Origin of the sequence: Bradyrhizobium sp. UBA2491 (assembly GCF_002341725.1) — a bacterium.
Taxonomy (GTDB): Bacteria; Pseudomonadota; Alphaproteobacteria; order Rhizobiales; family Xanthobacteraceae; genus Bradyrhizobium.
In genome coordinates this window covers 59,380-114,630 of the sequence record NZ_DDOP01000042.1, presented here as the reverse complement: position 1 = coordinate 114,630, position 55,251 = coordinate 59,380, and the positions used below count along the sequence as shown (strand labels likewise).

Genomic DNA, 55,251 nt, shown 5'->3' with positions numbered 1-55,251 from the left:
GCATCGCGTCCTCCCCTGAAGCCGTCATTTGCGACGGGCATTTTTTGCGGAGTATTGGGAGGCGACCGGGGAAAGTCAACGCGATTGCCGGTGCGGCGCCTTGCGCTTTGGGAGGGGGTTGAGGCAGCCTCTCTCCGTTCGTCATTCCGGGGCTCGCGAAGCGAGAGCCCGGAATCCATTCATCCTCGACGTCTGTGGCCCGATGGATTCCGGGCTCGTGCTTCGCACGCCCCGGAATGACGAAAAGTACCTACTCCATCACTGCGGCATGGTCCGACGGGGCCGTCTGCTTGCGCAGCGCGGCCTTGGTGGAGCCGATCATGATGGCGAGCGAGATCGAGACCAGGATGAAGATCATCACCAGCTGGTAGTCGTGCGAGAACGCGATGATCTGCGACTGCGCGGCGACCATGCGGTCGGCCATCGCGCGACCGGCGTCGGTGTTGAGGTTGATCATGCCCGACACGTCGGGCATCTGCAGCGCGTGGTTGAACGGGGTGATCTGCTCCGACAGCTTGGCGTAGATTCGCCGCGAGCCTTCCGTCAGCTGCGCGATCACGATCGAGATGCCGACCGAGCTCGCGACGTTGCGCAGCAGCGTCAGCATCGAGGTGCCGTCGGTGCGCAGATGGCCCGGCAGCGTCAGGAACGCCACCGTCGACAGCGGCACGAACACCAGGCCGAAGCCGAAGCCCTGGATCACGCTGACGACGATGATTTCGGTCGCCTGCGTCATGTCGGTCCAGCCGGTCATCTGGAACAGCGACGCCGCGGTCAGTGCCAGGCCGGAGATGATCAGCGTCCGCGCCTCGATATAGCGCATCAGCCGGCCGACCAGCATCATCGCGACGAAGGTGCCGAAACCGCGGCTTGCGAGCAGCAGGCCCGCGGTGATGATCGGATAGCCGACCACGTTCTGGAGGTAAGGCGAGGACAGCGCCATGGTCGAATACAGCACGAGGCCCATCACGGTCATGAACACGCAGCCGCCGAGGAAATTCTTGTCCTTGAACAGCGCGAACTGGATGAACGGCCGGCTGGTCGTCAACGAATGGGCGAAGAAATAATAGAAGCCGATCGCCGAGACGATGAACTCGATCATGATCTCGTTGGATTCCAGCCAGCCGAGCTGCTCGCCGCGGTCGAGCGCGAGTTGCAGTGCGCCGATCGCAATGGCGAGCGCACCGAAGCCGAACCAGTCGAAACGCAAATTGAGGTCCTGCTTGGTCTCGTCCATGAAGATGATCAGGCCCAGCACCGTGAAGAAGCCGAACGGCAAATTGACGAAGAACACCCAGTGCCAGGAATAGGTCTCGGTCAGCCAGGCGCCCAGCGACGGCCCCATGATCGGGCCCATCATCACGCCCATGCCCCAGATCGACATTGCCTTGGCGCGCTCATGCAGCGCGTAGGAGTCGAGCATCACGGCCTGTGACAGCGGCACCAGCGCCGCGCCGAACACGCCTTGCAGCAGGCGGAACAGCACCATCTGGTTGATGTCCTGCGCCAGGCCGCACAATACCGAGGCGACGGTGAAGCCGGCCGAACAGATGATGAGGATGCGCTTGCGGCCGAAGCGGTTGGCGATCCAGCCCACCGGCGCGGTCATGATGGCTGCTGCGACGATGTAGGAGGTCAACACCCAGTTGATCTGGTCCTGCGAGGCCGACAGCGAGCCCTGCATATAGGGCAGCGCGACGTTGGCGATCGTGGTGTCGAGCGCCTGCATGATCGTCGCGGTCATGGCGCAGATCGTCACCATGTTCCGGCGCATGCCGGGGACGGCGGATGGTGACGGTGCATTCATTCAGTTCAGTCCCGCTTGTAAGCCGTGGTTTAGACCACCTCTTCCCGACGGGGAGAGGTGGCGCGCTGGGCTTCGATCTTGCTCGATCTCAGTCCTGATGATCCGGGTGCGCCGCGGCCGAGCCCAGTCCGAGCAGGCCGGCCAGGCTGCGGCGATGGTTGGTGTCGATCGTCGCATAGACGCTCATGCCGGCCTTCAGCTTCTTCACGAACGGATCGTTCTCGTCGAAATAGATCCGCACCGGCACGCGCTGCACCACCTTGACGAAATTGCCGGTGGCGTTCTGCGGCGGCAGGATCGCGAACTGCGCGCCGGTGCCGGGCGACAGCGAGCCGATCCTGCCCTTGAACTCGTGGTTCGGGAACGCGTCGACGTCGAGCGACACCGGCTGGCCGACCGCGACATAGGTGAAGTCGCTTTCCTTCGGATTGGCGTCGACCCAGGGATGGTCGACATCGATCACCGAGAATACCGGCGCGCCCGCTGCGACGAAGCGGCCGAGCTGGATCTGGTCGACCTGCGTTGCGACGCCGTCCATCGGCGCGCGCAGCACGGTGTGATCGAGATTGCGCTGTGCGTCGTCGAGCTTGGCCTTGGCCTGGGCGTAGGGCGGGAACTGCTCGATCGGCAGGTCGATATCGCCGAGCAGCTGCGTCTTGTCCTTTGAGATCTGCTGCTTGATGTATTGCGCCAGGCTCTCGGCGGTGACTTGCGCGTTGGCCGCATTGTCGAGATCGAGCTGCGAGCCGAAATTCTGTTTGGCGAGGGTCGATTTGCGATCGACGTCGCGCTTCTTCAGCTCGATGCTCTGCTGAGCGAATTCCAGCATCTTGGTGTTGATCTTGATGTTGTCGACCAGGTTGTCATAGGCCGTTCTGGTCTGGTCGAGCGCGGCCTTGGCCTGCGCCACTGCGAGGCGGAACGGCACCGGGTCGATCTCGAACAGCTCGTCGCCCTTCTTGACGTGCTGGCCTTCCTTCACGACGATCTTGTCGATCTTGCCGGAGATTTCCGGCGTGATCAGCACCTTCTGCGCGCCGACATAGGCGTCGTCGGTGCCGACATAGCGTCCGCCATTGAGATAGAACACGATGCCGCCGATCGCAGCCACGGTCGGCAGCACGACCAGCAGCAGCGTGCGGCGATGGCGCCGCAGGCCGCCCATCAGGCCGCGGCGCGGCGCTTCGCCGGTTGTCTCCGGCGCAGGGGCGCCCGGATTGCTCTTCTGCTCGGGGGCGAGTTTGAGGACGGGGTCAGCCATAGCGCTGTTCCTTTCGGGAGGGCTCGCCGGCTGGGCTTTGGATGGCATTGCGAACGTTTTCCTTGATCGATTCCAATTGAGTGAGCAGGCGATGCGCATCAGCCGGGCTGATGCCCTCGAGCGCGGTCGCGGTGAGTTCGGAGCGCAGGCCGGCGAGCTTGCCGAGCAGCGGGCGGGCGGCCTTCTTCAGATAGAGGCGGTTGACGCGGCGGTCGTTCTCGTCGTTGCGGCGTTCGATCCAGCCATTGTCGCAGAGCTTGTCGATCAGCCGCGTCAGCGTGATCGGCTGCACCTCGAGCAGCTCGGCGAGTTCGGTCTGCTTCAGACCTTCCTGCCTTTCCACCTTCGACAGCACGGCCCATTGTGCCCGGGTGATGCCATAGCGCGCGGCTTCCTTGTCCGCATAGACGCGGATCAGCCGGAACAACTCGCCCAGCGTAAACATGAAGTTCGCGTCCACGGAACCGCGCATCGATTCTGCCTCCATAAGCTTGGGATATAATAAGCTTGCTTATGAATTCTTCATGCCGGGTAAACGGGGGGCTGCCCCGCATTGCACACATGGCTGCAAGGCCGATCTCAAGATCCGCGTCGGGCTATGGGAATGAGCGCAAAAATGCTACATATTGGGTAATGAGCCTCGCCAAGCCGACATTTCCTGCCCCCGATCACGACCACGGCCGCTGTGCCGCGGACGCGATGGCGCATGCCGAGCAGGTCTGCGCCCGCCGCGGCCAGAAATTCACCCCGATCCGGCGCCACGTACTTCAGGCGCTGCTGTCGAGCCACCGGCCGCTCGGCGCCTATGAGGTGATCGACGAGCTGGCCAAGACGATGCCACGACCGGCACCGATTACCGTCTATCGCGCGCTCGACTTCCTGATGGAAAACGGCCTCGTGCACCGCATCGAGAGCCGCAACGCCTTCCTCGCCTGCGCCCACGATCATGACGAGACCTCGATGGTCGCGTTCCTGATCTGCGACCATTGCGGCTCAGTCGGCGAGATCCCCGCCGCTCCCGTCGCGCAAAGCCTGACCGCGGCGGCGCGCGCCTCGGGCTTCATCCCGAAACTCTCGGTCGTCGAGATCGCCGGCACCTGCGCGCACTGCCAGAAATGATCCTCGACCCTTCCCTGTCATTGCGAGGAGCGAAGCGCCGAAGCAATCCATGCCTCGGCAAGTGGTGAAATGGATTGCTTCGCTGCGCTCGCAATGACGATCCGGCGACACGCGAATACCAACAACAACAGGCCGATAGGCCGGCCCGCGAGGAAACATGTCGACCCAAGCGATCACAGCCCACGTCACGCGACCTGTCGGCGTCGGCCACGGGTTGCCGCCCGGCGCCATCGCATTGATGCTGATGCTGTGCGTGAGCTGGGGCTTCAACCAGCTCGCGGTCAAGCTGGCGCTGCCCGACGTGCCGCCGATGTTGCAGGCGCTGATCCGTTCCTCCGGCGCGCTGCCGGTGATGCTGATCGTCGGCCATTTGCGCGGCGTCAAATTCTTCGAGCGCGACGGCACGCTGCTGCCAGGCGTGATCGCCGGGTTGATGTTCGGCTGCGAGTTCGTGCTGATCTTCACCGGGCTGGTCTTCACCTCGGCCTCGCGGGCCTCGGTCTTCCTCTACACCGCGCCGTTCTTCGTCGCGCTCGGCTCACACCAGTTCCTCGGCGAGCGTCTCTCGACCGTGCAATGGAGCGGGCTGGCGCTGAGCTTTGCCGGCGTCGCGCTCGCGATCGGCGTGCCGCAGCCCAATGTCGATGCCAGGGTGCTGCTCGGCGACCTCATGGTGGTTGGCGGCGGCGCGCTGTGGGCCGCGACCACGCTGGTCGCCAAGGGCACCAGCCTGCGCAAGGTCGCGCCGGAAAAGGCGCTCGGCTACCAGGTTGCGATCTCGATCCCGATCCTCGGCCTCGCCGCCTGGATCGCCGGCGAGCGGATCGCGCATGTGCCGAGCGCACTTTCGATCTCGCTGCTGGCCTATCAGGCGGTCTGGGTGGTAGGCTGCACCTTCGTGATCTGGTTTGCGATGGTGAAGAGCTATTCGGCGAGCAAGCTGTCGGCCTTCACCTTCATCACGCCGCTGTTCGGCGTGGTCGCGGCCTATTTCATCATGCACGATACCCTGACCCCGGTGTTCGGCGTCGCCGCGCTGCTGGTGATCGCGGGGCTTTACCTCGTCAACAAGCCGGATCCGAAGGTGACGCCGGACCCGAACGTACCGGCGTAGTCTCCTCGTCATTCCGGGGCTCGCGCAGCGAGAGCCTGGAATCCATTCACCTACGAGCGACGCGGCCTGATGGATTCCGGGCTCGTGCTTCGCACGCCCCGGAATGACGACGGGGAATCACTCACCGTCGTCCTGGCGAAAGCCAGGACCCATTACCCCGAATGTCGGTCGTCGCGCGATGTTGGGGCCGCGTTCCCGTTCACTAGCAAATTCGGTGGTTATGGGTTCCCGCGTTCGCGGGGACGACGCGCGGAGAAAGTGTGCCCACTACCCCACCTCGATCGGCAGCGCCTGGTCCTTCGCCCATTCGCCCATCGAGCCGTCATAGAGCGTGAGATTGTCGTAGCCGAGCCGGTGCAGTTGGAACAGGTCGATGGTCGCCGAGATGCCGCCGCCGCAATAGGCGATGACCCGCTTGTCCTTGGTGATGCCCTGGGCCGCGAAGCTTGCCTCGGCGTCCGCCAGCGGCACGAACGTCTTGTGCTTGGGATCGATCAGAGTTGCCGCCGGCACGCTGACGCTGCCGGGGATGCGGCCGGGCCTGCCATAGCGGCTCGGCTCCAGGCCCTTGTAGAATTGCGGGCCGAGCGCGTTGACGATCACGGTGTCGCGCTCACTGGTCGCGGCGAGCATGTCGTGCTTGTTGACGAACATCCCCTCCTTCGGACGCGCCGGAAACGTCGCCGGCGGATAGCCGCCGGCCAGTCCGGTCTCGATGTCGCGTCCCTCGGCGGTCCATTTGTCGATGCCGCCGTCGAGCACCGCGGCGCCCTCGAAGCCGAGCGCGTGCAGCATCCACCAGAACCGCGTCGCCCACATCGCGGTCCCGATCGAATAGAGCACCACGCGGCTGTTGGCTGAAATGCCGTGGCGACCGAACGCAGCCTCGAGCTGGGCGGTCGGCGGCATCATGAAGCGCAGCTCGGTCCGGGGATCGGAGAATTCGGCCTGCAAATCCAGGAAATTCGCGCCCGGAATGTGCCCGGCCTCGAAGGTCTGGCGGCCCGAGACGACAATATAAGGTGCGGCACTCCCGGCGGGGGCCGGCTCCAGATAGGTCGTACAGTCGAACAGGCGCAGCTCGGGCCGGGTCAGGATGTCGGCAAGTTCCGCCGTGGTGATCAGCTCGCTGTGGCCGGCCATGTCATGCCCTCCCGGCAGGTTCTTAATGCAATGCTAAGATGCTCCGGATCACATGAAAAGCTGTCACTTTGCCCTTTGATTCACCCCAATTCGGTCCAATATAGCTGACCATGCACGCCGCCGCCGCATGGCTTGCGTTTGGCCTCAATCGGCGGCATAAGCTGTTGAATTCACTCCGAAACATGTCCGTTTGGCCTGCCCTGCGCAGGGCCCATCGCCCCCTTGGTGAATGTCACCGAAACCTGATATTCGAGACGCCATGAACAAGCCCGAGATTTTGCCGCAAGACGACGTCGCAGGTCCTCAGCCGCGGCACCACACCACGCAGGTCATGGTCGGCAACGTCGCCGTCGGTGGCGGCGCCCCGATCGTCGTGCAGTCGATGACCAACACCGACACCGCCGACATCGACGGCACCATCGCCCAGGTCGCAGCGCTCAGCCGCGCCGGCTCCGAGATGGTGCGCATCACCGTCGACCGCGAGGAAGCAGCCGCCGCCGTGCCGCACATCCGTGACGGCCTGCGCAAGCGCGGCATCACCACGCCCTTGATCGGTGACTTCCACTACATCGGCCACAAGCTGCTCGCCGAGTACCCGGCCTGTGCCGAGGCGCTCGACAAGTACCGCATCAATCCCGGCAATGTCGGCTTCAAGAACAAGCGCGACACCCAGTTCGCCGACATCATCGAGATCGCCAACAAGAACGACAAGCCGGTGCGCATCGGCGCCAATTGGGGCTCGCTCGACCAGGAGCTGCTCACCAAGCTGATGGACGAGAACACCGCGTCGCCGAACCCGCGCGACGCCCGCGCGGTGACCCGCGAGGCGATGGTGCAGTCGGCCTTGCTGTCGGCGGCCCGCGCCCAAGAGCTCGGCATGCCGAAGAACAAGATGATCCTGTCGGCCAAGGTCTCCGCCGTGCAGGACCTGATCGCGGTTTACCAGGAGCTGGCACGTCGCTCGGACTATGCGATCCATCTCGGCCTCACCGAAGCCGGCATGGGCTCGAAGGGCATCGTCGCCTCCTCGGCCGCGCTTGGCATCCTGTTGCAGCAGGGCATCGGCGACACCATCCGCATCTCGCTGACGCCGGAGCCCGGCGGCGATCGCACGCTGGAAGTGCAGGTCGCGCAGGAATTGCTGCAGACCATGGGCTTCCGCACCTTCGTGCCGCTGGTTGCGGCCTGCCCGGGTTGTGGCCGCACCACCTCGACCACGTTCCAGGAGCTGGCGCGTTCGATTCAGGATTTCATCCGCGACGAGATGCCGGCCTGGAAGACCAAGTATCCCGGCGTCGAAGAGCTCAACGTCGCGGTCATGGGTTGCATCGTCAACGGCCCCGGCGAGTCCAAGCACGCCAATATCGGCATCTCGCTGCCCGGCACCGGCGAAGCGCCGGCCGCGCCCGTGTTCGTCGACGGCAAGAAGTTCCGCACCCTGCGCGGTCCGGGCATCGCCGCGGATTTCAAGGCGCTGGTGATCGACTATATCGACCAGCGCTACGGCAACGGCGCCAAACTGCCGGAGACGGCAGGCGCCGCGGAGTAAGCCGCTACTCTCGCAATACACGCCACCGTCGTCCCGGCGAAGGCCGGGACCCATAACCACAGGCCGTGGTTGTGGCGCGAGATGGGGGTGCGAGCCTTCGCCAAACCCAATCCTGTGGTGATGGGTCCCGGATCGGCGCTGCGCTTGTCCGGGACGACAGATATGTTTGCGGTGCAGATTGCGCTTCCATCGATGAGCGCTACGATGCTCCCAATCAAGAATGATTGGGAGAACGCCCATGAGCTCGCTGTCCGGCAAACAGGGTCCGCGCTATCGGCACGTCGCCGGTGAGTCCGAGCCTTATGAGACCATCGGCGTCGAGAAGCTGACGCCGATCATCGGCGCGGAGATCTCCGGCGTCGATATCGGCAAGCTGGTCGATGACGAAGCGCGCTCCAACCATCAGATGGATGAGATCCATCGCGCGCTCGCCGAAAACCTTGTCATCTTCTTCCGCGACCAGCACATCACGCCCCAACAACATCTCGCCTTCGGCCGCAAGTTCGGTGAGCTGCACGTCCATCCGGCCGCGCCCAATGAGGGCGATCCGGCGCTGATGAAGATCTACGCCGACAAGGATAGCCCACGCGCCAATGGCGAGGGCTGGCATACCGACGTGTCCTGCGACCTCGAGCCGCCGATGGGCTCGATCCTCTACATCAAGCAGTGCCCGCCGCGCGGCGGCGACACGCTGTTCGCCAACATGTACGCGGCCTATGAGGCGCTGTCGGACCGCATGAAGGCCTATCTCGACGGACTGACCGCGCTGCATGACGGCGAGCAGACTTATCGTGGCCTGTACGCCAATTACGGCGTCGCCGACAAGCGCGACTATCCCCGCGCCGAGCATCCGGTGGTTCGCACCCATCCGGTGACGGGGAAGAAATCGCTCTACGTCAATCGCGGCTTCACCCGCTTCATCATCGGCATCCCGCGCGACGAGAGCGACGCGATGCTGGCCTATCTCTATCAGCACGCCGAGAACCCGCTGTTCCAGTGCCGCTTCCGCTGGAGTGAGAACGCGATCGCGTTCTGGGACAACCGCTGCGCCCAGCACCGTGCGATGTGGGATTACTGGCCGCATACCCGCGCCGGCACGCGGGTGACCGTGAAGGGCGAGCGGCCGGTGTAAGGGAATGCGTAGGGTGGGTTAGCGAAGCGTAACCCACCATCTGCGTGAACAACACGATAGATCGGCGGGTTACGCCTTCGGCTAACCCGCCCTGCCAACAAAAGCAAAATCGGGAGGTCGTCGATGCTTCGTGCCGAAGACAACAAATTCCTCACCGAGTCAGGTGAGGGGACCGGGATGGGCGAATTGCTGCGCCGGTTCTGGATCCCGGTGCTGCTGTCGGAAGAGCTGCCGGAACCCGACAGTGATCCGAAGAAGATCGTTGTCATGGGCGAGGAGCTGCTCGCCTTCCGCGACTCCAGGGGCGTGGTCGGCGTCATCGACCAGTACTGTCCGCATCGCGGCGCCAATCTGTGGCTCGGCCGCAATGAGGAATGCGGCATCCGCTGCGTCTATCATGGCTGGAAATTCGACACCGATGGCCGCTGCGTCGACATGCCGACGTCGTATCCGGACCTCAACGCCAAGGACCTGATCCGCATCAAGTCCTATCCGGTGCGCGAATGGGGCGACATGATCTGGGCCTATATGGGCCCGGCCGATCAGATGCCCGAATTGCCGGCGCTGGAGATGGCGCTGCTGCCGGCCTCGCATCGCTTCGTCACCAAGAAGTGGCAGGACTGCAACTGGGTGCAGGCGGTGGAAGGCTCGATCGACACCGCGCATTTCACCTTCGCGCATCTCTCCTTCGAGAAGGAGGAGAACGAGATCCTCGACATCAAACGGCATTTCGTCAATCCGCTGGCGCGGGTCGCGACCGACCACATGCGCTGGATCGCCGAGGACCCGCGCCCGGTGATCAAGATCAATCCGCACGACGCCGGGCTGACGGTCGCGGGCGGGCGACTCACGGGCAGCGACAATATCTACTGGCGCATCGCCCAGTTCCTGATGCCGTTCCACTCCTATGCGCCGAGCTCGATGCCGGGCGAGAACATGTTCGGCCAGACCTTCGTGCCGGTCACCGACACCAACTGCTGGATCTACACCTATGCCTGGAATCCCGACCGGCCGCTGACCGAAGCCGAGCGCGACGGCTATGCCAATGGCAACGGCGTGATGGCGGTGGTCGACGAGAACTACGTGCCGCTGCGCAACAAGGCAAACGACTATCTGATCGATCGCAAGCTGCAACGGACCAAAAGCTACACCGGCATCAAGGGCGTCTCCGAGCAGGACGCCGCGGTGCAGGACAGCCAAGGCCCGATCGCCGACCGCACCCGCGAGCATCTCGGCCCGACCGACCTCGGCATCCTGCATTTCCGCAAGCTCATGATGGAGGCGGCCCGCGCGCTGCAAAAGGGCGAGGCGCCGCCGCATGCGGCGCACCAGGATCGCTACACCGTGCGCTCCGGCGCCTGCGTCACCAGCAAGACCAAGGATCTCACAGCGGTGATGATCGAACGGTTCGGCGATCCCGCAGGCTTCGTCGGCGGCCCCGGGCAGAACGCGGCGGCGGAGTAAGCCTCCCCCGTCGTCCCGGCGAAAGCCGGGACCCATAACCACAGCGTTGCGTTGTTGAAACGCGCTGTGGCTCCAGCTTCGCAAACCAATCAGTACTTGTGGTAATGGGTCCCGGCTTTCGCCGGGACGACGTGTGGAGACATCCCGCGCTACAACGGTATCCTTCGATACTCGCGGTTCGACAGGCTCGCCTCCTCCAGATCGAGGTCGCGCTCGATGCGGCGTCGGGTTTCGTCGGTGATCTTGCCGTCGCGCAGCAGCATATGGATGAACTTGCGCTCGGAGGAGATCAGCTCCCGCGTCAGTTCGGTGCCGGTGGCGGAGACGTCGTGCTTGTCGGGGTCGAGCGAGTCGGGCAGCTGGTTGATGCGGATCTCGTGCCGCGAGCGCAGCAGCTTGATCACCTCGTCGGAGAGCTCGCGGTCGTCGGTGATGGCGTCGAGCGACTTCAGTGCCGCGTTCAGCGCCTCGCGCCGCGCGGTGATCTCCTGTTCGTGCTCGGCGATATGCTCGCTGCGGCCGTCCTTGGCAAGGCCGAGCCAGCGCACCACCGGCGGCAGGGTGAGGCCAAGCCCGACCAGGGTCACGAAGATCACGCCGAAGGCGACGAACAGGATCAGGTCGCGATACGGGAAGGCCTCGCCGCTCGGCAGCGTCAGGGGCAGCGCCAGCGCCGCGGCGAGCGAGACCGCGCCGCGCACGCCGGTGAAGGCGACCACGAACACCGCCCGCCACGACGGCAGCGGATCGCGCTCGCGCACCCGCTTGCTGAGCCAGCGCGGCAGATAGGTGCCGGGAAACACCCAGAGGAAGCGCGCGGCGATCACGATGGCGGCAACCAGCACGGTGGCGGTGAGGATGTCGTGCAGCGGAAACGACTTCGACTTCTCGTACAGCGAGCGCATCTGGAAGCCGGTCAACAGGAACAGCAGGCCCTCGATCAGGTAGATGATCAAATCCCAGAAGAATATGCCCTGCAGGCGCGTCGCGGCGGAGATCAGCAGCGGTCCGTTCCAGCTCATGTAGAGCCCGCAGGCGACGGTCGCGATCACGCCGCTGCCGCCGAAATGCTCGGGGACCCAGTAGGCGAGATAGGGGGTGATCAGCGACAGCGTGATCTCGACCTGCGGATCCCGGGCACGGCGGCGGGCGCGCAGGCTGAGCCAGCCGACCGCGGTGCCGAATGCGATTTCGGCGGCGACGATGACGAAGAAGGTGCCGGTCGCCTTCGGCAGCGAGAACAGCCCGGTGGTGATGGCGGCGAGCGCGAAGCGATAGAGGATCAGCGCGGTGGCGTCATTGGCGAGCCCTTCGCCCTCGAGGATCACCAGGATGCGGCGGGGCATGCCGAGCTTGCGCGCGATCGCCAGTGGCGCGACCACGTCGGGCGGCGCGACGATGGCTCCGAGCAGGAAGCCGATGCTCCAGGGCAGGCCGATCACATAGTGGGTCGCGGCCGCCACCATGAAGGCGGTGAAGATCACGCAGCCGACCGACAGCAGGATGATCGGCCGCAGATTGGCCTTGAACTCGCGCCAGCTCATCGCAACGCTGGCCGAATAGATCAGCGGCGGCAGCACCACCAGAAGCACCAGCTCGGGCGGCAGTTCCAGCGACGGCATGCCCGGCACGAAGGCGAGCACGATGCCGACCAGCAGCAGCAGGATCGCCGGCGCGATATCGGTCCGCCGCGCCACCAGCGCGGTTCCCGCCAGCACGCCGAGCAAGGTGAGGAAAATCTGAAACTTGGCTTCCATAATGGGCTCAATTCGCCCGGAAACCACCGCCAGTCAATGCGGTCCGGCCGGTGCCGGACCGCGAGAGCGTGTCATAAAGCTGTCGCGGGTCTGCGCGCCCGGCCGGTCAGTCCCTGAGGTCGTAGCGGTAGGACTTCGAGACGATCTGCCAGCCGTCGGCGAGCTTCATCGCGACCAGGTAGTCGGTGAAGAACCGCGGCGGCAGCTGGCAACGCACCTTGATGAAGGCGGTGTTGTCGTCGGAGCGGTCGATGGTGACGATGAAGTCCTCGCGCGGCTTGCCTTCGGCCTGCGCCGACGGCCGCTTGCGCACCCAGGCGAGCCAGTCCGGCACGGTCAGGACCTTCAGCTCGCCCTTCTCCACCCAGCGCAGGTCGGCGCTCGGATGAAAGGCAGCGGCGAGCTTGTCGGCATTGCCTTCATAGAGACCGTCGAAATAGGTTTGCACGACGTTTTCGACGCTGGATCGATCTTGGCTCATTGGTGGTCCTCCCGGCCGGAATTGATCTGCTAGGATTTAGCCATGAACTGCCGGACCGCGCTATGGCCGGCGGCAAAATTCTGCGTGAGGGACAAGTCGTGACTGCATCCGCAAATTCGAACAATCGGATACTGAGCGGTGAATGCTTCTGCCGCGACGTGCGCTATGAGGTGGCCGACGCCTTTGCCTATGCGATGAATTGTCACTGCTCGAATTGCCGGCGCGCCACTGGATCGGCGTTCAAGCCGTTCGCGGGAATCGTGCGCGAAAAATTCGCCGTTGTCAGCGGCGCCGATGGCCTTCTGATCTACGGCGATGAGACCACCCATGACGCGCATTGCGGCCGCTGCGGCTCGCTGCTCTATTCGCAGGTTCGCAACGGCGCCTATGTCCATGTCACGATGGGGACGCTGAATGACGCGCCGGCGATCCGGCCGACCGCGCATATCTTCGTCGGTTCGAAGGCGCCATGGGACGAGATCACCGACGATCTGCCGCAGTATCAGGAGCACGTGACGCGAGACGGAAAATAGATGGCGGGGAATAAATCTGCTCAAGGCAAGTTCTTGCCCTGAGTTTGGTCCGCCTGCGTCGCTGGCGTCTCGGACGGTCCCAGCGAGAACGCGAGCACGACGTCGTCGGCGCGCTGCTTGAACTCCTTGCCGACCGCGGTGCGGGCTGCGTCGGCAAGTTCCTGCAATGGCTTGTCCTGGAGCAGGTTCGGGAAGGTGACCGTCACCGATGTGAGCCGGCCATTGTGCCAGTTGAAGCCGACCGCCGGTTTGACCCCGACCATCGCGAACAGGTCGTTCTCGACGGCTTTGGCGTGCTTGAAGCCGTCGAACACGGCGTCGGCCAGGCCGCATCCCGCGACGCAGCCGGCCAGCAGCGCAAGCGCGATGAGATTTCGGGCCATGCCGCCGATGGTGCGGGATCGGTGGGCTGGAACCGATGCGCTTGCGCCCTGCATGACGTCCTCCGTGTCTTGTTCTCGTTGCCCCGATGGTGCCCGAAATGTCGCCACCAGCCAAATCCGAACCACTGCTCTGTTTCGTCGACTAACAGTCAGGATGCGCGGTCCCCGCCGGCACCGATCGTGAGGCGCCTCACAAAGCCGGCCGCTTGCTTCTGGTAATTGGACCTGCATGCTGGGAAAGGGCGAGAGTGTCGCCATGAATGGGTCTGGGCTCTTGAAACTGAAACGACTGCTGCTGGCGGTGGCCGCCTTTCTGCTGATCGTCTGCCAGCCGGCCTTTGCCGAGAAGCGCGTGGCGCTGGTGCTCGGCAACTCCGCCTACCGGAACACCGCGCCGCTGGCGAACCCGGTCAACGATGCCGCGGTGATGGCCGCGACGCTGAAGAATGCCGGCTTCGATGTGGTCGATTTCCGCAAGGACCTGCCCGCGATCGAAACCCGCCGCGCGCTGCGCGAATTCGCCGACCTCGCCCGCGATGCCGATATCGCATTGGTGTACTACGCCGGCCACGGCATCGAGGTCGACGGCGCCAATTACCTGATCCCGGTCGATGCCCGCCTGGAGCGCGACACCGACGTCTATGACGAGGCGTTCTCGCTGGATCGCATCCTGGTCGCGATCGAGCCGGCCCGGAAACTCCGGCTGGTGATCCTCGATGCCTGCCGCGACAACCCGTTCGCCAAGACCATGAAGCGGACGCTGGCGACCCGGGCGATCGGACAGGGCCTCGCCAAGGTCGAGCCGACCAGCCCGAACGTGCTAATCGCCTATTCGGCCAAGGCCGGCTCGACCGCAGCCGACGGCGACGGCAAGAACAGCCCGTTCACGATCGCGCTGTCCAAGTTCCTGCCGACCCCCGGTCTCGATGTGCGCCGCGCCTTCGGCTATGTCCGCGACGAGGTGCTGAAGACCACCAACAACCGCCAGGAGCCGTTCGTCTATGGCTCGCTCGGCGGCGAGGACGTGCCGCTGGTGCCGGCACCGGCCAAGCCGGCGCCCGCCGCTGCTGCCGCGCCCGCGGCGCCGGCACCGACGCCGCAGTCGGAGGCCCGTCGCGATTACGAGCTCGCGCTGCAGATCGGCAACAAGAGCGCGATGAACGCCTTCCTCGCCCAGTACCCCAACGGCTATTACGCCAACCTCGCCAGGTTGCAGCTGGAGAAGTTCGCGGCGGAGGAGGCCCGCGTCGCCGCCACCGAGAAGGCGCGTCTGGCCGAGCAGGAGCGCGCACGGCTCGCCGCCGAGGGTGCGCAGAAGGCGCAGCAGGCCAAGGCCGAAGCCGATGCAAAGGCGGCCGAGGCGGCGCGCCTTGCCGCGGAGCGGGCCAAGCAGGTCGCGCAGGAGCAGGCCGCGGCCGCTGAGCAGAAGCGGCAGGCGGATGCTGCGGTCGCCGATCGGGCCGCCGCGGATAAGCCGGTTACCGATCAGGCGGCAAGCCCTGCCGCCGCAGCAGCGCCGGCTCCAGCCGAGAAGGGCACGACCGTTGCCGCGCTGGCCACCGGTTCGCCGGAGGCCGATGTCGTCAAGTCGGTGCAGACCGAGCTGCGCCGCGTCGGTTGCCTGACCGGTGCGGTCGACGGCGACTGGAACGCGGCCTCACAACGCTCGCTGACGCTGTTCAACCGCTACGCCGGCACCAAGCTCGACATCAGGGCCGCGAACGCCGACACGCTCGATGCCATCAGGCTGAAGCAGGCGCGTGTCTGCCCGCTGGTCTGTGAGCACGGCTACAAGGCGGACGGCGATCGCTGCACCAGGATCGTGTGCGCCGAGGGTGCCTTCCTCAACGACGACAATGAATGCGAGAAGCGGCGCGAGCGGAAGCCGGTTGCCAGGCGCGACAGCGACGAGCGGCCGTCGCGGCGCGAGCGCGCCTTCCATCCGCAGCGCGAACGGCTCGAACCATCGATGCCGTCGGCGGAGGCGCCGCGCCCGCGCGGCCGCGCCAGGGCCGAAGGCGGCGGCGGTCAGATCGTCTGCGATGCCTATGCGTGCCGTCCGGTCCGGCATGGCTGCCACATCGAGTACCGCGGCGGCGGCGGTCCCGGCCTCGGCGTCGGCAATGTCGAGTCGTGCAATTAGTGCTGAATGGTCAGATCAAGCTCGCCGCGATGTTGACCATCAGCGCCAGCAGCGCGGTGTTGAACACGAACGAGATGATGCCGTGCACGGTCGCGGTGCGGCGGATGATCTTGTCGGTGATGCCGACGTCGGAGACCTGCGCGGTCATGCCGATCACGAACGAGAAATAGACGAAATCCCAATAGTCGGCGTCGACATGCTCGTCGCCACTCGGAAACTGCAATCCGCCGGGCGTCTTGCCGCGGTAGAACTCATGGGCGTAGTGCAGCGAGAACGCGGTGTGGACCACCGCCCATGACAGCGTGATGGTGACGATGGCCACCGCCAGCCCGGCCGGGCTGCCCTTGGAGGCGCCGAGTTCGAACACGATGGCGAGCAGGCTTGCCAGCGCGCCGGACGCGGTCAGCAGCAGGATCAGGAAACGGCCGTCGTCCTGCAAGATGGCGCTGCGCTTGATGTGGGCGACCCCACAGCGCAGCATCATCACATAGGCGAGCAGAAGATAGAGCGCGGCGAAGGCGTCCCAGCCGGCGAGCAGGCGCGTGACCAGGCGCGTCGAGCCGGGGATCAGCAGCGCGACGGCGATGCCGACCGCGATCGAGACGAAGGTTCGCGGCCGGCCCACGACGATGCGGACCGGCATCGGCAGCTTGCGGAAGCGAACAAGGCGATCGTCGAACTCCTTGTTCATTCCGCGGGTCGCCTTCGGCTAGTTCTTGCGCTCGGCGACGAAGCGGGCGGCCGCGCGCAGCACGTCGCCGCGGCTGCCGAACAGCGACAGCGCGGCGTCGGCGCGCGCCAACAGGTCGCGCACGCGCTGCTTGGCGCCGTCGATGCCGAGCTGGGTGACGAAGGTGGTCTTGCCGAGCGCAGCGTCGGCACCGGCCGGCTTGCCGAGTGCGGCGGCATCACCCTCGACATCGAGCAGGTCGTCGGCGATCTGGAAGGCCTCGCCGAGCGCTTTGCCGTAATCGTCGAGCGCCTGGTATTCCCTCTCGGAGGACTGGCCGAGGATTGCGCCGGCGATGCAGCCGAACCGCAACAGCGCACCGGTCTTCATCTGTTGCAGGCGGGCGACGTCGACCGGCTCGCGGTCGCCGAAGCGGCCTTCGCCGGCGAGGTCGAGGATCTGGCCGCCGGCCATGCCGCCGACCCCGGAGGCGCGCGCCAGTGCGCGGGTCAAGAGCAGGCGTACCGTCGGGTCCTTGTGGATCGCGTCGCGGGTGATGATGTCGAAGGCGATCGTCAACAGCGCGTCGCCGGCGAGGATCGCGGTGGCGTCGTCATAGGCCTTGTGCAGGGTCGGGCGGCCGCGGCGCAGGTCGGAATTGTCCATCGCCGGCAGATCGTCATGGATCAGCGAGTAGCAGTGGATGCATTCCAGCGCGGCGCCGGCCAGCAGCGCGGCTTCGCGCGGGATGCCGAACACCGCCGCGCTCTCGACCACGAGGAACGGCCGCAGCCGCTTGCCGCCGCCGAGGCTCGAATAGCGCATCGCCTCGATCAGCCGCTTCGGCCGCACGATCTCGTCGCTCTCGGTCGCATCCGACAGCAGCTTCGCGAGCAGGGCTTCGGTATCCTCCGCGGTCTGGTCCAGCCGCTTGGAAAACTCTGCAGTACCGGTCGTCATTAAGAATTGCTCCAGATCGATTTTCGGCCGGACAATCGTTGATGGCATCGGCTTCGTCAATTCCACCCTGCGGCGGATTCGCGCCTTAAAAGTGCTGGAAAAACCGTGAATTATCCCGCAGACCTCTGACGGCGCCGGCCGTGGTCTGGCGGGCGGGCCCTAAATCCTCCTGGAAAGGTTCTCCCCGGAAACCCCCGTTTTGCGCATCGTCCGAATTTTATTGCTGCTTTTGCTGGCCCTGCTGTTGCTGCCCTATCTGGTGACGCCGTTCTACCGCAGCGGCCAGCCGGTTTCGGCCCTGATGGCGTGGCGGACGCTGACGGGCGCTCCCGTCACCCGGCACTGGCTCGATTTCGGCGCCATGTCGCCCTACCTGCCGCGGTCCGTGGTCGGCTCGGAAGATGCCCATTTCTGCAAGCATCACGGCGTCGATTGGGGTGCGCTGCGCGAGGTGATCGACGATGCCGGGGATGGTGAGGTGGCCCGCGGCGGCTCGACCATCACCCAGCAGGTGGCCAAGAACCTGTTCCTGTGGTCCGGCCGCAGCGTGATCCGCAAGGGGCTGGAACTGCCGCTGGCGCTCTGGATCGATTTCGTGCTGCCGAAGCAGCGGATCCTGGAAATCTACCTCAATATCGCGGAAATGGGCCCGTCCGGGCAGTTTGGCGCCGAGGCCGGTGCCCAATACGCCTTCGGCCGGTCGGCGGCGACCCTCTCCCCTCGCGAAGCCGCGCTTTTGGCGGCAATCCTGCCGAACCCGGTCAAGAGAAGCGCCCGGAACCCGGGGCCGGGGGTGCGGCGGCTGTCCGGGACCTATATGGTCCGGGCCGGCAAGGTGGAGCGCTGCTGGCGCGAAAATCGCGGCTCCTGAGGCCGATTTCGGGCGCATTTTGCTGTCTCCGGGCCTAGCTTTACGCAGCCCCTTCCTCTATAAGCGCGGCCTTACCGGCATCGCAGCTGGCGCTTTGGAGCGCTGTGCGCTCGTCCGCATTGCGGACGATGCCTTCGCAACACCCCTAGAGGACACCGTCATGGCCGTTCCCAGAAGAAAAACCTCGCCGTCGCGCCGTGGCATGCGCCGTTCGGCCGATGCGATCAAGACCCCGACCTATGTCGAGGACAAGGACTCCGGCGAACTGCGCCGCCCGCACCACCTCGACTTGAAGACCGGCATGTACAAGGGCCGCCAGGTCCTGAAGGCCAAGAAAGAGTCCTGATCGGACCTTCGGCTGCCGCGCCGTTCCAGACACACGGCGCTGCGCCCGAATTCGGCCAACGAGTGCGGTCAAGACGGGCGCGTTCGCGGCGAGGCCTATAGGCGTCGCCGCATTGCTGGTTCTCCCTGAATAAGGCCCAAGCCCGATGGTCGGTTTTCCGCTGCTGCTCGTTCCGCTCGCGGTCTACAACATCATCGCCTTCCTGATGCCGGGCGTGTCCTTTACGGACCCGCTGATCAGGCTGACCTTGCTGTCGGGCGAGCAATGGCAGATCACGCTCAGCGACATGCTGCTCGCTGCCGGCGTGCTGCTGTTGCTGCTCGAGGTCATCAAGGGCGCACGCCCCGGCGCGAAATATCTCACCGACCACCTGCTGTCGCTGATCGTGTTCGGCGCTGCCGCCGCCGAATTCGTGCTCTGGCCGAAATTCGGCAACTCGACCTATTGCCTGCTCACGCTGCTGGCGCTGGTCGATTTCATTTCCGGAGTTGCGCTGCGCACCCGCCGTCGTGCGGCAGTTGCAGCCGCCGCACCCGCACCGAGCGTCAGCAAGCCGCAGCCTGAGGCGCCGGCGCCCGCGCCTGCCGTGCAGCCCGCTGCGCGGATCGAGCCGGCCCCTGCCGCGCCGCCGGCCCCTGCCGCTCCGGTTCCTCCGGCGACGTCGGTTGCCGAATCCGTGCTGCTCGATCCGTCCGCGCCCAAGCCGACGGTCGCCTCACCCGACCTGCAGCCGGGCGGCCAGCCGCCATCGGACACGCCGCAGCGCTGAGAAAACGCTCCAGCAAGTTTCTTGTTTGTGCGTGATCTTTTCGGAGTGCTAACGCGGCCCTCCGGGGCCGGACCATGCGCTAGATGATCTGCCTGGTGCGTCGCGCCACGCTGCGGCGCTCGTCGAAATGCGGGCCGTAAGCGCTTTGCGCGTCGGCCAATGACCCACGCCGCTGCCCGCGGGTCTGCGGCTCATGCGCCGCGGTCGCGATAAGCTGCGCCACGAAGGACGGATCGGCGTGCAGCAGCGGGATCTTGGGCGCCCAATGAGTGGTCACGGCGAGCGGCACCAGCGCTGTGCAGGGCGCTTCGGCATCGCCCGTGACCTCGCCGTCCGGTACTTCTGGTTGTTCGTCGAACATCGGCTGCGACCCGTTGCTGCGTCATAGTTTGGGACGTTGCGTCCCTCCGCAACCTCACCGTGGCAAGGGGCATGCCTGCCGTGCCCAGTTCGTTCCCGGAGATCGGAAAACGTGGTTTCCGGATTATTTATCAACTTCTCCTAGCGTTGGATTCGCCGGAACCACTATCTTGAGGGTGCGTAGAATCACCGGGCGCCGTCCCAAATCGAGACATGTGCGATGCCCCCTGTCCCGCCAGCTGCCAGCATCCTCGCCTCGCTCGGCCAGGCCACATTCGCCTGGGACCTTGCGACCGACGTGATCGCCTGGAGCGACAATGTGGCGACGGTCTTGCCGGAGATTCCTGGCACGGCGCTGGCGACCGGTGCTGAATTCGCAAAGCTGATCGAGCCGCAGCGCTCGGTGCGCACGGATGCGATCGGCCAGGCCACGCATGTGCCGGGCGGGGAGGGCGTTCCCTACCGGATCGAGTATGGCGTGCGCGCCGTGACCTCCGCGCCGGTGATCTGGATCGAGGAGACCGGTTGCTGGTTCGCTGGCGCCGACGGCAGGCCGGCGCGTGCGGAGGGCGTCGTCCGCATCAACAATGAACGGCACGCCCGCGACGAGCAGCTGCTGAAACTGTCACGGCACGACCCGCTCACCAACGAGCTCAACCGCACCCATCTGATCGCATCGCTCGCGGAGACGATCGAGGAGTGCGCGCGCTTCCGCTCCTCCTGCGCCTTCATGCTGATCGGCATCGATCATCTGGCGCGCGTCAACGATGCCTTCGGCTTCGATGTCGCCGACGCCGTCATCGCCGAGATCGCGAGGCGGATCCGGGCGCGGCTGCGCAGTGGCGACATGCTCGGCCGCTTCTCCGGCAACAAGTTCGGCCTGATCCTGCGCAACTGCACCGTCGACGACACCAATGTCGCGGCCGAGCGCTTCCTCGGCGCCGTTCGCGACGAGGTGGTGCCGACCAAGTCCGGCCCGGTGTCGGTGACGGCTTCGATCGGCGCCGTCACCATCCCCCGCCATGCCAAGTCGGCGGAAGAGGCGGTCAATCGCGCCCAGGAGACGCTTGACGCCGCCAAGAGCCGCCGCGCCGGATCGTTCGCGCTGTGGAAGCCGAATGTCGAGCGCGATGCCCAGCGCCGCGTCAACATTCGCGTCACCGACGAGATCGTCACCGCGCTGAACGAGCGCCGCATCGTGATCGGCTTCGAGCCCGTGGTCGACGCGCGCTCGCGGCAGCCTTCGTTCTACGAATGCCTGGTCCGCATGGAGCAGCAGGATGGCCAGGCACTGCTGGCACCCGATATCGTCCCGGTTGCTGAACGGCTCGGCCTGATCCGGCTGGTCGATCACCGCGTGCTGGAGCTCGCGATCGCCGAGCTCGCCGCCGCCCCCGATGTGCAGCTCAGCCTCAACATCTCGCCCGACACCACGATGGACCCCGACTGGTGGGCCACCATCGAATCGTTGATGCGCGCGCATCCCGGCGTCGGCGAGCGGTTGATCGTCGAGATCACCGAGACGGTCGCGATCCAGGATATCGACGACGTCCGCGGCTTCGTCACGCGGCTGAAGAATTTCGGCAGCCGGATCGCGATCGACGATTTCGGCGCCGGCTACACCTCGTTCCGCAATTTGCGCAAGCTCGGCGTCGATATCGTGAAGATCGACGGCGCCTTCGTGCAGAACATCGTGCGCTCGGCCGACGACCGCGCCTTCGTGCAGACGCTGATCGATCTGGCGCGCCGTCTCGAAATCAAGACGGTCGCCGAATGGGTGCAGGACGAAGAGGCCGCCGTGATGCTGCGCGAATGGGGCTGCGACTTCATCCAGGGCCGTCTGATCGGCCTCGCCTCGCCGGACCGGCCCTGGAATGCGCTGGCGGAGAAGGCCGTCCCCGCTGCCGGCTGACGTCGTCATGGCTGCCCCGCGGGTCATTGCGTTGACCCCGGCCGCCACACCTCATATCCGGCAGCGCAAGCGCGTGCCGAACCGCGCTGCGGTTTTCCGGAGAGCAAGGTGGTATGGACTGGAACGATTTTCGGCTGATCCTTGCGATCGGCCGGGCCGGCTCGCTGAAAGGAGCCGCGCAGCAGCTCGGCAACGACCACTCCACGATCTTCCGCTGGCTCAACGCGCTCGAGGCGAGGTTTCAGGTCCAGCTTTTCGAGCGCGCCGACGGCGTCTATACGCCGACGGACGCCGGAGACCGGATGCTGCTCGCCGCCGAGCGCATGGAAGTGGAGGTGCTTGCGGTCGACCGTGAGGTCAGCGGCCAGGACGCCAGGTTGTCCGGCAATCTGCGCATCACCTGCTCGGAATCCCTGGCCTACCGCATCCTCAACGACCTGCTTGCCGAGTTCAGGTCGAAGCACGCGGGGATCACGGTCGAGCTGCTCGTCGACAACCGCCAGCTCGACCTGCTCCGACGTGAGGCGGATATTGCGATCCGGGCGACGCGTCCGACCGAGGGCGACCTGTTCGGACGGCAGATCGCGGAGACCGCGTGGGCGCTCTATGCAAGCCCGCGCTATCTGGCCGACCGCGGCCAACCGGACGGCGTGCCGTTTGAAGGCCACAGCTTCATCGGCTGGGACAGCTCTGCGGTCGCGGCAGCGGCGAGCTGGCTCACCGAAACCGTGCCGAACCAGCAGATCGTGTATCGCTCCAGCAGCCTGATCAACCAGATGATGGCGGTGAAGGCCGGCATCGGGATGGCGCTGCTGCCTTGTTATCTCGGCGATCCGGAGACGGACATCGAGCGCGTGTCGGTGCCCGAGGCCACGCTGACGCGTGAACTCTGGCTTATCACCCACCGCGATCTGCGCAACACCGCCCGGGTCCGCGCCTTCTTCGACATCGTGGGGCAAGGGCTGGCGGCGCGCCGCCAGCTGCTCGAAGGACGCTCGCGCAATCACGCTGCGCTTGAGGCGCGATGATCCTTATCCCAAATCCAGCCGGGACTCTGCTTCACCTCGCCAAGCACGCGGGGAGAGGTCGGATCGCATCGAAGATGCGATCCGGGTGAGGGGGGAGTCTCCACGAGTTCAACTGTCACTCAGCTCGCGGAAGCAGCCCCTCACCCCATCCCTCTGCCCGTAAGAACGGAGAGAGGGAGCCCAGTGCGATTACACTTGCCGAGCCTCGCCCGAGGTCTTGTAGCCGGGCTGCTGAAACGGATGCGCGTCGGCGAAGGCCGGCAATGCGAAGCAGCGCTTCGCCAACGCCGCTACTGCAGGAAACGCTGCGATATCCATGCGGTAGACGTCGGCCAGCGCCACCTGGCCGGCGATGCTGATGTCGGCGATCGTCGGCGTTGCTCCCAGCGCAAAGGGGGCGGGTGGACGTCGCACCAGCAGGCGCTCGTAGGTCGAGAGCCCCTCGGCGGTCCAATGCCTGCACCAGGACTCGATCGCGGCCGTGTCGGCGCCGAGTACCTGACCGAGATATTTGCGGACGCGCGGAACGGTCAGCGGGTGCGCGTCCGCCGCGAGGATCATGGCCAGTGACCGCGCATAGGCCCGTTCGGCGGCGTCGGTCGGCAACAGCCGTGGCTCGGCCGTGATGTCATCGAGATATTCGACGATCGCCAAGGACTGGAACACGAGGCGGCCGTCGTGAACCAGCGTCGGCACGACGTGCTCCGGGTTCACGTCGGCGTAGCCCGGATCGAACTGGCGTCCGGACAGAATGTCGATGTCGATTTCCTCGAACGGAAGGTTCTTCAGCGCCAGCGCGACCCGGACGCGGAATGCCGCATTCGAGCGCCAGAAGCCGTAGAGCTGGATGGTCATTCGGATTGCCTCTCTTCGTCAGGCCGTCTGTCTAGCGTGGCGTGGGAGGGGCGTCGCAGGCGATGCGATTGCCGCGCGGCAATCCGGGCTTGCAAGCCTGCAAGTGCAGGCTTGCTGGAACTGGCTTGGCCGGAGCGCGATGACTGGTGGATCATCGCGCTCCGGATTGTTCTTCGCTCCGGGTCCCCTTCGTCAGCTGTCGCCGCCGGCGAAGATGTCCTTGCGGATCACCGCATGAACGCCCCAATTGCCGTCGACCACCTGGGTGACGCCGAAATCGACGCCGAGCGAGATCAGCGAGATCGCCTCGTCCTCGGTCAGCTTCTTGGTCGTCATCAGGAATTTACGCATCTTGCGGAAGGCGTCGCGCAAGGCGAGGTCGACCGACGATTTCTTGTAGATCTCGGTCTGCGCGCTGGAGCCGAGCTCACTGAGATAGTTGGCGTAGCTGAAGCCGTGCACCAGCCATTCGTCCTGGGTCTCCAGCATCGGGTAGTCGAGCGCTTCCAGCGCGGTGCCGGCGAGGTCGGCCTTCTTGTGCAGGATGATCTGGAAGGTGCCGTTGAGCGAGCATTCGATCGCGGTGCCGCACAATTCGGAATCGCCCTGCGAGGCGTGGGAATCGCCGACCGACAGCAGCCCGCCCTCGACCGCCACCGGGTAATACATCGTGGCGCCCTTGCCGATCCGCCAATTGTCGATGTTGCCGCCGGTGTAGCTCGGCGGAATCGAATCGACGAACTCGGCCTCCTTCGGCGCGAGCCCGATCACCCCGAAATGCGGCCGCACCGGAATGCGCACGTTCTTCAGGATGCCGTGGTTCTCCTTGACCGTCGAATGATCGACCGGGACGCCGGGATAATCGATGGTCTTGTGCACCACGCCGGACGGATCGGTCTGCGGCGTCCAGGTGAAGTTGTAGACGGCACGCGCCCAGTTGCGTTCGCCGGTTGCGTCGACCTCATAGATGGTGACGACCTCTCGCGGCTTCGGTTCGGTGAGCAGATCCTTGTAGTGGAAGCCCCACGAGGCCGCGGCGTTGCTGCCGAACGCCTTGCCGGAATATTTCGGATTGGCGCAGGGCCGCGGCGCGACGTCGATGATGCGCAGCTCGAGCACGTCGCCTTCCTCGGCACCGCGCACGAACACCGGCCCGGTGCAGATATGCACGCCGAGGCCTTCGCCGGCGCCGCGTCCGAACAGCGAGGCGTCCATCGGACCCGCGCCGCGCCGATTCACGCCCTTCTTCTCCTTGGTCCAGAGATAGACGCTCTCGACGCCGGGATCGCCCTTCACCATGCGTTCGGCATCGTCATTGGCGTGGTGCGTCAGCGCCTCGATCGTGATGAAGTCGCCGGAATTGATCTCGACGCGCGGTTTCAGCGTCTTGCTGAAATAGCCCCAATGCACGGTGTCGGCATTGGCCGGCAGATGGTGATAGGCGCGCTGCGCCGGCTGGTGTTTTTCGGCGGCGGCCGCCATCTTCGGGGTCACCAGCGAGATGCCGCCGGCGGTCATCGCCGCGGCGCCGCCGGCCGCGGCGAAGCTCGAGCGCAGGAACGAGCGGCGTTCCCGGTCGAGCGTCTCCTTGAACTGTCGATGATGCAATTCGAAGTCCGGGCAGTTCTTGTCGTCACCTGCGCACATCTTTGGCTCTCCCTTGGATCGAAGGTGCGCGCGAGACTGCATCGCGCGGCGTCGTCCCGACATGACCGGGCGCGCCCAATAATTTGTAGGTGCGATGCTGTTCCTTGCGGCGCGAACGCCCGCGCAAAGGCGTGGAAGCCAGGGGAGACGGCTGCCTCCGCATTGCGGCGTGGCCGCGATGGTCAAGAATTTGGACGTATTCGATCAAGTTGCACTGCGTTCGCGGGCAACGGTGCTGCGGCGTAACCGCGGCCGCTTGCGTCTATTGCACGAAGGCTGGGCAGCGCGTGCCGCAGCAACATGCTTGCCGCGCCCCGGCAATCGGTGCACGCTGTCTTCACGGCTCTGTGACTGGAAGGCCGCGATGTGGCGGCCCGGAGGGGTGATGGTCGCGACGACCTACCGGATTTCGGTCGATGCGATCCCGCGGCAAAACCGGCGGGAGATGTGGCGCGAGGCGCTGTCCGGCTTGCAGCTCGATTGCGAATTGCCGGAGGCCGGCCAATTCCAGTTCGGCGAGTTGACCGCGAAGCGTTCGACCAGCGGCGCGCAGCTCGCGCTGCTGCGTTCCACCGAGCAGCAGATCGTCTGCAACGGTCACGCCGCGTCACCGGGAATGCCGGCGCGGGTCGCCATCATCTTCCATGCCTACGGCCGCGGCAGCATCGCGTCCGGCCCACGCAGGTGCGAATTCGCCGACAACGACGTTTCCGTGTGCGACTTGCAATCGCCCTGGCGCATGGCTTTACGCGAGGATTTCGAGATCCTGCTGCTCGAATTGCCGCGCGAGCGGCTGCTCGGCCGGCTCGGGCATAATCGGCTGCGTCTGCCGGCCGTGCTCGGCGCATCGATTGCCGCGGCGGCCGTGCGGCCGGTGATGCGGACATTGGGCGGCAATTTCGCGATCCTCGACAAGGCCGATCTCGCCACCGCCGAGGTCGCGGTCACCGAGCTCATCGCCGGTGCGCTGCTCGGCGAGACGCGGCTCGATGCGGAGGCGATGACGCAGGTCCAGGCCGGCCATTTGCGGCGGGTCGATGCCGCGATCGAGGCCCAGCTCGGCAATGCCGGTCTGACGATCGCCGACATCGCCCGGCAGGAAGGCCTGTCGCAGCGCTATTTGCAGCGGCTGTTCGAACGGCAGAGCACGACATTCTCCGCCTATGTGCGCGAGCGGCGGCTGGAGCGCTGCTGCAACGATCTGATCGATCCGAACTACGCCGACCAGCGCATCGCCGAAATCAGCTATCGCTGGGGCTTCACCGATCAGGCGCATTTCAGCCGGATGTTCAGCGCGACCTACGGCACCTCGCCGCGCGACTTCCGCAAGGCGGTGCCGCGCGATGTCGCGAGCGAGCGTACGCGCGGCCGGCCGCGGCTGGCACGCGGCACCGCGACCGTGCTGCGGCTCGCGCCAAGCCCGGCATCGCGCGGGACGATTGCGCAGCAGGAGCCGATCCTGGCGGTCGAGCCAGCGGCGGCGCCGGAAGGGCGGGACGCCTCCCATCATCATCTCAAGGTGTCGAGGGAGACTGCCCATTGGGGTTATCTCAGCCGCGCCATTCCGCCTGTCATGAGCGTGCGGTCGGGCGCGCTGGTGACGATCGAGACGCTGACCCAGCACGCCTTCGATGATTATGAGCGCATGATCAAGGGCGACCCGGGCGCCGAGAGCGTGTTTCGCTGGACCGCCGAGGGCAAGTCGGTGGAACGGCGCGGCGCCGGCCCGATGGACGGTTCGATCTTCGGCCGTGGCGCTGGCGAAGGCTTTGGCGTGCACATCTGCACCGGCCCGATCCATGTCTGCGGCGCGGAGCCCGGCGACGTGCTCGAGGTGCAGATCCTCGATATCTGGCCGCGGCCCTCCGCCAACCCGGCCTTTGCCGGCAAGTCGTTCGGCAGCAATGCCGCGGCCTGGTGGGGTTTTCAGTACAACGACCTGATCGATCCGCCGGCCAGGCGCGAGACCATCACGATCTTCGAGACCGACGCGCGGGCAGAATGGGCCCACGCCCTCTATTCTTATCGCTGGACGCCGCAGACCGATCCGTTCGGCGTGCGTCACGAGACGATGGATTATCCGGGCGTGCCGGTCGACCACGCCACCGTCGAGAAACGGCAGGGCGTGCTGGCCGGCGTGCGCATCCCGGCGCGATTGCATTTCGGCTTCATGGCGGTGGCGCCGCGCGAGTCCGACATCATCGATTCGATTCCGCCGGGCTATTTCGGCGGCAATGTCGACAATTGGCGCGCCACCAAGGGCACCACGCTGTATCTTCCGGTCGCCGTGCCCGGCGCGCTGTTCTCGATCGGCGATCCGCATTTCGCGCAGGGCGACGGCGAGGTCAACGGCACCGCGCTCGAGCTATCGCTCACCGGCCAGTTTCGCTTCGTGCTGCACAAGAGCGGCAGCGCTGCCAAGCCGCATGTCGAGGGCCTTGCGCATCCGCTCCTGGAAACGCCGGAGGCGTGGATCCTGCACGGCTTCAGCTATGGCAATTACCTGCGGGAGCTCGGGCGGAATGCGCAGTCGGAAATCTACCAGCGTTCGTCGGTCGATCTCGCGCTGCGCAATGCGTTCCGCGCGACGCGCAAATTCCTGATGGAGTGCTATCGCCTCAGCGAGGACGAGGCGCTGGCGCTGATCTCGCTCGGCGTCGATTTCGGCGTCACCCAGGTTGCCGACGGCAATTGGGGCGTGCACGCGATCGTGCCCAAGAACATGTTTGGCGGGACGATGGGGACGTGACGTCGGCGAGGCGCGCCGACGTCAGAGATTCCCGCGATGCGATGACGGCCGATGGATCGGCCGAGGACCTTACTCGTCCTTCTTCGCCGGCTGCGACATGCGCTCGAGGCGTTCCTGCATGTCCTTCATCTGGCGGCGCAGGTCGTCGATGTTGCCGTTGTCGGGCGCCGGCTCCGGCACCTTCTCGGTCTCGGCGCCGCCGCGCTGCGGCACGAACGGCTTGAACATCGAGAAAGTCTGCTGGAACAGCTCCATGTTGCGGCGGACTTGCTCCTCCAGCGGAGCAAACGGTGTCCCGCTCAGGGCGCCCGCGATCTGCTTGCGGAATTTTTCCTGTTCCTTGGTCAGCGTCTCGATCGATTGTTCGAGATATTTCGGCACCACCATCTGCATGCTGTCGCCATAGAAGCGGATCAGCTGGCGCAGGAAGGTGGTCGGCAGCAGGTTCTGCCCGGCCTTGTTCTCCTGCTCGAAGATGATCTGGGCGAGCACGGAGCGGGTAATGTCGTCGCCAGTCTTGGCGTCATAGACGAGGAAATCCTCGCCTTCCTTCACCATCGCCGCGAGGTCCTCGAGCGTCACATAGGTGCTCGTACCGGTATTATAGAGCCGCCGGTTCGCGTATTTCTTGATCGTGGTCGGTTGTTCAGATTTTGCCATGGGCTCTCACTTCAATACCGAAGAACCTGGAACCCGACGGCATCGCCGCTGGGCTAAATGCAACGCATCGCAGCAAAGGTAAGCATTTTCAAAGCGGTTCGGCTACCGTTTTGTGCTGTGCGGTTAATTCCAAAGCATAGGATTTGCTCAGGAATGTGCCAAGAGCGTCATTTTGAGTGCGCCGCGGCGCGTTTTGCGCGTCAGCGCGATTGACATGCCTCAATGAGATTTACAGGATAGTCACTAAGAGACAGGCCAGCCAAACCGGGCCGCCCGCCGTCGAGAAACCCAGCTACAACCCATAGGAGATGTCCATGTCAGACGATGTCGTCATCGTCAGCGCCGCCCGCACCCCGGTCGGCAGCTTCAACGGCGCGTTCGCAACCACACCGGCCCACGATCTCGGCGCGATCGCCATCAAGGCGGCGCTGGAGCGCGCCGGCGTCGAGGGCGGCCAAGTCTCCGAAGTGATCATGGGCCAGATCCTCACCGCCGCGCAGGGCCAGAACCCGGCCCGCCAGGCCTCGATCGCGGCCGGCATCCCGGTGGAGAGCCCGGCCTGGGGTGTCAACCAGCTCTGCGGCTCCGGCCTGCGCACAGTGGCACTCGGCTATCAGGCGCTGCTCAACGGCGATTCGTCGATCGTCGTCGCGGGCGGCCAGGAATCGATGAGCATGGCCCCGCATGCGCAGTATCTGCGCGGTGGCGTCAAGATGGGCGGCCTCGAATTGATCGACACCATGATCAAGGACGGCCTGTGGGATGCCTTCAATGGCTACCACATGGGCAACACTGCCGAGAACGTCGCCAAGCAGTACCAGATCACCCGTTCGCAGCAGGACGAGTTCGCGGTCGGTTCGCAGAACAAGGCCGAGGCGGCGCAGAAGGCCGGCAAGTTCAAGGATGAGATCGTCCCGGTCACCATCAAGAGCCGCAAGGGCGACATCGTGGTCGACGCCGACGAGTATCCGCGCCATGGCGCCACGATCGATGCGATGGCCAAGCTCCGCGCGGCGTTCGAGAAGGACGGCACCGTGACCGCCGGCAACGCCTCGGGCATCAATGACGGCGCCGCCGCCGTCGTGCTGATGACCGCCAAGGAAGCCGCCAAGCAGGGCAAGAAGGTGCTCGCCCGCATCGTCTCCTGGGGCCAGGCCGGCGTCGATCCCAAGATCATGGGCACCGGGCCGATCCCGGCCTCGCGCACCGCGCTGAAGAAGGCCGGCTGGAACATCGCCGACCTCGACCTGATCGAAGCCAACGAGGCGTTCGCGGCGCAGGCCTGCGCTGTCAACAAGGACCTCGGCTGGGATCCGGCCAAGGTCAACGTCAATGGCGGCGCGATCGCGATCGGTCATCCGGTCGGCGCGTCGGGTGCGCGCGTGCTGGTGACGCTGCTGCACGAGATGCAGAAGCGCGATGCCAAGAAGGGCCTCGCGACGCTGTGCATCGGCGGCGGCATGGGCATCGCCATGTGCGTTGCACGCGACTGAACAAAAGGCAGCGAGGCCGGCTAGGTGATGAAAAGATCATCTGTCAACCACGGCGCGAGCTGATAGAAAAGATGCCCGGCTTTGCGCCGGGCATTTTTGTTTCGAGAGCATGATCCGGACCCGGAGAGCCGCGTTAGCGCAAAGCGTGAAGCGGTTTTCCGAAGGGATCATGCTCAAAACGGGAGCGGAAGCGCGACGATCCCATCGCGCTTCGTTGTGAGTGCGTAGGCCGGAGTTATCCGGTTATAAAAGACGGCCAAGGAGGAGACGGACATGGCACGTGTTGCATTGGTGACGGGCGGAACGCGGGGCATCGGAGCTGCTATCAGCAAGGCGCTGAAGGCGGCCGGCTACAAGGTGGCGGCAAGCTACGCCGGCAATGATGCCGCGGCGGAGAAGTTCAAGGCGGAGAACGGGATTCCCGTCTACAAGTGGGACGTCGCATCGTTCGACGCCTGCGCGGAAGGCGTGAAGAAGGTCGAGGCCGAACTCGGCCCGGTCGACGTGCTGGTGAACAATGCCGGCATCACCCGCGACACCGCCTTCCACAAGATGACGCTCGAGCAGTGGAATGCCGTGATCAACACCAACCTCGGCTCGCTGTTCAACATGACGCGCCAGGTGATCGAAGGCATGCGCGCCCGCAAGTTCGGCCGCATCATCTCGATCTCCTCGATCAACGGCCAGAAGGGTCAGTTCGGCCAGGTCAACTATTCGGCGGCCAAGGCCGGCGACATCGGCTTCACCAAGGCGCTGGCGATCGAGAACGCCAAGGGCGGCATCACCGTCAACGTGATCGCGCCCGGCTACATCAACACCGAGATGGTGCAGGCGGTGCCGAAGGACGTGCTGGAGAAGAACGTGATCCCGCAGATCCCGGTCAATCGCCTCGGCGAGCCCGAGGAGATCGCGCGCGCGGTGGTGTTCCTGGCGGCCGACGATGCCGGCTTCATCACCGGCTCGACCCTGACCATCAATGGCGGCCAGTATCACGCCTGACGCGACCAGCGTCGTCGCGTCGCAGGCACACTATCGATGCAGTCGTGATGCCCGGCCTTGTGCCGGGCATTTTCGTCTTTACAACCGCCCGGCGCAAAGCAAAGAGGGGGCCGGCCGTGACATAGGCGAGCGGAAGCGACGCCGTCCTCCGGACGGCTAAGCCGGCTCCACGGATTGAGTGCAAATGACGACCCGGACTGCCACCCTTGTCGGACTGACCGCGATCCTGATGTGGTCGCTGCTGTCGGTCATGACGGTCGCGACCGGGACCATCCCGGCATTCCAGCTCGCCGCGATGACGTTTGCGATCGGTGCCGCGGTCGCGTTCGCGAGCTTCCTGTTCCGTCCCACAGCGTTCGGCGCCTTGAAGCAGCCGCTGGTGGCCTGGGTGGTCGGCGTCGGCGGCCTGTTCGGCTATCACGCGCTGTATTTCCTGGCGCTGCGCTTCGCGCCGCCGGCCGAGGCGGGCCTGCTCAATTATCTCTGGCCGCTCCTGATCGTGTTGTTTTCCTCGCTGTTGCCGGGCGAGCGGCTTGCGATCCACCACATCGTCGGCGCGTTGCTTGGCCTTGCCGGCACCGTGTTGCTGTTCGCCGGCAACACCGGCGCTTTCACCAAAGAGCAGATTCCAGGCTTCGCCGCGGCCTTTGTCGCGGCCTTCGTGTGGGCTGCCTATTCGGTGATGTCGCGCCGGCTCAAGGCGGTGCCGACCGATGCGGTGGCGGGTTTCTGTCTTGCGACCGCGGTGCTCGCGGCGGCCGTGCACATGATGGTGGAGACCACGGTGTGGCCAACAACATCGCTGCAATGGCTTGCGGTCATCGCGCTCGGCATCGGTCCGGTGGGCGCGGCGTTCTTTGCCTGGGACATCGGCATGAAGCGCGGCGACATCCGCGTGCTCGGCGCCGCGTCCTATGCCACGCCGCTGCTCTCGACCGCGTTCCTGATTCTTGCGGGCTTTGCCAGGCCAAGTGCCAACATCGCGATCGCCGCGATCCTGATCGCCGGCGGCGGGCTGATCGCGGCGAAGGATATGGTGTTGAGGAAAAGAACGTAGATGTAGGATGGGTAGAGCGCAGCGAAACCCATCATCTCGCCATGCGGACCGAAGTAGATGGGTTTCGCTGCGCTCTACCCATCCTACGAAGCTAGCGAGCCGGCTCCCAGCCCTTCGGCGCCAGTTCGAACTTCGAGAACTCGAATCCCGGCGCGACGGTACAGCCGACCAGCGTCCAGTCGCCGCCGCTTTCCGCCGCCTGCCAGGCGCCCGCCGGCACGATCGCCTGCGGTTGTTCGCCGCGCGCGACATCTGGCCCGAGCCTGATCGATTGCTGCGGGCCGCCATCCTGCGCGATCCGCAGGGTCAGCGGCGCGCCGGCGTGATAGTGCCAGATCTCGACCGCGTCGATGCGATGCCAGTGCGAGCGCTCGCCGCGCGCGAGCAGGAAGTAGATCGCGGTCGAATGCGCGCGTCCGGCGGCGTCAGTGCGCTCGTCGCGAAACGTCTCGCGATAATGCCCGCCTTCGGGATGCGGCTTCAGATCGAGCCGCGCGATGATGTCGGCAGCCGAGAGGTCGGCCATCACGACTTGTTCTTGCGCTCGCGGAGCTCGCCGAACACCAGCGCCGGGTCGGCGCCCTTCATGTGCAGCTTGGCCGCGACCGCGGGCTCGTCGGCGCGCAGGAACACGTTGGCCTTCTTCTCGTCGCCGAGCAGCACGGGAATCGTCGGCTTGTTCTCGGCCCGCAGCCGGGTGACTTCCTCGGCGCGCGCTTGCAGGGCCGCATTGTCGGGCTCGACGGTGAGTGCGAACTTCACATTCGAGGCGGTGTATTCATGGCCGCAATACAGGCGAAAATCGTCCGGCAGCGAGCGCAGCTTCAACAGCGAATCCCACATCATCGGATAGGTGCCTTCGAACACCCGCCCGCATCCGATCGAGAACAGCGTGTCGGCGGCGAACACCGCCTTCTCGCCGTCGAACACATAGGAGATGTGGTCGAGCGTATGGCCGGGGGTTTCGACCACACGGGCCAGCAGGCTGCCGACCTTGATGACGTCGGCATTGGCGGCGCGCAGGTCGACATTGGCGATCTTGGCCGACTGGTCGTGCGGGGCGACGACACGGCAGCCATATTTCTGCTTCAGCTCGGCGACGCCGCCGACGTGGTCGCCGTGGTGATGGGTGATCAGGATGTCGGTCAGCGTCCAGCCTTCGCGCTCCAGTGCCTTGATGATCGGGGCCGCCTCCGGCGCATCGATCGATGCCGTCGCCTTGGTGGCGGGATCGTGGATCAGGTACCCGAAATTGTCGGTGAGGCAGGTGAAGGTACGAATTTCGGCGGCCATGATATCTCCACGAACAAACGGGGCGGGCGCTTCAGAGCATGATGTTTTCGAAAAGCCGGTATCCACCTTTTGGGATCGTGCTTCTAACGCGCCCTATATAGGGGTGAAATATGGCGTTAACGCTCCCGCGGCAACGCAATTTTCGGCGCACTCCGGCGCCGGGGGGCATGGTAGGCTGGCGAGCATGGACGTCATCGACCTCCGCGACTTCTATTCGCAGCGTCTCGGCATCGTGGCGCGGCAGCTGATCAACCGTGGCATCCGGGCGCGCTGGCCCGATGCGGAAGGCCAGCGCGTGCTCGGCTTGGGCTATCCGACGCCTTATCTCGGCCTGTTCCGTGAGTCCTGCGAGCGCTGCATCGCCTTCATGCCGGCGGCCCAGGGCGTGCTGAAATGGCCGACCGGCCGGCCGGCGCTGGCGACCCTGGTCGACGAGTTCTCGATGCCCTTGCCGGATGCCGCGGTCGACCGCGTGTTGCTGGTGCATGCGCTGGAGATGTCCGACGACCCGGAACGGTTGCTGCGTGAGGTGTGGCGGGTGCTGTCGCCTTCGGGGCGGCTGATCGCGATCATTCCGAATCGCCGCGGCGTCTGGACCCGCACCGATGCGACGCCGTTCGGCCACGGCCGGCCCTATTCGCGGGCCCAGATCACGCAGCTGTTGCGGCAGACCTGGTTCACGCCGTCGTCATGGGGCGAGGCGTTGTTCATGCCGCCGGTCCAGGGCAGCTGGTTCCTGCGTTCGGCGATGGCGTGGGAGCGGGTCGGGGCGACGCTGTCGATGCCGTTTGCCGGCGTGCATATCGTGGAAGCGAGCAAGCAGGTCTATCGCGCGATCCCGGCGCGCCGCGAGCGCACGCGGCTGATCCCGTCATTGCAGCCGGTGCTGGTGCCGTCATCGACGGCGACGCGTAAATCCAGTCACTCCGAGTCGTAGTCCGCCCCGAAGTCGTGGAATGAATAGGCTGATCTATCCACACCGTCATGGCCGGGCTTGTCCCGGCTATCCATGTCTTCCGTTACCTGGAAGCCAAGACGTGGATGCCCGGGACAAGCCCGGGCATGACAAATTTGTGCGCGTTACTCGTTGCCGGGATTGAAGTCGTCGCTCGGCGCGGGCTGCGCGGCCATGTCGGGACGCGGGCCCGCCGGACGGCGGCGCCGCCGCGGGAAGCGCTCGCTCCGCTCGCTGCGCTCTCCGCCGCCATTGCCTTCATACGATCCGTTGACCTGCGGCTGCGCGCCACCGGTGATGAAGGAGGGCAGGCGATCGACGCCACCGGCATCGGCCATCGCGGGCTGCGGCTGGCTCTGCGGTTGCGGCTGATATTGCGGCTGCGGACGATGCTCACGTTCGCGGTGCTCACGCGGCTGCTGGTCACGCTCGCGATGCTCGCGCGGCTGCTGCTGATCGCGCTGATAGGGCTGCTGGCCGTTCTCGCGGACGAAAGGCTGCTGCTGTTGCGGCACGAAGCCCGGCTCCTGGCCGAAGCTCGAATAGCCGTCGCTGTCGTCGTCATTGTCGTCGGTCGCGACCGGCTCGGCGTCGGGGCGCGGCTGCTGCTGATTCTGCCGGAACTGCTCCTGCGCCGCGGCGATGATCCGGTAGTAGTGCTCGGCGTGCTGGTAGTAGTTCTCGGCTGCCACCGGATCGCCGGAGGAGCGTGCATCGCGCGCGAGCTGGACGTATTTCTCGGCCACGTGGGAGGCCGTGCCGCGGATCTTGATGTCGGGGCCGTTCGATTCGTAGACCCTCGTCAGGGGGTTCTGGCCGCGCCGGTTATTGTTGTTGTTATTATTGTTGTTGTTATTCCGGTTGCGCATCCGCTTGTTGTTCTGACCGTTTCTCATCTGTCGCCTTTTATTCCAGCCCTGAAGTTATTGCAGTCCACCGTTCGATTCGGCGCGCGCCCGGGCGCACGGAATCACAACACCGTTTGAAGTGGCTTCGATGTCGCCGGCCATCTCGTTCAGTAAAGTCGCGTTCAGCAAAGACGCGTTCCCCAAGCGCCGGCCAAACACGCCAGCGACTAAATCATTCTGCCCGTCGAGACAGGCCCAGTTCTCGTGCGTAAGTGTTCAAGCGCAATAACAGGCTTTCGTTCGCTTGGCAGTCAGAGCGGCACAGCTTCGGCTATTGCGCTCAATGAGACCTGCGTTCCTGGAACCTTTCGATCGGCGGGCTCTGCTGAACCCTGGTCATCACCCGTAACGGTTACGGGGCCAGCACCGATGTTGTGGCCGGAACGTAGTCGTTCCCCGGGGATATTCCAAGAGGTTTTTTTGCGTTCCAATAGGACTTTATCTGGGCAGCCGGCGCCCCGAAACGGCCCTCGGGACGCCCCCGAGATCGGCCTTGGGCGGCCCCGTTGGGGATAACCCGGAGGCCGTCATAAGGGCTTCAACGTCGCCAGCCTGGCCCTGCCCGATTTCCACAACCAGAAATCCATGTGGCGTCAAAAGACCCGCAGATTGCGAAATCAGCGCCCGGTAGGCGTCGAGCCCGTCGGCGCCGCCATCGAGCGCCGCGCGCGGATCATGCTCGCGCACCTCGATGTCGAGACCTGCGATGTCGGCGGTGGTGATGTAGGGCGGGTTGGACACGATCAGGTCGAACGCGCCGCTCAGCCCGCTGCCATAGTCGCACTCGATCCAGGTCGTGCGACCCGCAAGTCCGAGCTCGGCGGCGTTGCGGCTCGCCGTCCGCAGCGCCTCCCCCGAGATGTCGGTGGCGAAGCCATGCGCGTTGGGCAGTTCCGAGAGCAGCGCCAGCAGGATCGCGCCGGAGCCGGTGCCGAGATCGGCGATCCGCAACGCGCGCTCGGTCGCATTGTCGGCCCGCAGCAGCTCGAGCGCGCGCTCCACCACGGTCTCGGTATCGGGACGCGGCACCAGCGTCGCGGCCGAGAGATGCAGCGGCAGCCCCCAGAACTCCTTGACGCCGACGATGCGCGCCACCGGTTCGCCGGCGAGGCGGCGCCGCGCGAAGTCATCGAGGCAAGTTGATTCATCCGGCGTCAGCAAGCGTTTGGCGCCGGTGACCATGCCGGTCAGATCGAGCCCCGTCGCGGCGCCGGTCAGCAGCCGCGCATCGAGCTCGGCGGCGTCGTTGCCGGCCGCCTTGAGGCGCGCGGCGAGGGTGCGCCGGGCGCTCTCGACGGTCTGGTTGCCCTGTTCGGCTGATGCGCTCATCGCGCGTTGTTAGCCGAAGGTCGATCCGGCGTCGATATCGCTTGCGCCTGTTGCCGCCGCAGCAGCACGGTCGAAGCTGCGAATATCCAAGCGGAATACGCGGTCATGACGGGCCATGACGACCAGATTATCTTCGCCAGGATACTCCGCCGCGAGCTGCCCAGCTAAAGACTGATGAGATTAGGTTGAACTGGAACGGCGTCGAAGGTTCACCTCTCCCTTGGGAGAGGTCGATTTGCGCAGCAAATCGGGTGAGGGGTTACGGTCTATCGAGAGAGCAAGAGCCCTCACCCGGATTGCACTGGACGATGCTTCGCATCGCCATGCGCAATCCGACCTCTCCCCAGCAGGGAGAGGTGAACCGAGACCGCGCAAAACCGGTTCAACCAAAACTCATCCCGCATTAGACTCCGAGATAGCGTTGCAGCACGTCGGGCTGGGCCTTGATCTCCTGCGCCGGCCCTTCATGGACGATGTGTCCATTGTTGATGATGTAGATGCGCTGCGCCAGCGCGAGCGTCGCGGCGAGGTTCTGCTCCACCAGCACGATGGTCTGGCCGGCCTCGGCCAGGTCGCGGCAGGCCTTCATCAAGTCGCGCACGATCACCGGCGCCAGCCCCTCGAACGGCTCATCGAGCAGGATGATCTTGGGATCGCGCACCAGCGCGCGCGCGATCGCCAGCATCTGCTGCTCGCCGCCGGAGAGGTCCGTGCCGCGATTGCTTCGCCGCTCGCGCAGCCGCGGGAACATCTCGTAGATCCGCTCCAGCGGCCAGCGCTGCGAGGCGGTCAGCCCTGCGATCACCAGGTTCTCCTCGACGCTCAGGCTGCCGAAGATGCGGCGCTCCTCATGGACCAGCTGCATGCCGGCCTGTGCGATCTTGTGGCTCTTCTTGCCGGCGATATCGACGCCGTCGAACATCACCGAGCCGCGGCGCGGCGTCACCACGCCCATCAGGCTCTTCAGCGTCGTGCTCTTGCCGGCGCCGTTGCGGCCGAGCAGCGCCACCACCTCGTTGCGCTCGACGCGCAACGAGACGTCGAACAGGATGTGGGAATCCCCGTAATAGCTGTTCAGTCCGTTGACCTCGAGCAGGCTCATGCGGCGAGCACTCCATGCACGCCGCCGAGATAGGCCTCCTGGACGGTCGCGTTGTTCTTGATCTCCTCCGGCGTTCCCTCGACCAGCACGCGGCCTTCCTGTAGCACGGTGACGCGCTCGGCGAGTTCGAACAGCGCATCCATGTCGTGATCGATGATGATCATGGTGCGGCCCTGGCTGATCGACTTCAGCAGCTTCACGGTCTCGACGCGTTCGCGCGGGCTCATGCCGGCCAGCGGCTCGTCGAGCAGCAACAGGCTCGGCGATGTCGCCAGTGCCAGCCCGATCTCCAGCCGGCGCTTCTCGCCATAGGCGAGCTCGGAGACCGGCGTATCCGGCCGCTTGGTCAGGTTGACGAGCTCGAGCGTCTGCTGCACGCGCTCGGACAGGCCGGGGATGCTGTCGATGCTGCGGAACAGGTCGAGCTTGAACTTGCCGCGCAGCCCGGACAGCGCCGCGATCACCAAATTCTCGCGCACGGTCAGCCCGGCGAACAGTTGGTTGACCTGGTAGCTCTTGGTCAGGCCGAGCTGGCAGACGTCGGTGACGTTCATGCCGGTGATGTCACGACCCTCGAACATGATGGTGCCCGAGGTCGGATGCACCTCGCAGGTCAGCATCTTGAAGAAGGTCGACTTGCCGGCGCCGTTCGGGCCGATGATGCCGCGCAGCTCGCCGTGATTGACCGTGAAGTCGATGTCGCTGTTGGCGAGCAGACCGCCATAGCGCTTGGTCAGGCCCCTGGCCTGAAGGATCGGGCCGGACGGATTGCCCTGGGCGCGAGGTGGCGGTGCGGGCATCGCGGCCGCCGCCGCGGCGTGCGGTTCGCTTGCGACGGCCGCGACCTCCGACTCGCTCTCGTCCGGCTCGCGGGCGCGGCGCTGTCCGGTCAGCAGGCGATAGAGATCGGCGAGGCCGCCGATGATGCCACGGCGCAGGAAGCAGACCAGCAGCACGAACACGATGCCGAGCACCAGCTTCCAGGCCGCGCCGAGCCCGAGCGCCGCCTGGAGGAAGTCCTGCAATGACAGCCAGACCGCGGCGCCGACCAGCGGCCCGAACAGCGTGCCGCGGCCGCCGATCGCGGTCTGCATCACGAGCTGCCCCGAGGTGTCGAAGGTGAAGGCGTCGGGCGGCATGAAGGCCTGTAACACGCCCAGGAGCCCGCCGGCAAAGCCGGCATAGGCGGCGGCGATCACGAAGGCGGTCAGCTTGTAGCCGTGGATGTTGTGCCCGACCGCGGTCGCCCGCAGCGGATTGTCCCTGATCGCGCTGAACACCGCGCCGACCGGCGAGCGCACGATGCGCAGCGCGATCACGACACCGATGAAATAGCACAGCGCCAGGAACTGATAGAGCGACCAGCCGGTGGTGAAGTGCAGCGTGGTGAAGCCGAGATTGAAGCTCGGGGTCGGCACGCCCGGCAGCCCGTTCTCGCCGCCGGTGAAGTCCGACAGCGGATTGAACTCGACGAAGAAGAACACCTCGGCGATCGCGACCGTGATCATGGCGAAGTAGATGCCGGTCCGGCGCAGCGCGATCAGGCCGATCAGATAGCCGGCGGCGGCCGCCGCGATCATGCCGATGACGAGCGCGAGCACGACGTTCGGGAAGCCTGCGCGGGTCAGGAGATAGGCGGCGACGAAGCCGCCGGTGCCGTAGAAGGCCGACTGGCCGAACGACAGCAGGCCGGTGAAGCCGAACAGGATGTCGAAGCCGAGGCCGAACAGGCCCCAGACCAGGATCCGGTTCACCGTATTGGGCGCGAAGCCGAGCCATGGCAGCACGAAGGGCGCGAGAATCAGGCCGGCGGCCGTCAGGAACTCGATCAGGTATGGGCGCTGTTTCAGCATTCAGGAATCCGTGGTCATTCGCGGCCCTGCGTGCCGAGCAGGCCGTGCGGTCGGAGCACGAGCACGAGCGTCATCGCCGCGAACAGCATGACGTAGGCGTAACCGGGGTTGAACATCGAGGTGATGCTGATGATCTCGCCGGCGATCAGGCCGCCGAGGATCGCGCCGGGAAACGAGCCGACGCCGCCGATCACCACCACCACGAAGGTCTCGACCAGGATGTCGTCGCCGACGCCCGGCGTCAGCGACACCACGGGCGCATTGATGATGCCGGCGAAGCCCGCGGCCATCGCGCCGATGCCGAACACGATCATGAAGACGCGGTAGACGTTGATGCCGAGCGAATCGACCATCACCGAATCCTCGATGCCGGCGCGCACGATCATGCCGAGCCGGGTGCGGTACAGGATCAGGAACAGGCCGCCGAGCGCGACCGCGACGATGCCGACCACCGCGAGCCGGTAGGTCGGGTAGAACAGGAAGCCGAGCGAGGTGATGCCTTGCAGCATCGCCGGCGGCGGCACCACCTGCGACTGGCTGGTGAAGATCAGCCGCACGATCTCGACGAAGCAGATGCCGAGGCCGAAGGTCACCAGCAGCTGGTCCTCGTGCGGGCGATGATAGAAATGGCGGATGATGATCCGCTCCATCGCGACGCCGAGCGCCATCACGAACAGCGATCCGGCGATGACGGCGAGGATGAACGAGCCGGTGTAGGAATAGGTCACGTATCCGGCGTAACCGCCGATCATGAACATGGCGCCGTGGGCGAGGTTGAGCACCCCGAGCGTGCCGTAGATGATTGTCAGTCCGGAGCTGATCAGTGCGAGCAGCGCGCCGAGCGCAAGCCCGTTGAATAGCTGCGAGACGAAATTCGGCCAGTTGATCATGACATGCGTTCAGTTGGCCCGGTCAATGGAGGCAGGCGTTTCGACACAAAGCGGCGCCGCGGGTCGGGTCGCCCCGCCCACGGCGCCGAGTTTTCCCACGTTTGATCAGGTATAGTCGCCGAGATGGCAGCCGAACGCGTCCGGCTTCTGCATCAGGCCGTCGCCGGGGACGATCTCGACCACCTCGTAATAGTCCTCCTTGTTCTTCATCTCCTTTTCCATCTTGCCGCGGACGATGATGACGGGGCGGACGCACTGGTGATCTTCCGGGCGATAGTGCACGTCGCCGACCAGCGACGGGATGGTTTCGCCCTTCTCGTAGGCCTTGATGACGTCGGGCGGATAGAAGCTGCCGGCTTCCTCGACCATGCGGGCCCAGTGCGCGAAGCTGACATAGGCGTTCTCGGCGCCCCATTCCGGCTTGTAGCCGAACTTCTTCTCGAAGGTTTCGTTGAACATCTTGGCCAGCGGATATTTGTCCTCGATGGTCCACCAATAATCGGTGGCGGCGTAGACGCCCTGCATCAGGCCGCCGGTCTCGCGGGCGATGAACGGCACCTGGTAGGGCACCACGAGCTTCATCTTGTCGAGCACGCCGAACTGCTTGGCCTGCTGGGTCGACAGCACGGCGTCATGACCCCAGTTGACGTTGATCAGCACGTCGGCGCCGGAATTCGCGACGTTCAGCAGGTATGACGAATAGTCCGGCGCGCCGAGCGGCGAGACCTGGTTGGTGACGGTGGTCCAGCCCGCCTGGGCGAGCGAATCCTGCATCGATTTGGTGACGGTGTGGCCGTAGGTGTAGTCCGGCGTCAGATAGGCGGCCTTCTTGTTCTTGCCGAACGCCTTGATCATGACCGGTGCGATCGCCGCCGCTGCGGTCTGGCCGAAGAAATTCTGCCGGAAGCCGTAGCGCACGCAGTCCTTGCCGGTGGTGTCGTTGGAGCCGGAGATGCCGCAGACGAAGATCACCTTCTCGCGCTGCGCCAGCTTGTTCAGCGCGACCGCGACCGCGCTCGACGTGCCGCCGGTGATCATCACCGCCTTGTTCTCCGAGATGAAGCGCTGCTGCGCCTGCACGGCCTCGTTCGGCTTCGCCGCGGAATCCGCGACGCCGAACTTCAGCTCCTTGCCGAGCACGCCCTTGCTGGTCTTCGGCGAGATTTTCTTGATCAGCTCGTGGCCGCTGTTGATGTGCTCGATCGCGAGCTGGTAGCCCTTCAGCTCATCCTCGCCCTGCACCGCGTAGGTGCCGGTGCGCGGCACCGAGATGCCGATGAAGACCGACGATCCGGAGGTGCCAGCGGGAAAGGTCCCGATCGCCGGATGGTCCTCGGCGAATGCCCTCGACGCGATCGAGGCCGGCAGCACGGTGCCGCCGATCAGGCCTGCGCCGGCTTGTAGCAAGGTGCGACGCGAGACGTTCGTTGCGCTGCCCGGCGGAAAATCCTTGGTGCTCATCGCTTGGTATCCTCCAATTATATTATTATTGGCGCGCAAGGTCAGTCGTCGCGGATCGGAGCGATCCGCGGCACGACGCGCCGGCTGCGATGTGGCAGCCTGTCGCGGCTAGCATTCCCCACCGGGATATTTAGTCAATGTCGCCTTTCGTCGAATCATATCGGCCTACGATCGATTAATATCGGTCAACGATACATCGAGGGTTTACCGTCCGGGCATCGGTCCTGTAGTGAAGCACGATGGTCGAAGAGCCCCCAGGTCAGGTTGGCAGTTCCGAAGCGAAGGCGGCGGCCTCATCGTGCGACCTGAGCATTCGCGCGGTCAACGTTCTGAAGGAGCTGTCGGTCGAGCTGCTCGATGAAGTGCCGCCGAAGATCGGCTGGACGCCGCCGGACGATCTGCTGCGCCTCTTGACGGCGAGCCATCTTGCCACCGCGCGGAACTGCGGGCGGCAGACCATGCGTGAGATCGTCGAATGGGCCGAGGCGCGCGGGATATCGATCCCGTCCCCGCACCATACCGGCAAATCGCTGTCGGAGATCTGGGGCGGTCTGGTGGCGCGCGCGTCGGCCGGCGATCTGACCAAGAGCGAGATCACCGAGGCGCTGGAGAAGTCGATCCGCCGCAGGAGCCCGCGGATCCCGGTCGCGTTCCAGATCGTGCTCTTGAAGATATTGAGCTCAAGCTACGATCACTGGCCGCAGCCGTGACGCTTGGCCGCACGGCGCGACCGGCAAACCGTTGAAAACATGAGTGCAAAAGGCTGCCGGTAGCATGGTGCGTGCAGCTCGGGCTTGATAGTCTCGAATCGCGTCTGCCGTCCGGCGGAGCGAGCCAGAGCGGGACGACTGAATGCCTCCACCACGACAGCGAGCCCCGGCCGGGGCTGCGAAACGCAATGCGGCGACCGCGACGGTGGACTATCGGGCGTTGGCGCGGTTTCGCTACGAGCTGCGCACGTTCCTTGCGTTCAGCGAGGAGGGAGCCCGTCAGGCCGGATTGACGCCGCAGCAGCATCAGGCGCTGCTCGGGATCAAGGGCTTTGCCGAGCCCGGCCCGCCGAGCGTCGGTGACATCGCCCGGTTCCTGCTGATACGGCATCATTCCGCCGTCGAATTGATGAACCGCATGGCGAAGCTCGGGCTGGTCAGCCGGGTGACCGATCCGGAGGATGGTCGCAGGGTTCAGCTCAAGCTGACCGCGAAGGGCGAGCAGAAGCTTCAGGTGATCTCGAAGAAGAATGTCGAGGAGCTCCGCCGTGCCGCGAGCCCGGCATTGCGCCGCTTGCTGCGATCCTCTCCGCAGCCCGGCGGCGCGCTTTAGGCCGCCGCGCCCTGCGCCGCGAGCTGCGCAGCCTGGTGCTCGGTGGTCAGCGCGTCGATCAGTTCGCCGAGCGCTTCGCCCGCGATCACCTGCGGCAGCTTGTAGAGCGTCAAATTGATGCGGTGGTCGGTGACCCGCCCTTGCGGGAAATTATAGGTGCGGATGCGCTCCGAGCGGTCGCCCGAGCCGACCTTCTCCTTGCGGTCGGCGGAGCGCGCGGCTTCGACGCGCTGGCGCTCGGCGTCATAGATGCGCGAGCGCAGGATGTTCATCGCCGAGGCGCGATTCTTGTGCTGCGAACGGCTGTCCTGCATCATGACAACGATGCCGGTCGGCAGATGGGTGATGCGGATCGCCGATTCGGTCTTGTTGACGTGCTGGCCGCCGGCGCCGCCGGCGCGCATGGTCTCGATCCGCAGGTCGGTGTCCTTGATGTCGACGTCGACGTCCTCCACCTCGGGCAGCACCGCGACTGTCGCGGCCGAGGTGTGGATGCGGCCCTGCGTTTCGGTGTCGGGCACGCGCTGCACCCGGTGCACGCCGGATTCGAATTTCAGCTTGGCGAAGGCGCCGCGGCCCTGCACCTCGGCGATGATTTCCTTGTAGCCGCCGACGGTGCCCTCGCTCGCCGAGATCACCTCGACCTTCCAGCCCTGCAAGGCCGCGAAGCGCTCATACATCCGGAACAGGTCGCCGGCGAACAGCGAGGCCTCGTCGCCGCCGGTGCCGGCGCGGATTTCCAGCATCACGTTGCGGTCGTCCATCGCGTCCTTGGGCAGCAGCGCGATCCGGATCTTCTGCTCGAGCTCGCCGATCCGCGCCTGCAACGTTTCCAGCTCGGCTTCCGCCATGCTGCGCATTTCGGCATCGGTGCCGGCATCGGCCAGCATCGCCTCGGTACCGGCAAGCTCTGACCGGGCCGAACGATAGGCCTTCACGGCGTCGATCAGCGGATTGAGCTCGGCGAGTTCGCGGGTGATCGCGACATAGCGGTCGGATTTGACCTCGCCGAGCAACTCGGCCTCGAGCGAGGCGTGGTGGGCGAGCAGGACGTCGAGTTTGGCTTCGGGGAGCATGGCGGTATCTCGAATTGCGGAAGGCGTGAGCGGGCGGTGACAGCGACGGCAGCGTCGCTACAAGGCCAGCCCCTCGGTTTCCGCAAATTTCGTCAGCGCCTCGCGGATCGAGACGCTGCCGACCGGTGCATCCAGCAGCGGATTGATCATCGCCTCGGCCTTTTTGGCATCGAGGTCGAGGATCAGCGCCTTGACCGGGCCGTGCGCGGTCGCCGACAGCGACAGCGAGCGATAGCCGAGTGCGATCAGCGCCAGCGCGCCGATCGGCTTCGAGGCCATCTCGCCGCACAGCGAGGCGACCTTCTTGGCGGCCCTGGCCTTGCGCACGATGTCGCGCAGCGCGCGCAGGATCGGCGCCGACAGGATGTCGAAGCGCTCGGAAACCTTGGAGTTGCCGCGGTCGACCGCGAACAGGAACTGGAACAAATCGTTGGAGCCGACCGAGACGAAATCGACCTTCTTCAACAGCTCGTCGAGCTGGTAGAGCAGGGCCGGGACCTCGACCATGGTGCCGATATCGATGCGTTCGGGCAGCGAATGGCCGTGCTGGCGCAGATAGGTCAGCTCGCGTTCGACGATCGCCTTGGCCTGGTCGAACTCGGCGATGTCCGAGATCATCGGGAACATGATCTTCAGCGCGCGGCCGCCACCGGCGCGCAGCAACGCGCGGATCTGGCCACGCAACAGGCCCGGACGGTCCAGACCGAGACGGATCGCGCGCCAGCCGAGCGCGGGATTTTCCTCGACCACGGTCTCCATATAGGGCAGCGCCTTGTCGCCGCCGATGTCGAGCGTGCGGAAGGTGACGGGCTTGGCGCCCGCCGCGTCGAGCACGGTACGATACAGCGCGAGCTGGTCGCTGGAGCGCGGCAGGCTCGGGCTCACCATGAACTGCAATTCGGTGCGGAACAGGCCGATGCCGGCGCTGCCGGTCTCCTCGATATGCGGCAGGTCGATGGTCAGGCCGGCATTGATCAACAGTTCGATCGGTTGGCCGTCTTTGGTCACGCAGGCCTTGTCGCGCAGCGCCGAATATTGCGCCTGCCGCCGCGCCCGGAACCGGACGCGCTCGGCATAGGCCGATTCGATCTCGGCGGAGGGGCGGACATAGATCTCGCCGGAAATGCCGTCGACGATGATGGCGTCGCCCGGATCGGCGATGCCGGGCGCGTTCGGCACCTCGCCGACCGCGGGAATGCCGAGCGCGCGCGCCACGATCGAGACGTGGGAATTCGCGGTGCCTTCCTCCAGCACCAGGCCGCGCAGCCGCTTGCGGTCGTAGTCGAGCAGCGCCGCCGGACCCATCGCGCGGGCGATCAGGATGGCGTTGTCGGGCAATTGCTCGCGCGACGGCGCGTGGTCCTGGCCGACCAACTGCCGCATCAGGCGATGGCCGAGATCCTCGAGGTCGTGCAGCCGGTCGCGCAGATAGGGATCGGTCGAGCGCAGCATCCGCGCGCGGGTGTCGGACTGCACGCGTTCGACGGCGGCTTCCGCCGTGAGGCCGGTGGCGACCGCCTCGTGCAGCTTGTGCGACCAGCCCTGGTCGTTGGCGAACATGCGATAGGCTTCCAGCACCTCGCGGTGCTCGCCGCCTTCGGCGACGTCGCCGCGCTCCAGCATGCGGTCGAGGTCGGCGCGCAGATTGGCCAGCGCGGTGTCGAGCCGCTTGATTTCCTTCGGCAGGTCCTCGGCGATGTAGTTGGTGATGACGACGCGCGGCTCATGCAGCACGACATGGCCGAGCGCGATGCCGTCCGACAGCACCGCGCCGGTCTTGTGCAGCGAATGCCGCGCCGCGGGCTCGGCGCCGGGCTGGGCCAGCGCGGCAAGCTCGCCGGACGCGATCATCTCCGCCAGCACCATGGCGGTGGTTTGCAGCGCCTCGACCTCTTCCTCGACATAGGTCCGCTTGGCGCGGTTCTGCACGACAAGCACGCCGAGCGTGTTGCCGGCGCGCAGGATCGGCACGCCGAGGAACGAGTGGTAGGCCTCTTCGCCGGTCTCCGGGCGGTAGGCGAAGGCGGGATGGTTTTGCGCGTCGGACAGATTCAGCGGCGTCGCCTCGCTGGCGACCAGGCCGACCAGGCCCTCATGCGCGCTCAGCACGGTGCGGTGCACCGCGTCGCGGTTCAGACCTTCGGTGGCATAGAGTTCGAGCGTGTTGTCGACGCGCAGCACGTAGCAGGAGCAGACCTCGGCCACCATGTTGGCCGCGATCAGCACCACGATCTTGTCGAGGCGCTCCTGGGCGGAGACTTGCTCCGCCATGGTTTCGCGGAGCCGTCTCAACAGGATGCGTGGGCCTCCCGACGCGCTCCGCATAAGCTTCAGTCCCTCCCCACGAGACCGACCCACGAGGGTGGTCGGCCGCTGGCGTAAAACTCGTCAAAACAAACAATTTTAGTCGCTCGGCGCCGTTTCCCGCCGAATCGGGATCGCCAAAACTGTGGCACAGTTTGCGGCAGCCCACCTGACTGGCCGTATAGCCAATCGAGGCTTGCTTTGCCAAGCAAAACGCCTGCCAGTAGCAAATAACGTCTGCGTCAACGTAATGCTGCGCCCGCTAAGAGAAATTCTAACTCCGGGGCGGGGTAGTGGAGCACGGCTCCTTCTCTCCCCTCGTCATTCCGGGGCGTGCACAGCACGAGCCCGGAATCCATTTATCCACGGAACCTGCGGCCCGATGGATTCCAGGCTCGTGCTGCGCACGCCCCGGAATGAAGGCAGAGGGAGCTCCCCCTGCCGGCCTGGTCCCTCGATCGCCCCTACGCCTGGTCCAGCCCGTACAGGGTATGCAGGGTGCGGACCGCGAGTTCGGTATAGGCGGCGTCGATCAGGACCGAGAACTTGATCTCGGAAGTGGTGATGGCGCGGATGTTGATGTTGCGCTCGGCCAGCGCCTTGAACGCCTTCGCCGCGACGCCGGCGTGGCTGCGCATGCCGCTGCCGATCACCGAGACCTTGGCGACGTCGGTCTCGGTGTCGAGCCTGATGTAGCCGATCTTCGCCTTGGCGGAGGTAATGGTATCCCGGGCGCGGTTATAGTCGGTCGCCGGAACGGTAAAGGTGAGGTCGGTGGTCTTGCCGTCCTCGGACACGTTCTGCACGATCATGTCGACATTGATGTTGGCATCCGCCAGCGGCCCGAAGATCGCGGCGGCCACACCCGGCTTGTCCTCGATCTGGCGCACGGAGATCTGGGCTTCGTCCTTCGAGAAGGCGATGCCGGTGACGACGTGCATTTCCATGATTTCCTCCTCGCTGCAGATCAGCGTGCCCGGCGGCGTGCCGTGCGGGTCGATATCCTCTGGCTTGTCGAAGCTGGAGCGCACGAAGATCGGCATGTTGTGCACCATGCCGAGCTCCACCGAGCGGACTTGCAGCACCTTGGCGCCCTGCGAGGCCAGCTCCAGCATGTCCTCGAATGCGATCTTGTCGAGACGGCGCGCCTTCGGCACCACCCGCGGGTCGGTGGTGTAGACGCCGTCGACGTCGGTGTAGATGTCGCAGCGGTCGGCATGCAGCGCGGCCGCGATCGCCACCGCCGAGGTATCCGAGCCGCCACGGCCGAGCGTGGTGATGCGGCCGGTGTCGGGATTGATGCCCTGGAAGCCGGCGATCACGGCGACTTCCTTGCGCTCCTTGAAGCGGGTGATGATCTCGGTGCCGTCGATCTCGAGGATGCGCGCCGAGGCGTGCGCGTCGGAGGTCTTGATCGGGATCTGCCAGCCCTGCCAGGAGCGCGCCTGGATACCGAGGCCTTGCAGCACGATCGCGAGCAGGCCCGAGGTCACCTGCTCGCCGGAGGCGACCACCGCGTCATATTCGCGCGCGTCGTGCAGGGCGGAGGCATCGGTGCACCAGGCCACCAGCTCGTTGGTCTTGCCGGACATCGCCGAGACGACGACGGCGACCTCATGGCCCGCGTCGACCTCGCGCTTCACATGCTGCGCGACGTTGCGGATACGATCGATATTGGCGACGGACGTACCGCCGAATTTCATCACGAGGCGGCCCATGACGACGCGTCTATTCCTTTAAGAGGATAAGTAGGTTAACCCACGCCGAAAACCGCAAGCGCGGGGACCGAAAGGCGCGTATACATAGCGCCGCGCCCGGGGGCAAGCCGGTTCATGGGGGTCCCTTGGGGCCGTCTCGGCCGGTTGCCGGCGGGCTGTGGCGCGGGGGTTACTCGAAGGCGGATCGGATGGGGCGTTACATCGACGAAATCCTGCAGCCTGGCGAGAAGGTGCTGTATTCCACCAACGCGCACTGGATCTTCTATTGGCAGGCGATCCTGGCCTGGATCGTCGCGCTGGCGCTGCTGATCGCATCGCGCATGACGACGGTCGACGGCCTCACTTTGGCGTGCCTTGCCGCCGCCGCCGTGGTCGCGGTTGCGGCGCTGTACTGGACGCTGGCGGCCTGGTTCCACCGCTGGACCACCGAGACCGACGTCACCAATCTCCGGGTCGTGCACAAGACCGGGTTCATCAAGCGGCGCACCTTCGAGATGAGCCTCGACAAGGTCGAGAGCGTCGATGTCAACCAGAGTATCCTCGGGCGCATCCTCAATTATGGCGATGTGACCATCCGGGGCGTCGGCGAAGGTTTTGAGAAGATCAGGACCATCGCCTCGCCGCTGGCGTTCCGCAGTTCAATCACCGCGCGATAGGGGCGCGCGCAATCATGGCCATGCAATCAACCATTTCCAGCTCCTCCGCCAATGCCTCCGCCAGCTCGGTCGATCCGGCCGAGATCGCGAAATTCTCCAAACTGTCGGATGAATGGTGGGATCCGCGCGGCAAGATGGCGCCGCTGCACAAGATCAATCCGCTGCGCCTGACCTATATCCGCGACGCCGCCTGCCGCAAGTTCGAGCGCAACGCCAAGAGCCTGAGCTGCCTGTCCGGGCTGCGCCTGCTCGACATCGGCTGCGGCGCCGGGCTGCTGTGCGAGCCGTTCACCCGGCTCGGCGCCCAGGTGATCGGGGTCGATCCGTCCGCCACCAACATCTCGGCGGCGAAGCTGCATGCCGACAAGGGGCATTTGTCGATCGACTATCGCTGCACCACGGTCGAGGAGATGGACGCCCGCGAGCGCTTCGACATCGTGCTGGCGATGGAAGTGGTCGAGCATGTCGTCGACGTCGGCGCCTTCATCAAGCGTTGCGCCACGATGCTCAAGCCCGGCGGGCTGATGGTGGTCTCGACGCTGAACCGCAACTGGAAGAGCTTCGCGCTCGCCATCGTCGGCGCCGAATACGTGCTGCGCTGGCTGCCGCGCGGCACCCATGAGTGGAGCAAATTCGTCACCCCGGCCGAGCTCGAGCGCTATCTCGGCGATGTCAATCTCACCATCACGGAACAAGCCGGCGTGGTCTACAATCCGCTCGCCGACAAATGGACGGTCTCGACCGACATGGACGTGAATTACATGGTGGTGGCGGAGGAGGTGTGATCTGGTCAGGACGATAGGCCACGTCAATCTCGATATGGACGTGCTGCGGACGCTGGTCACGGCATATCGGCTGGGCAGTTTCAGCCGGGCTGCGGCACAGATCGGGCGCTCGCAATCGGCCGTCAGCCAGCAGATCGACAAGCTCGAGGAACAAGTCGGCGAACCGCTGTTCGTCAAGCAGGGGCGAGGGCTGGCTCTCACCGAAGCCGGCGAGCTCGTAGTGAGCTATGCCCAACGCATCCTGGATCTGAACGACGAGGCGGTCGAGGCGCTGCGCGGCCGGGCCGTCGAAGGCGTTGTCCGTTTCGGATTGCCCGCCGATTTTGCCGAAGTGTGGCTGCCGGCCGCGCTGGCCTACTTCAAGCAGGCCTATCCGGCGGTCCGGATCGAGGCCGTGGTCGATCGCAACCGGCGGCTCTTGCAGCAACTCGACGGCGGTGACCTCGACCTCGTGCTGGCGCTCGACAACGCCACGCGCGCCGATGCGCAGCCCGTGGCCACCTTGCCGCTCGTCTGGATCGGCAGCGCCTCGGCTGGTCCGATCTGGGGGCAGGGGGAGCCGGTGCCGCTCGCCGTCTATGAGGCGCCCTGCTTCTTCCGCCAGCGCGCCATCGCCGCGCTCGATCAGGCCGGCATCGCCTGGCGTATCGCCTTCACCAGTCCGAGCCTGCGTGGGCTCTGGGCCGCGGTCGAAGCCGGGCTCGGCGTGACGCTGCGGACGGCGATCGCGTTGCCCGACCAATTGTGTGCGCTTCCCGGCACGGCCGGATTGCCGCCGCTGCCGGCACCTTCTCTCAAGGCTTGTCTGCACGACGCCGGCAGGACGCTCGAACCGGCCATGGTGCGATTGCGGTCGATCATCGGAAGGACGTTGCAGGAACATCTCGCCGAGCCGCAGCGCGGGCTGGCTGGCATCGCCTGATAGCTGAACGACGCTGTCGGCACGGCGAACCTGCAACCGTCCAGTTTTTCTGAACTCTCGCATCAGAATTACGGGATTTTATTGCGTGACGGGACCTCTATCGTGACGGCAAGCAACCACGATCTGAAAGGGCCGTTGCATGAACTTCAGTGCATTGACGAGGGGTGTCTGCGTCGCTCTGCCGCTCATCGTGGCAGTGTCGGCACCGTGTCGCGTGCTGGCTGCCGGCCGTGATGCCGCGGCATCCCTGGCAGGGACCTGGACCCTGGTCGCCGCCGATGTGCTGCATAGCGATGGCAGCCGCGGACATGATTATGGACCCTCGCCCAGGGGCATGTTGTTCATCGACGCCGATGGACGCTATTCGCTGCAAATCTTCGACAGCGAGCGACGGCCCTTTGCAACGGGCGACAAGCTGAAGGCAACCGAAGCCGAATATCGTGCAGCGGTCCTCGGGGTGAGTTCGCATTTCGGCAAGGTCGACGTCGACACTGCGAAAGGGACCCTCGCTTTCCACATCTCCAAATCGTCGTTTCCCAATTGGGAAGGCACGGACCAGGTTCGGCTCTATGAGTTGAGGGCCAACGAGTTGAGCTATCGCGTGCCCCCCAGGGCGAATGGTGACACGCCGGTTTCGATCTGGCGGCGCGTCGACTGAAACCTGACGGCCTGCCGTGCAAGCTTCTGCTGCGCGCCGAATGGCTTGTTCAAGCTGGAATCGCGGAGCTGGTTGCAATCCTGGCCTGCGTCGTTCCGGTTGACCGGCTGCTGCGGGCCCGGCAGGGTGCGGCGTGACTTCCCGCCCGGCCCGCTCTCCCTAATCCCGCATGTTCACGCTCGCCTCGCTCTGGATTCCCTTCACCATCGTCGCTGCGTTCGGGCAGGTGGCGCGCAATGCGATGCAGCGGAGCTTGACCGGGCCGCTCGGCACCTGGGGCGCCACCAATATCCGTTTCCTGTTCGGCCTGCCGTTCTCGGTGGTGTTCTTCGCGCTCGCGATCGTCGCAACCGGCGATCGGGTGCCGTGGCCGGCGGTCTCGTTCTGGCCGTGGCTGTTGTCCGGCGCGCTCAGCCAGATCGTCGGCACCGGCTTCATGCTGCTGGCGATGAACGACCGCTCCTTCGTGGTCACCACGGCCTACATGAAGACCGAGGCGATCCAGACCGCGATCTTCGGCTTCGTCTTCCTCGGCGACCATCTGACGACCGCCAAGGTGATCGCGATCGTGATCGCGACCGTCGGCGTCGTCATCACCGCGCTGCGGCCGGGCGGCCAGAAGAGCTTCGCCGATCTGCGCCCGACCGTGCTCGGCCTCGGCGCCGCCGCGGTGTTCGCGATCTCGGCGGTGAGCTTCCGCGGTGCCATCATCGCGGTGCCCGCCGTCTCGTTCGTGACCGCGGCCTCCTACACGCTGATGTGGAGCCTGTTCGTCCAGACGCTGATCCTGTCGGTTTATCTGTTGCTGCGTGCGCCCGACGTGCTGAAGTCGATCCTTGCGCTGTGGCGGCCCTCGCTGTTCGCGGGCTTCATGGGCGCGTTCTCGTCGCAGTTCTGGTTCCTGGCGTTCGCGCTCACTGCCGCGGCCAATGTGCGCACGCTGGCGCTGATCGAGGTGCTGTTCGCGCAGGGCGTCGCGTATTTCTCGCTCAAGCAGCCATTCTCGCTGCGTGAACTTGTTGGCATCGTGCTGATTGTGGTCGGCGTCGCGCTGCTGATCGCCGCTTAGACTCTTGTTTGACGCGCTTTCTTCACGCGAACCGGTGCCCACTTCGCTTGAAAGCGCTTTAGCCCTTGACCGCGATCAGCACCGCGCCCGCGGAGATCAGCGCAATCCCGATCCAGCCATAGGCCGACGGGCGCTCGCCGAGGAAGGTGGCGCCGAACAGCGCCACCAGCACCACGCTGAGCTTGTCGATCGGTGCGACCAGCGTGGCGGGACCCAGCTTGAGGGCGCGGAAATAGCAGATCCACGATGCACCGGTGCCGAGCCCGGACAGCAGCAGGAACAGCCAGCTCTTGCCCGAGATCGGGCCGGACTGGGTGAATTGCCCGGTCGCGAACAGGATCGCCGACAGTGTGATCAGCACGATCACGGTGCGGATCAGGGTGGCGAGATCGGAGTTGATGCTTTCGACGCCGACCTTGGCGAAGATCGCAGTCAATGCCGCGAAGACGGCGGACAGAAACGCCCACACCTGCCAGGAAGAGAAAGAGTCGGGGGACATCTGGGATGCTCGGCCCGGTTGGCCCCACCCGTCATTGCGAGCGAAGCGAAGCAATCCATGGCGCAACAAGTCCGAAGCTGGATTGCTTCGTCGCTTCGCTCCTCGCAATGACGAGGGTGGAAGCGGCTCGCCTTAATTCCGGTCCTCCGGCAGCGTCGGCAACGGCGACACCTCGACGCCCTCGTCGACCAGCGCGCGCGCCTCCTCGGGCGAGGCCTCGCCATAGATCGGCCGATGCTCGATGTCGCCGTAATGCATCTTGCGCGCCTCATTGGGGAAGCGTTCGCCGACATTGTCGGCGTTCTTGACGATATGGTCGCGCAGCTCCTTCAGCTTGCTGCGCAGCTCACGCTCCTGCGCCATCATCAGCGACGTCGATTCAGTGGCGGTCGCCTCGACCGGCGCGGCAGGCTGCGGCTGGGCCGGTTCGCGGCCCTTCTTGCTGACGATCTGCGGCGCCATGATCGCGCGCTCGATCTCGGCCGAGCCGCAGGCCGGGCAGTTGATCAGGTGACGCCGCTCCTGCGACTCATAGGCCGAGGAGCTCTGGAACCAGCTCTCGAACTGATGGCCGCGCTCGCAGCGCAGCGTGTAGCGGATCATGCCGAGCCCCGGACGAGGTGCAGATGCTCCGGGCCGGCCTTGGGGTCGGCGATGCCAAATCGCCGCCCGTGCTGAAGCGAGGGGATGGTCTTGCGCGCGGTTTCGACCTTGGCGGGATCGATCTCGGCCAGGAACACGCCCGGCTCGACGCCACCCTCGGCGAGGATCTCGCCCCAGGGGTCGACGATCAGCGAGTGCCCGAAGGTCTCGCGCTTGTTCTCGTGCAGGCCGGCCTGGGCCGCGGCGAACACGAAGCAGCCGGTCTCGATGGCGCGGGCGCGCAGCAAAGTGTGCCAGTGCGCTTCGCCGGTCTTGCGGGTGAAGGCTGAGGGAACGGTGAGGAAGGAAGCTCCCGCCTCGGCCAGTGCGCGATACAGCGCCGGGAAGCGCACGTCGTAGCAGATCGTCAAGCCGATCCGGCCCCAGGGCAGGTCGGAGATCACGGCGGTCTCGCCGGGCTGGTAATTGGCCGATTCGCGATAGCTTTCGCCGCCGGGCAGGTCGATGTCGAACATGTGGATCTTGTCGTAGCTCGCGAGCACATTGCCCTCGGGCCCGATCAGGAACGAGCGGTTGACCGCCTTCTCCGGCGAATAGCGCAGCGCCAGCGACCCGATATGCAGGTGGATCTTCAGTTCCGCGGCCAGCGCGCGATAGGCCTTGAGCGACTTGTCGTCCTCTTCGCCCGCCAGGTGCTCGAACAGCGCCTTGCGGTTCAACTGCATCATGTTGCTGACTTCAGGCGTCAGCACGTATTTGGCGCCCTGCGCCGCCGCCTCGCGGATCAGCCGCGTGCCCTGCTCCAGGCTCGGCTCCGGCAGCAATCCGGTGCGCATCTGCACCATCGCCGCGGTGAACTTGTTGTCCGTGCTCATCAGGCGCCGCCTCCGTTGCTGAGCAGGCCGTCGAGCTTGCCCTCGCGGTCGAGCGCGTAGAGCTCGTCGCAGCCACCGACATGGGTCTTGCCGATGAAGATCTGCGGGAAGGTCGCCCCGCCGCCGGCGCGATCGTACATCTCGTCGCGGTAGGCCGGGTTGCTGGCGACGTTCAATTCGGTGAACGCGGCGTTCTTGCGCGTCAAAAGCGATTTGGCCGCGGTGCAATAACCGCAGCCCGGGCGGGTGTAGATTTCGATGGCAGCGGTCATGGTGTGCTCGGTTGAACCAGAATGACAGATTATATGGGAGCACGGTGGGTATCGACAACCCGGGCGAACACCAGCACGTCGACTTGAGCCGCCTTGGCCCGCAGCAGCGCCCGCGCGCAGGCATCCACTGTAGCACCCGAGGTCAGGACGTCGTCGACCAGAATGACGCGGCGGCCCTGGATGTCAGCCTTGCGTTCATCGGCGACCCTGAATGCGCCCTGCACATTGCTGGCGCGGTCCTTGCGAGACAGCCCGATCTGCTGCTCGGTGGCGCGGGTGCGTCGCAACGCCTCGGAGACCATTTTGACGCCGCTGTGGCGGGCGATCGTCTTGGCCAGCGCGCCGGACTGGTTGTAGCGCCGGCTCCAGCCGCGCCGCCAGTGCAGCGGAACCGGAACCAGCATGTCGGCGCCGTCGAGCAATTCCTTCCCCGCCCGC

Annotated in this window: 54 protein-coding genes (2 of these 54 cut by a window edge); 24 read left to right on the top strand and 30 right to left on the bottom strand. The window is 65.5% G+C overall.

The annotated features are described in order from the left end of the window. The 4 genes from B2W55_RS13895 to B2W55_RS13880 form a co-directional block, all read right to left on the bottom strand. Positions 1-4 carry the 5' end (the start) of an ABC transporter substrate-binding protein gene (locus B2W55_RS13895; RefSeq protein ID WP_024584681.1) on the bottom strand. Its footprint begins 1,307 nt before the window's first position, so the window shows 4 of its 1,311 coding nt (coding positions 1-4); the start codon lies at positions 2-4; the stop codon falls past the left edge of the window. Between the two features lie 246 nt (positions 5-250). Then, entirely contained in the window at positions 251-1,807 is a 1,557-nt protein-coding gene (locus B2W55_RS13890; RefSeq protein ID WP_024584682.1) for an MDR family MFS transporter, read from the bottom strand. 88 nt (positions 1,808-1,895) lie between these two features. Next, a complete protein-coding gene (locus B2W55_RS13885; protein WP_024584683.1) occupies positions 1,896-3,068 on the bottom strand; it encodes an HlyD family secretion protein in 1,173 nt (390 codons plus the stop codon). Then, positions 3,061-3,540 carry a MarR family winged helix-turn-helix transcriptional regulator gene (locus B2W55_RS13880; protein WP_371412407.1) on the bottom strand — a complete coding sequence of 160 codons (480 nt, stop codon included), beginning with the start codon at positions 3,538-3,540 and terminating at the stop codon, positions 3,061-3,063. Before B2W55_RS13880 ends, B2W55_RS13885 begins: the two co-directional genes overlap by 8 nt. Positions 3,541-3,701: 161 nt before the next feature. Here B2W55_RS13880 and B2W55_RS13875 point away from each other — a divergent pair, with 161 nt between their 5' ends. Both B2W55_RS13875 and B2W55_RS13870 read left to right on the top strand, forming a co-directional pair. Further along, a complete protein-coding gene (locus B2W55_RS13875) occupies positions 3,702-4,187 on the top strand; it encodes a Fur family transcriptional regulator (RefSeq protein WP_024584685.1) in 486 nt (161 codons plus the stop codon). A gap of 157 nt (positions 4,188-4,344) precedes the next feature. Further along, positions 4,345-5,301, top strand: a complete 957-nt coding sequence (locus tag B2W55_RS13870) for a DMT family transporter (RefSeq protein WP_024584686.1) — start codon at positions 4,345-4,347, stop codon at positions 5,299-5,301. A 267-nt stretch (positions 5,302-5,568) separates the two neighbouring features. Here B2W55_RS13870 and B2W55_RS13865 read toward each other — a convergent pair whose 3' ends face one another. After that, complete coding sequence (locus B2W55_RS13865; RefSeq protein ID WP_024584687.1) at positions 5,569-6,444, bottom strand: sulfurtransferase; 876 nt, start codon at positions 6,442-6,444, stop codon at positions 5,569-5,571. A gap of 259 nt (positions 6,445-6,703) precedes the next feature. On the opposite strand from B2W55_RS13865, the gene ispG reads away from it, so the two are divergent. The 3 genes from ispG to B2W55_RS13850 all read left to right on the top strand — a co-directional run bounded on the left by ispG (position 6,704) and on the right by B2W55_RS13850 (position 10,589). Then, on the top strand, positions 6,704-7,993 hold the full coding sequence (ispG, locus tag B2W55_RS13860) for a flavodoxin-dependent (E)-4-hydroxy-3-methylbut-2-enyl-diphosphate synthase (protein WP_024584688.1): 1,290 nt from the start codon (positions 6,704-6,706) through the stop codon (positions 7,991-7,993). Positions 7,994-8,231: 238 nt separating this feature from the next. Further along, positions 8,232-9,125 (top strand): TauD/TfdA dioxygenase family protein, encoded by an 894-nt coding sequence (locus tag B2W55_RS13855; protein WP_024584689.1) that lies wholly within the window; start codon positions 8,232-8,234, stop codon positions 9,123-9,125. A gap of 123 nt (positions 9,126-9,248) precedes the next feature. Further along, positions 9,249-10,589 (top strand): Rieske 2Fe-2S domain-containing protein, encoded by a 1,341-nt coding sequence (locus tag B2W55_RS13850; RefSeq protein WP_024581920.1) that lies wholly within the window; start codon positions 9,249-9,251, stop codon positions 10,587-10,589. A gap of 149 nt (positions 10,590-10,738) precedes the next feature. Here B2W55_RS13850 and B2W55_RS13845 read toward each other — a convergent pair whose 3' ends face one another. Together B2W55_RS13845 and B2W55_RS13840 are read right to left on the bottom strand one after the other, a co-directional pair. After that, complete coding sequence (locus B2W55_RS13845; protein WP_024581921.1) at positions 10,739-12,346, bottom strand: Na+/H+ antiporter; 1,608 nt, start codon at positions 12,344-12,346, stop codon at positions 10,739-10,741. A 106-nt stretch (positions 12,347-12,452) separates the two neighbouring features. Then, a complete protein-coding gene (locus B2W55_RS13840; RefSeq protein WP_024581922.1) occupies positions 12,453-12,827 on the bottom strand; it encodes a nuclear transport factor 2 family protein in 375 nt (124 codons plus the stop codon). A 98-nt stretch (positions 12,828-12,925) separates the two neighbouring features. On the opposite strand from B2W55_RS13840, the gene B2W55_RS13835 reads away from it, so the two are divergent. Beyond that, positions 12,926-13,360 (top strand): GFA family protein, encoded by a 435-nt coding sequence (locus B2W55_RS13835; protein ID WP_024581923.1) that lies wholly within the window; start codon positions 12,926-12,928, stop codon positions 13,358-13,360. Between the two features lie 20 nt (positions 13,361-13,380). Here the strand turns inward: B2W55_RS13835 and B2W55_RS13830 are convergent, their stop codons facing one another. Continuing rightward, positions 13,381-13,743 (bottom strand): hypothetical protein, encoded by a 363-nt coding sequence (locus tag B2W55_RS13830; RefSeq protein ID WP_024581924.1) that lies wholly within the window; start codon positions 13,741-13,743, stop codon positions 13,381-13,383. Positions 13,744-13,999: 256 nt separating this feature from the next. Between B2W55_RS13830 and B2W55_RS13825 the strand changes: the two genes are divergently transcribed. Beyond that, positions 14,000-15,886: a caspase family protein gene (locus tag B2W55_RS13825; RefSeq protein WP_024581925.1), complete on the top strand. Its 1,887-nt coding sequence runs from the start codon at positions 14,000-14,002 to the stop codon at positions 15,884-15,886. Positions 15,887-15,896: 10 nt separating this feature from the next. Here the strand turns inward: B2W55_RS13825 and B2W55_RS13820 are convergent, their stop codons facing one another. Both B2W55_RS13820 and B2W55_RS13815 read right to left on the bottom strand, forming a co-directional pair. Continuing rightward, positions 15,897-16,577 (bottom strand): DUF1345 domain-containing protein, encoded by a 681-nt coding sequence (locus tag B2W55_RS13820; RefSeq protein ID WP_024581926.1) that lies wholly within the window; start codon positions 16,575-16,577, stop codon positions 15,897-15,899. Positions 16,578-16,595: 18 nt separating this feature from the next. Next, positions 16,596-17,516 carry a polyprenyl synthetase family protein gene (locus tag B2W55_RS13815; RefSeq protein ID WP_024581927.1) on the bottom strand — a complete coding sequence of 307 codons (921 nt, stop codon included), beginning with the start codon at positions 17,514-17,516 and terminating at the stop codon, positions 16,596-16,598. A gap of 199 nt (positions 17,517-17,715) precedes the next feature. Between B2W55_RS13815 and mtgA the strand changes: the two genes are divergently transcribed. The 3 genes from mtgA to B2W55_RS13800 all read left to right on the top strand — a co-directional run bounded on the left by mtgA (position 17,716) and on the right by B2W55_RS13800 (position 19,502). After that, positions 17,716-18,387, top strand: coding sequence for a monofunctional biosynthetic peptidoglycan transglycosylase (gene mtgA, locus B2W55_RS13810; RefSeq protein ID WP_024581928.1), 672 nt, complete (start codon positions 17,716-17,718; stop codon positions 18,385-18,387). A 160-nt stretch (positions 18,388-18,547) separates the two neighbouring features. Next, entirely contained in the window at positions 18,548-18,733 is a 186-nt protein-coding gene (rpmF, locus tag B2W55_RS13805; protein ID WP_021077536.1) for a 50S ribosomal protein L32, read from the top strand. 145 nt (positions 18,734-18,878) lie between these two features. Next, complete coding sequence (locus B2W55_RS13800; protein ID WP_024581929.1) at positions 18,879-19,502, top strand: hypothetical protein; 624 nt, start codon at positions 18,879-18,881, stop codon at positions 19,500-19,502. Between the two features lie 79 nt (positions 19,503-19,581). Here B2W55_RS13800 and B2W55_RS13795 read toward each other — a convergent pair whose 3' ends face one another. Then, positions 19,582-19,863 (bottom strand): hypothetical protein, encoded by a 282-nt coding sequence (locus tag B2W55_RS13795; RefSeq protein ID WP_024581930.1) that lies wholly within the window; start codon positions 19,861-19,863, stop codon positions 19,582-19,584. A 219-nt stretch (positions 19,864-20,082) separates the two neighbouring features. On the opposite strand from B2W55_RS13795, the gene B2W55_RS13790 reads away from it, so the two are divergent. After that, complete coding sequence (locus tag B2W55_RS13790) at positions 20,083-21,774, top strand: bifunctional diguanylate cyclase/phosphodiesterase (protein WP_024581931.1); 1,692 nt, start codon at positions 20,083-20,085, stop codon at positions 21,772-21,774. Between the two features lie 113 nt (positions 21,775-21,887). Further along, entirely contained in the window at positions 21,888-22,802 is a 915-nt protein-coding gene (locus B2W55_RS13785) for a LysR family transcriptional regulator (RefSeq protein ID WP_024581932.1), read from the top strand. Positions 22,803-22,991: 189 nt separating this feature from the next. Here the strand turns inward: B2W55_RS13785 and maiA are convergent, their stop codons facing one another. Continuing rightward, entirely contained in the window at positions 22,992-23,657 is a 666-nt protein-coding gene (gene maiA / locus B2W55_RS13780; protein ID WP_051404297.1) for a maleylacetoacetate isomerase, read from the bottom strand. A 192-nt stretch (positions 23,658-23,849) separates the two neighbouring features. Then, complete coding sequence (locus B2W55_RS13775) at positions 23,850-25,304, bottom strand: acetamidase/formamidase family protein (protein WP_024581934.1); 1,455 nt, start codon at positions 25,302-25,304, stop codon at positions 23,850-23,852. A gap of 385 nt (positions 25,305-25,689) precedes the next feature. Between B2W55_RS13775 and B2W55_RS13770 the strand changes: the two genes are divergently transcribed. Next, the gene (locus B2W55_RS13770) at positions 25,690-28,053 is read left to right on the top strand and encodes an acetamidase/formamidase family protein (RefSeq protein WP_024581935.1); all 2,364 of its coding nucleotides are present in this window, start codon (positions 25,690-25,692) and stop codon (positions 28,051-28,053) included. Between the two features lie 69 nt (positions 28,054-28,122). Here the strand turns inward: B2W55_RS13770 and phaR are convergent, their stop codons facing one another. Beyond that, complete coding sequence (gene phaR / locus B2W55_RS13765) at positions 28,123-28,713, bottom strand: polyhydroxyalkanoate synthesis repressor PhaR (protein ID WP_024581936.1); 591 nt, start codon at positions 28,711-28,713, stop codon at positions 28,123-28,125. A 314-nt stretch (positions 28,714-29,027) separates the two neighbouring features. Here phaR and B2W55_RS13760 point away from each other — a divergent pair, with 314 nt between their 5' ends. The 3 genes from B2W55_RS13760 (at position 29,028) to B2W55_RS13750 (ending at position 32,262) form a co-directional block, all read left to right on the top strand. Continuing rightward, positions 29,028-30,206 carry an acetyl-CoA C-acetyltransferase gene (locus B2W55_RS13760; RefSeq protein ID WP_024581937.1) on the top strand — a complete coding sequence of 393 codons (1,179 nt, stop codon included), beginning with the start codon at positions 29,028-29,030 and terminating at the stop codon, positions 30,204-30,206. 273 nt (positions 30,207-30,479) lie between these two features. Further along, the gene (phbB, locus tag B2W55_RS13755; protein ID WP_024581938.1) at positions 30,480-31,205 is read left to right on the top strand and encodes an acetoacetyl-CoA reductase; all 726 of its coding nucleotides are present in this window, start codon (positions 30,480-30,482) and stop codon (positions 31,203-31,205) included. Positions 31,206-31,389: 184 nt separating this feature from the next. Beyond that, positions 31,390-32,262: a DMT family transporter gene (locus tag B2W55_RS13750; protein WP_024581939.1), complete on the top strand. Its 873-nt coding sequence runs from the start codon at positions 31,390-31,392 to the stop codon at positions 32,260-32,262. Positions 32,263-32,353: 91 nt separating this feature from the next. Here B2W55_RS13750 and B2W55_RS13745 read toward each other — a convergent pair whose 3' ends face one another. Continuing rightward, positions 32,354-32,788, bottom strand: a complete 435-nt coding sequence (locus B2W55_RS13745) for a cupin domain-containing protein (RefSeq protein WP_024581940.1) — start codon at positions 32,786-32,788, stop codon at positions 32,354-32,356. Beyond that, on the bottom strand, positions 32,788-33,555 hold the full coding sequence (gene gloB, locus B2W55_RS13740) for a hydroxyacylglutathione hydrolase (protein WP_024581941.1): 768 nt from the start codon (positions 33,553-33,555) through the stop codon (positions 32,788-32,790). Before gloB ends, B2W55_RS13745 begins: the two co-directional genes overlap by 1 nt. A 184-nt stretch (positions 33,556-33,739) precedes the next feature. Between gloB and B2W55_RS13735 the strand changes: the two genes are divergently transcribed. Continuing rightward, positions 33,740-34,492, top strand: coding sequence for a class I SAM-dependent methyltransferase (locus B2W55_RS13735; protein WP_024581942.1), 753 nt, complete (start codon positions 33,740-33,742; stop codon positions 34,490-34,492). Positions 34,493-34,635: 143 nt separating this feature from the next. Here the strand turns inward: B2W55_RS13735 and B2W55_RS13730 are convergent, their stop codons facing one another. The 6 genes from B2W55_RS13730 to B2W55_RS13705 all read right to left on the bottom strand — a co-directional run bounded on the left by B2W55_RS13730 (position 34,636) and on the right by B2W55_RS13705 (position 42,053). Then, positions 34,636-35,406, bottom strand: coding sequence for a DUF4167 domain-containing protein (locus B2W55_RS13730; protein ID WP_024581943.1), 771 nt, complete (start codon positions 35,404-35,406; stop codon positions 34,636-34,638). 450 nt (positions 35,407-35,856) lie between these two features. Beyond that, entirely contained in the window at positions 35,857-36,747 is an 891-nt protein-coding gene (prmC, locus tag B2W55_RS13725) for a peptide chain release factor N(5)-glutamine methyltransferase (RefSeq protein ID WP_024581944.1), read from the bottom strand. Between the two features lie 403 nt (positions 36,748-37,150). After that, on the bottom strand, positions 37,151-37,849 hold the full coding sequence (locus B2W55_RS13720; protein WP_024581945.1) for an ABC transporter ATP-binding protein: 699 nt from the start codon (positions 37,847-37,849) through the stop codon (positions 37,151-37,153). Next, complete coding sequence (locus B2W55_RS13715) at positions 37,846-39,702, bottom strand: ABC transporter permease subunit (protein ID WP_024581946.1); 1,857 nt, start codon at positions 39,700-39,702, stop codon at positions 37,846-37,848. The genes B2W55_RS13720 and B2W55_RS13715 overlap by 4 nt, the downstream gene beginning before the upstream one ends. A gap of 14 nt (positions 39,703-39,716) precedes the next feature. Beyond that, on the bottom strand, positions 39,717-40,592 hold the full coding sequence (locus tag B2W55_RS13710; protein WP_024581947.1) for a branched-chain amino acid ABC transporter permease: 876 nt from the start codon (positions 40,590-40,592) through the stop codon (positions 39,717-39,719). A 105-nt stretch (positions 40,593-40,697) separates the two neighbouring features. Beyond that, positions 40,698-42,053 carry a substrate-binding protein gene (locus B2W55_RS13705; protein WP_024581948.1) on the bottom strand — a complete coding sequence of 452 codons (1,356 nt, stop codon included), beginning with the start codon at positions 42,051-42,053 and terminating at the stop codon, positions 40,698-40,700. Between the two features lie 239 nt (positions 42,054-42,292). Between B2W55_RS13705 and B2W55_RS13700 the strand changes: the two genes are divergently transcribed. Together B2W55_RS13700 and B2W55_RS13695 are read left to right on the top strand one after the other, a co-directional pair. Beyond that, complete coding sequence (locus tag B2W55_RS13700) at positions 42,293-42,763, top strand: hypothetical protein (RefSeq protein ID WP_024581949.1); 471 nt, start codon at positions 42,293-42,295, stop codon at positions 42,761-42,763. Between the two features lie 142 nt (positions 42,764-42,905). Further along, complete coding sequence (locus B2W55_RS13695) at positions 42,906-43,376, top strand: MarR family winged helix-turn-helix transcriptional regulator (protein WP_024581950.1); 471 nt, start codon at positions 42,906-42,908, stop codon at positions 43,374-43,376. Here B2W55_RS13695 and prfA read toward each other — a convergent pair. From prfA to B2W55_RS13680, 3 genes are all read right to left on the bottom strand, one after another. Continuing rightward, positions 43,373-44,452, bottom strand: a complete 1,080-nt coding sequence (gene prfA / locus B2W55_RS13690; RefSeq protein ID WP_024581951.1) for a peptide chain release factor 1 — start codon at positions 44,450-44,452, stop codon at positions 43,373-43,375. The genes B2W55_RS13695 and prfA overlap by 4 nt on opposite strands. A gap of 57 nt (positions 44,453-44,509) precedes the next feature. After that, positions 44,510-46,777: a phosphoenolpyruvate--protein phosphotransferase gene (ptsP, locus tag B2W55_RS13685; RefSeq protein WP_024581952.1), complete on the bottom strand. Its 2,268-nt coding sequence runs from the start codon at positions 46,775-46,777 to the stop codon at positions 44,510-44,512. Between the two features lie 443 nt (positions 46,778-47,220). Further along, positions 47,221-48,474: an aspartate kinase gene (locus tag B2W55_RS13680; protein ID WP_024581953.1), complete on the bottom strand. Its 1,254-nt coding sequence runs from the start codon at positions 48,472-48,474 to the stop codon at positions 47,221-47,223. 188 nt (positions 48,475-48,662) lie between these two features. On the opposite strand from B2W55_RS13680, the gene B2W55_RS13675 reads away from it, so the two are divergent. From B2W55_RS13675 to B2W55_RS13655, 5 genes are all read left to right on the top strand, one after another. Beyond that, positions 48,663-49,130: a PH domain-containing protein gene (locus tag B2W55_RS13675; protein WP_024581954.1), complete on the top strand. Its 468-nt coding sequence runs from the start codon at positions 48,663-48,665 to the stop codon at positions 49,128-49,130. Positions 49,131-49,144: 14 nt separating this feature from the next. After that, a complete protein-coding gene (ubiG, locus tag B2W55_RS13670) occupies positions 49,145-49,915 on the top strand; it encodes a bifunctional 2-polyprenyl-6-hydroxyphenol methylase/3-demethylubiquinol 3-O-methyltransferase UbiG (protein WP_024581955.1) in 771 nt (256 codons plus the stop codon). 34 nt (positions 49,916-49,949) lie between these two features. Then, positions 49,950-50,837, top strand: coding sequence for a LysR substrate-binding domain-containing protein (locus B2W55_RS13665; RefSeq protein WP_024581956.1), 888 nt, complete (start codon positions 49,950-49,952; stop codon positions 50,835-50,837). Positions 50,838-51,051: 214 nt separating this feature from the next. Continuing rightward, the gene (locus tag B2W55_RS13660; protein ID WP_200894383.1) at positions 51,052-51,495 is read left to right on the top strand and encodes a lipocalin-like domain-containing protein; all 444 of its coding nucleotides are present in this window, start codon (positions 51,052-51,054) and stop codon (positions 51,493-51,495) included. A gap of 169 nt (positions 51,496-51,664) precedes the next feature. Further along, positions 51,665-52,564 (top strand): EamA family transporter, encoded by a 900-nt coding sequence (locus B2W55_RS13655; RefSeq protein ID WP_024581958.1) that lies wholly within the window; start codon positions 51,665-51,667, stop codon positions 52,562-52,564. 58 nt (positions 52,565-52,622) lie between these two features. Here B2W55_RS13655 and B2W55_RS13650 read toward each other — a convergent pair whose 3' ends face one another. From B2W55_RS13650 to B2W55_RS13630, 5 genes are all read right to left on the bottom strand, one after another. Next, positions 52,623-53,063 carry an EamA family transporter gene (locus tag B2W55_RS13650; RefSeq protein ID WP_024581959.1) on the bottom strand — a complete coding sequence of 147 codons (441 nt, stop codon included), beginning with the start codon at positions 53,061-53,063 and terminating at the stop codon, positions 52,623-52,625. A gap of 132 nt (positions 53,064-53,195) precedes the next feature. Next, positions 53,196-53,666 (bottom strand): DUF1178 family protein, encoded by a 471-nt coding sequence (locus tag B2W55_RS13645; protein WP_024581960.1) that lies wholly within the window; start codon positions 53,664-53,666, stop codon positions 53,196-53,198. Continuing rightward, complete coding sequence (locus B2W55_RS13640) at positions 53,663-54,541, bottom strand: carbon-nitrogen hydrolase family protein (RefSeq protein ID WP_024581961.1); 879 nt, start codon at positions 54,539-54,541, stop codon at positions 53,663-53,665. The genes B2W55_RS13645 and B2W55_RS13640 overlap by 4 nt, the downstream gene beginning before the upstream one ends. After that, the gene (gene grxC / locus B2W55_RS13635) at positions 54,541-54,813 is read right to left on the bottom strand and encodes a glutaredoxin 3 (protein WP_024581962.1); all 273 of its coding nucleotides are present in this window, start codon (positions 54,811-54,813) and stop codon (positions 54,541-54,543) included. The genes B2W55_RS13640 and grxC overlap by 1 nt, the downstream gene beginning before the upstream one ends. Before the next feature lie 29 nt (positions 54,814-54,842). Further along, on the bottom strand, positions 54,843-55,251 hold the 3' portion of the coding sequence (locus B2W55_RS13630; protein ID WP_024581963.1) for a ComF family protein. It continues 401 nt past the right edge of the window; only the last 409 of its 810 coding nucleotides appear in the window; its start codon lies beyond the right edge, outside the window; its stop codon occupies positions 54,843-54,845.

Bases quoted from the DNA above. Each gene is read 5' to 3' on its own strand.
- B2W55_RS13890 (WP_024584682.1), bottom strand. From the start codon at position 1,807: ATGAATGCACCGTCACCATCCGCCGTCCCCGGCATGCGCCGGAACATG.
- B2W55_RS13885 (WP_024584683.1), bottom strand. From the start codon at position 3,068: ATGGCTGACCCCGTCCTCAAACTCGCCCCCGAGCAGAAGAGCAATCCG.
- B2W55_RS13880 (WP_371412407.1), bottom strand. From the start codon at position 3,540: ATGCGCGGTTCCGTGGACGCGAACTTCATGTTTACGCTGGGCGAGTTG.
- B2W55_RS13875 (WP_024584685.1), top strand. From the start codon at position 3,702: ATGAGCCTCGCCAAGCCGACATTTCCTGCCCCCGATCACGACCACGGC.
- B2W55_RS13870 (WP_024584686.1), top strand. From the start codon at position 4,345: ATGTCGACCCAAGCGATCACAGCCCACGTCACGCGACCTGTCGGCGTC.
- B2W55_RS13865 (WP_024584687.1), bottom strand. From the start codon at position 6,444: ATGGCCGGCCACAGCGAGCTGATCACCACGGCGGAACTTGCCGACATC.
- ispG (WP_024584688.1), top strand. From the start codon at position 6,704: ATGAACAAGCCCGAGATTTTGCCGCAAGACGACGTCGCAGGTCCTCAG.
- B2W55_RS13855 (WP_024584689.1), top strand. From the start codon at position 8,232: ATGAGCTCGCTGTCCGGCAAACAGGGTCCGCGCTATCGGCACGTCGCC.
- B2W55_RS13850 (WP_024581920.1), top strand. From the start codon at position 9,249: ATGCTTCGTGCCGAAGACAACAAATTCCTCACCGAGTCAGGTGAGGGG.
- B2W55_RS13845 (WP_024581921.1), bottom strand. From the start codon at position 12,346: ATGGAAGCCAAGTTTCAGATTTTCCTCACCTTGCTCGGCGTGCTGGCG.
- B2W55_RS13840 (WP_024581922.1), bottom strand. From the start codon at position 12,827: ATGAGCCAAGATCGATCCAGCGTCGAAAACGTCGTGCAAACCTATTTC.
- B2W55_RS13830 (WP_024581924.1), bottom strand. From the start codon at position 13,743: ATGGCCCGAAATCTCATCGCGCTTGCGCTGCTGGCCGGCTGCGTCGCG.
- B2W55_RS13825 (WP_024581925.1), top strand. From the start codon at position 14,000: ATGAATGGGTCTGGGCTCTTGAAACTGAAACGACTGCTGCTGGCGGTG.
- B2W55_RS13820 (WP_024581926.1), bottom strand. From the start codon at position 16,577: ATGAACAAGGAGTTCGACGATCGCCTTGTTCGCTTCCGCAAGCTGCCG.
- B2W55_RS13815 (WP_024581927.1), bottom strand. From the start codon at position 17,516: ATGACGACCGGTACTGCAGAGTTTTCCAAGCGGCTGGACCAGACCGCG.
- rpmF (WP_021077536.1), top strand. From the start codon at position 18,548: ATGGCCGTTCCCAGAAGAAAAACCTCGCCGTCGCGCCGTGGCATGCGC.
- B2W55_RS13800 (WP_024581929.1), top strand. From the start codon at position 18,879: ATGGTCGGTTTTCCGCTGCTGCTCGTTCCGCTCGCGGTCTACAACATC.
- B2W55_RS13795 (WP_024581930.1), bottom strand. From the start codon at position 19,863: ATGTTCGACGAACAACCAGAAGTACCGGACGGCGAGGTCACGGGCGAT.
- B2W55_RS13790 (WP_024581931.1), top strand. From the start codon at position 20,083: ATGCCCCCTGTCCCGCCAGCTGCCAGCATCCTCGCCTCGCTCGGCCAG.
- B2W55_RS13785 (WP_024581932.1), top strand. From the start codon at position 21,888: ATGGACTGGAACGATTTTCGGCTGATCCTTGCGATCGGCCGGGCCGGC.
- maiA (WP_051404297.1), bottom strand. From the start codon at position 23,657: ATGACCATCCAGCTCTACGGCTTCTGGCGCTCGAATGCGGCATTCCGC.
- B2W55_RS13775 (WP_024581934.1), bottom strand. From the start codon at position 25,304: ATGTGCGCAGGTGACGACAAGAACTGCCCGGACTTCGAATTGCATCAT.
- B2W55_RS13770 (WP_024581935.1), top strand. From the start codon at position 25,690: ATGGTCGCGACGACCTACCGGATTTCGGTCGATGCGATCCCGCGGCAA.
- phaR (WP_024581936.1), bottom strand. From the start codon at position 28,713: ATGGCAAAATCTGAACAACCGACCACGATCAAGAAATACGCGAACCGG.
- B2W55_RS13760 (WP_024581937.1), top strand. From the start codon at position 29,028: ATGTCAGACGATGTCGTCATCGTCAGCGCCGCCCGCACCCCGGTCGGC.
- phbB (WP_024581938.1), top strand. From the start codon at position 30,480: ATGGCACGTGTTGCATTGGTGACGGGCGGAACGCGGGGCATCGGAGCT.
- B2W55_RS13750 (WP_024581939.1), top strand. From the start codon at position 31,390: ATGACGACCCGGACTGCCACCCTTGTCGGACTGACCGCGATCCTGATG.
- B2W55_RS13745 (WP_024581940.1), bottom strand. From the start codon at position 32,788: ATGGCCGACCTCTCGGCTGCCGACATCATCGCGCGGCTCGATCTGAAG.
- gloB (WP_024581941.1), bottom strand. From the start codon at position 33,555: ATGGCCGCCGAAATTCGTACCTTCACCTGCCTCACCGACAATTTCGGG.
- B2W55_RS13735 (WP_024581942.1), top strand. From the start codon at position 33,740: ATGGACGTCATCGACCTCCGCGACTTCTATTCGCAGCGTCTCGGCATC.
- B2W55_RS13730 (WP_024581943.1), bottom strand. From the start codon at position 35,406: ATGAGAAACGGTCAGAACAACAAGCGGATGCGCAACCGGAATAACAAC.
- prmC (WP_024581944.1), bottom strand. From the start codon at position 36,747: ATGAGCGCATCAGCCGAACAGGGCAACCAGACCGTCGAGAGCGCCCGG.
- B2W55_RS13720 (WP_024581945.1), bottom strand. From the start codon at position 37,849: ATGAGCCTGCTCGAGGTCAACGGACTGAACAGCTATTACGGGGATTCC.
- B2W55_RS13715 (WP_024581946.1), bottom strand. From the start codon at position 39,702: ATGCTGAAACAGCGCCCATACCTGATCGAGTTCCTGACGGCCGCCGGC.
- B2W55_RS13710 (WP_024581947.1), bottom strand. From the start codon at position 40,592: ATGATCAACTGGCCGAATTTCGTCTCGCAGCTATTCAACGGGCTTGCG.
- B2W55_RS13705 (WP_024581948.1), bottom strand. From the start codon at position 42,053: ATGAGCACCAAGGATTTTCCGCCGGGCAGCGCAACGAACGTCTCGCGT.
- B2W55_RS13700 (WP_024581949.1), top strand. From the start codon at position 42,293: ATGGTCGAAGAGCCCCCAGGTCAGGTTGGCAGTTCCGAAGCGAAGGCG.
- B2W55_RS13695 (WP_024581950.1), top strand. From the start codon at position 42,906: ATGCCTCCACCACGACAGCGAGCCCCGGCCGGGGCTGCGAAACGCAAT.
- prfA (WP_024581951.1), bottom strand. From the start codon at position 44,452: ATGCTCCCCGAAGCCAAACTCGACGTCCTGCTCGCCCACCACGCCTCG.
- ptsP (WP_024581952.1), bottom strand. From the start codon at position 46,777: ATGCGGAGCGCGTCGGGAGGCCCACGCATCCTGTTGAGACGGCTCCGC.
- B2W55_RS13680 (WP_024581953.1), bottom strand. From the start codon at position 48,474: ATGGGCCGCCTCGTGATGAAATTCGGCGGTACGTCCGTCGCCAATATC.
- B2W55_RS13675 (WP_024581954.1), top strand. From the start codon at position 48,663: ATGGGGCGTTACATCGACGAAATCCTGCAGCCTGGCGAGAAGGTGCTG.
- ubiG (WP_024581955.1), top strand. From the start codon at position 49,145: ATGGCCATGCAATCAACCATTTCCAGCTCCTCCGCCAATGCCTCCGCC.
- B2W55_RS13665 (WP_024581956.1), top strand. From the start codon at position 49,950: ATGGACGTGCTGCGGACGCTGGTCACGGCATATCGGCTGGGCAGTTTC.
- B2W55_RS13655 (WP_024581958.1), top strand. From the start codon at position 51,665: ATGTTCACGCTCGCCTCGCTCTGGATTCCCTTCACCATCGTCGCTGCG.
- B2W55_RS13650 (WP_024581959.1), bottom strand. From the start codon at position 53,063: ATGTCCCCCGACTCTTTCTCTTCCTGGCAGGTGTGGGCGTTTCTGTCC.
- B2W55_RS13645 (WP_024581960.1), bottom strand. From the start codon at position 53,666: ATGATCCGCTACACGCTGCGCTGCGAGCGCGGCCATCAGTTCGAGAGC.
- B2W55_RS13640 (WP_024581961.1), bottom strand. From the start codon at position 54,541: ATGAGCACGGACAACAAGTTCACCGCGGCGATGGTGCAGATGCGCACC.
- grxC (WP_024581962.1), bottom strand. From the start codon at position 54,813: ATGACCGCTGCCATCGAAATCTACACCCGCCCGGGCTGCGGTTATTGC.